This is a genomic window from Mesorhizobium sp. M1078, assembly GCF_040318615.1.
Lineage (GTDB): Bacteria > Pseudomonadota > Alphaproteobacteria > Rhizobiales > Rhizobiaceae > Mesorhizobium.
In genome coordinates, this window is record NZ_JAMYMP010000007.1 from 165,748 (window position 1) to 221,643 (window position 55,896).

The following is a 55,896-nucleotide window of genomic DNA, read 5'->3' on the forward strand; positions in this document are numbered from 1 at the left end:
TGCAGCGCCAGGCGCGCCACTGTGGGATAGAGATAGATGTCGCGCATCGACGTCGTCGCCCATTCCTTCCTGGTGCGCACGCGCGCGCAGAAATGCGCCATCAGCAAGGAGTTGGCGCCGAGATCGTCGAAGAAGTGATCCTCGACCGACACCGCGTCGAATTTCAGCACCGTGGCCAGCGCTTCCGCCAGGAATCGCTCGTCCTCATTGCCGGGCGGCACCATTGTGCGATCGGCCGAAAGCCGGACGCTCCTCGGCTTCGGCAGTTGGCGCAGGTCTACCTTGTTGGAGACGGTCATCGGGATGGCGGGCAGCTCCTCCAGATAGGCGGGCACCATATAGTCCGGCAGCCGCCGCTTCATCGTCTGGGCGAGATCCCCTCGGGAAATCGCCGCTACGCCGGTTTTAAGCGCGTAATAGGCAACCAGTTCGACGCGGCCGGGCTCGATCTCCCAGGTGGTGACGGCGGCCTGCGCGATCTCGGGCTGGTCGAGCAGCACCGCCTCGATCTCGCCGAGCTCGATGCGATATCCGCGAATCTTCACCTGCGTGTCGATGCGCCCGGCATACTCGATCTCGCCGCCATCGTTGATCCGGCCAAGATCGCCGGTGCGGTAGATGCGCTGCGACGGGTTGTTCGGCAGGCCGACGAAATCGGCGATGAATTTCTGGTCGGTCAGGTCCGGCCGGTTCAGATAGCCGACGGCGAGCCCGATGCCGGCAATGCCGATCTCGCCCAGTTCACCGGGCTCGGCAAGTTGCGGCAGCGAAGCGTCGAGAATGACGATCGAGTAAGTCGGCAACGGCGCGCCGATTGTGACGGGACGGTCCGGCGTCAGCGCCCCCATCGTTGCGGTGACGGTCGCCTCGGTCGGCCCGTAGGTGTTGAGGATCTGCCGGCCCGGCTTCGACCAGCGCACCACCAGATTGTGCGGGCAGGCCTCGCCGCCCACCAAAAGCGTGCGCAGGCTGGGAACGTCCGATGTCATCGACGACAACAATGTCGGGCTGCAGGCCATGCAGGTGATGTCATGGAGGCGCAGGAAATCCGCCAGTTCCTCGCCCACCAGCGGCATCTGGCCAGGTGCCGGCACCACCGTCGCACCGGCGACGAACGGCACCCAGATCTCTTCGGAGGAAAAGTCGAAGGCAATGGTCATGCCCTGATAGACCCGGTCGCCCGGCCGGTAGCCATAGGAGGCGGCGGCGACGTGTATGAAATTGACGAAACTCTGGTGCGTGATGACCACGCCCTTGGGCTTGCCGGTGGTGCCCGAGGTATAGAGGATGTAGCAGATGTCGTCGTTCGCCTGCGGCTTCAGCGGCGCGGGCGACTGTGCGGAAATTTCGGCGACGGCGCTGTCGATCAGCACATGGGGAACGGGCAGTTGACCGGCGCGCGACGCATAGGCGGCGATGGTGACGATCATGCTGACGGCGGCGTCTTCGATGATCAGCGCCATCCGCTCCTGCGGAAACGCGGTGGCTAGCGGCACGAAGGCAGCCCCCGCCTTCATCACCGCCAGCAACGCCACATAGGTCTCCGCCGACCGGTCGAGAATGAGCCCGACCCGGTGGCCCGGCCGCACGCCGTGCTTGATCAGCATGCGGGCGCACTGGTTGGCACGGCTGTTCAGCTCCTGATAGGTCCACACGCGTCCGTCGGAGATCACCGCCGGCAACGTGGCGAATGTCACGGCGAGCTGCTCGAACACCGTATCGAGCCGCTCACCCGGCTGCAGGGCAAAGTCGGCGCCCGTCAGGACTTGGCCGTCCCTTGCCGGGCCGCGAGCGATCCTTGCCAGCGCATCGATGCTTGCCAGGCTGCCGATCGGCATTGCCGCGTCGCTGTCCAGTTCGGCGATATCGTAGTCCATGTCCATACTTTCTCGTCCTCGCCGGGCATTGCCCGGCTGTTCATGCCGCCGCTGGAGGAGGCACTGCGCCGCCGCTGCGATTTTGTTGGTGGAGGGCTTCCAAAAAGGAAGAACCCGGAATCCGGGAAGCTTATGCCACCCGATCTTTTCGCCGGTTTTTCCGAACTGTTGAATTTTGTTTCTGGAGTGTGTCTGGGCGGGGATTTGCCGGGGCCTCGTTGACCCTTGCGGGGAGGGGTTCAGCCTCCGTGGCGACCCGGAAAGAGACTGTGAGCGAACCTCATGCGGACGGCGTCGGCGAGCTGTCTATAATGGAGCGCTACGGCGACCCAGCAGCAGAGCGATGCCCAACGCCGGAAGCGTCGCCGCCGCGACGGCGAAGAAGACGAATTGCAGCCCGGTCGACGCGGCGACCAAGCCGAGCGCCGGACTGCCGAAGCCGAGCGCCACGTCGAGGAAGACGGTGTAGAGTCCCATTGCCAGGCCGCGGCTGCGCGACGGAAGACGGCCTACGGCCTCGGCGCCGAGGCCGGGATAGACCAGCGAGTAGCCGAGGCCAGTCAGACCCGCTCCGATTGCGGCGACAACAGGCCCGGTCGCAAGCCAGATCAGCATCAGCCCTGCCGCCTCGACCGCGACGAAGATCACGGCGACGCGTGCGCCTCCAAGCCTGTCGGGCAGGTGGCCGAAGCACAGCCTTGCCACAATCAGAGACGCAGCATAGGCCGTGAAAGGAAGCCATACCGGCTGCCAGCCCCGCTCGGCGAAGAGCAGGGCGCCGAAGCCCAGAATAGCACCATAGCCGAGGCTGCTGAAAGCAGCTCCGACGCCAGGAAGCCAGACCGCTTTCGCCACGCTCCTCCATGACTGCGGCACGCTGCCCGCGGCGGCGCTGGTGCCGCGCATCGGCAGGATGGCAAGCAGCGTCGCCAGCGGCAGGACGATTGTCGCGAGCGCGATCGCGGTGAAACCGCTCGCTGCATAGAGCGCAGATCCGACCGGCGCTCCTAGCGCGAGCGCCGCAAACATCGCCGTGCCCACCCAGGCTATGACTTTTCCGGAGTTCTGTCCGCCCGCAACGGAGAGGCCCCAGGCGACGCCGCCGGTGATGATGAAGCTCTCGGACGCGCCCAGTACTGCCCGGCCGGCGAAGAGCGCCGATGCGGACGCTACCGGCCGGTCGAGCAATGCCAGCGAGCCGAGGTAAAATAGCCCGGCAAGGGCAGCGGCAACGAGGCCGACGACGACGGCCCGCTTGCCGCCGCGTCCATCGGCATAGTTTCCAGCCCCGATGCGCGACAGCATCGAGGCGACGAACTGGCTGCCCGTCACCAGCCCGACTGCGAAGGGGCCGAAGCCGAGCTGCTGGTGAAGATGCAGCGGCAGGACGGGTAGCGCCAGGCCGATCAGCAGGAAGCCGGCGAAGACGGCCGCCATGATCGGCACCAGTTCCGCCATGACGCCATTTCGGTCTGACATCCGCGCCATTTTGGCCATCGGTAACCCAACTGTTCGGATCAGTAGCGTTCGTAGGTTGCGCGCCAGCCTTCGGCCGGGTTGTCAGGCGTGAGGACCAGTTTGTTGTCCGAGACCTCGAATTTGCGTTTCATGCTCTTGCCGACAAGGTTGCGGACCAGGGAGGACTCGATCGTGATGACGAAGGTCTTGTCCTGGTCGTTGATGGCGACCGGCCCGTAATAGGCTTCGTAGCCATTCGCCGTGTAAGGCGTGTCCGGCGCCTTGGGGTCGGGGTTCTGCGCCTGCACCGAGAGGGTGCCGGCCTCGGTGAAGATGACCTGGCCGGAATAGGGCACGGGCTTCAGGTTTCCCTCGGCGCCGGCCTCCAGCGACGTCATGCGCCATGCGCCGATGATCGGAGGCTCTTGCGAGAAAGCCGGCGTGGCGACCGAAAGCGCAAGCGCAAGGGCGGCAATCTTCAATCTCATCGTCATATGTTGTCCCTTTTCTGAGTTGTGGGTGCGCACAGGCCGTCCGCCCGATCTTTGCTCACACTGAAAGCATGACCTTGATGGCGCGACGCTCGTCCATGGCGCGGTAGCCTTCAGCGACCTCGGCCAGCGGCAGCTTGAGGTCGAAGACCTTGCCGGGCTTGATCCGACCTTGCAGCACACGGTCCATCAGGTCGGGCAGGAAACGGCGCACCGGCGCCGGGCCGCCCAGCATTCGTTTCTGGCCGAAGAATAGTTTTTGGCCGTCGAAGTTCACGCCATGCGGCACGCCGACATAGCCGATGGTGCCGCCGGGGCGGGAGCAGGCCAGCGCCTGGTCGAAGGATTCTCCCGTGCCGACGCATTCCAGCACGGAGTCCGCGCCGACGCCCTTGGTGAGTTCCTTGATGCGGGCCACGCCTTCCTCGCCGCGCTCAGCGACGATGTCGGTGGCGCCGAACTCGCGGGCGAGTTTTTGGCGGCTGGCGTGCCGGCTCATGGCGATGATGCGCTCGGCGCCCATCTCCTTGGCCGCAAGCACGCCCATCAGGCCGACCGCACCGTCGCCGACCACCACCACCGTCGATCCTTCGCGGACCTCGGCTGCGTCGGCCGCATACCAGCCGGTGCCGAGCACATCGGACACCGCCAGCAGGTCAGGGATGAGGTCGGCCGGCGGCACCTCGGCGGTGGCGACCAGTGTGCCATCGGCCAAGGGTACGCGAGCGTAAGGCGCCTGCGCGCCCGACATGAACTCGCGCTGCACGCAAGACGACTGGAAGCCGAAGCGGCAATGCGGGCAGGTATTGTCCGAGAGGCAGAATGACCCGACGACGAACTGGCCGGGGCGGACCGTGCGCACCTCTGCGCCGACCTCGACGACGATGCCGCAATATTCGTGGCCCATATGCATCGGCCCCGCGACCGGCTGCAGCCCGCGATAGAGCCACAGGTCCGAGCCGCAGATGCAGCTTGCCGACAGCTTGATGATGGCGTCCGTCGGCCGCATGATCTTCGGATCGGCGATTTCCTCGCAGCGTATGTCGCCCGGTTTGTGAAGAACGGTTGCAAGCATGTTGGTTCCTTTCGAGGGGAGAGATCAGGCGCCGTAATCGGCGTCGCCGACATGTTCCAGCCAGTCCACGACCTTGCCGTCCTTGACCTCCTGGAGGGCAATGTGGGTCATGGCGGTCTGAGACGACGCGCCGTGCCAGTGCTTTTCGCCGGGCGCGAACCAGACGACGTCGCCCGGAGGGATTTCCTCGACCGGGCCACCTTCGCGCTGAACTCGGCCCAGGCCAGAGACGACGATCAGCGTCTGGCCGAGCGGATGCGTGTGCCAGGCGGTGCGGGCGCCGGGCTCGAAGGTCACCTGTGCGCCTTGAACCCGCTCGGCGTCGAAGGGATTGAAGAGCGGATCGATCCGCACCGTTCCGGTGAACCAGTCAGGTGGTCCCTTGCCGGAAGGCCTGGTGCCGGCGCGAAGAATGTCCATGGTGATCTCCTTTGCGATCTCAAATGCGTTCGATGCGAAGCGGGAATTTGCCGCGAACGTGCAGGGCCTGCTCGCCCTCGTCGAAGCGGCCAAGCCTGATCAGCCCGGGATGGCGGTAGTCGGCGTGGAACATGGCCAGGTTGCCCCAGGGCATGAAATAGCACAGGTCGTAGGGCTGCTCGTCGGCGAAAGGACCGCTTCCCTCCTCGGTCAGCTTGCGCGGCAGATAGGCGATCTTCTCGTTGTTGTGGGCGTAGTCCTCGATCTCGAGGTCGAGCGGCAGCATGGAGAAGAAGTCGCGCGCCGACGGATTGTCGTAGAGCGTGGCGGTCATGGTGCGGCCGTTGAAAACCATCCTGATCTTCATGTCGGTGGGCTCCTGGCTGACGGGAGATTGGCCTTCCTGGCTGGCGGCTGTGCGAGGCAGGGCCGCCACCGCGAGCGCGGCGCCGAGCAATGTCCGGCGGCTGAGCGGCGCACGTTCGATCGTCATGGCAAAGACCTCCGGGCCATATACGCTGCGGCAAGGGCGGCGAGCGCCGATCCGCAGAGCAGCACCGCGCCCAGAGTGAACGGCCCCCACCAGCCGACCGTATCGAACAGCGTGCCGCCGATCGCGGCGCCGCCGGTGATGGCGAGCTGGATGACGGCTACCTGCAACCCGCCGCCGGCCTCCGCGTCGTTCGGCAACGTTCGGCTGAGCCACGTGCCCCAACCAACCGGCGCGGCCATGCCGAAGAAGCCCCAGGCAACGAGCAGCAGCGCTGTGAGACCCGGAAGTGCACCGAGGGCGATGAGCGCGGCGGCCAGTGCAGCCATGACCAGCGGGATGACGGTGAGAATGCTGAACAGACGCGTGCGCAAAAGCCGGCCGACGCACCATGTGCCGAGCACCCCGGCCAGCCCCATCGCCAGCAGGACCGCCGAGAGGGCGGCGATATCGAGCCGGGTGACGTTCTCGAGGAAGGGCCGCAGATAGGTGAAGAGCGCGAACTGACCCATGAACAGCATCATGATCGACGCCATGCCGGTGGCGACAGGAAGACGGCCGAGCAGCGCCAGCGGGTTGCCGGCACGATTCCTGCGGCGCGGCGGCAGCGCCGGCAGGCTTGTCCACTGCCAGGCCAGCGCCAGGAGACCAAATGGCACGACGAGGAAGAAAGCGCCGCGCCAGCCGACATAGGCGCCGAGAAAACTGCCCAGCGGCGCGGCGATGGTGGCCGCAATGGCATTGCCGGCGTTCAGCATGGCGAGACCCTTCGGAACCATGTCTTGCGGCACGAGGCGCATGACGATCGCGGTCGACATCGACCAGAACCCGCCGATCGCGATGCCGAGCAGCGCCCGGCCGACCATGAGGAAGGCGTAGTTCGGCGCGAAGGTGACAGCCAAACCGGACACCATGAGGAGGAGGGTGAAGCCGGTCACTACCAGTCGGCGGTCGATGTGGCGCGTGAGGCCGGCGACCAGCAGGCTGGTCACGACGGCGAAAGCGCCCGAAATCGAGATCGCCTGTCCCGCCCGGCCCTCGGTGATGCCGAGATCGGCCGCTAGCGGCGACAGCAGGCTGACCGGCATGAATTCCGATGCGATGAGCACGAAAACACACAGCGCCATCGACAACACCGCGCCCCATGCGGCGCGGTTTTCAACAAGCCTTGTGTCGTATGTGGTTTCCATGATTGGCATCCTGGCAAAGCGCCGGACGGATCAGCCGCAAATTCCCGTCGCTGCTGGAAGATATTGCAGGGGAACCCATTTAAGTAGACTAAGCAATCCGCATGGACTTATCTGCTCATGATATGAATGTCCGACGGAAGGTGCCCTATGCAGCGCGATGGCATGAAGGATCTGCTATGGTTCGTGGCGGTCGCCCGCGAGCGCAGTTTCACCAGGGCGGCGGCCAAGCTGGGAACCTCGCAGTCGACCCTGAGTTCGACAATCAAGGAGCTTGAAGCTCGCCTTGGCGTCCGCCTGCTGACGCGTACCACGCGGAGCGTCTCTCCGACCGAGGCCGGCGAGCGACTTTTCCAATCTCTCGTTCCCCGCTTCGAGGAAATCGAATCCGACCTCGCAAGCCTGGTGGCCTTCCGCGACAAGCCCTCCGGAACGGTCCGCATCACCCTGTCCGACCATGCGCTCCAGACGACCGTCTGGCCGAAGCTCCAGCCCTTGCTCAACGACAATCCCGACGTGCGCGTGGAGCTCTACAGCGACAACGGCATGAAGAACATTGTGGAGGAGCGCTTCGACGCAGGCGTGCGGCTTGGGGAGAGCATCGACAGGGATATGATCGCAGTGCGCATCGGGCCGGATTGGAGGCTCGTGGCCGTGGCTTCGCCGGACTACTTTTCCCGCCACCCGGTTCCGACCGCGCCCCAGGACCTGGTCGATCACGACTGCATCAATATGCGGCAGGCGACGTTCGGTGGATTGTATGCCTGGGAATTCGCCAGGGATGGCCGCGACCTTCGTGTGCGGGTGGAAGGCCAACTCACCTTCAATTCGTCCATTCCCATGATCGAGGCTGCGACAAGCGGTTTTGGCATCGCCTATGTCCCGGAAAACCTCGTCAGCCACCACATCGCCGAGGGACGCCTCAGGCTCGTGCTTGACGACTGGAGCCCGCCATTTGCCGGCTATCACCTCTACTATCCAAGCAGGCGGCAGCTCTCCCCTGCAATGGCGGTGATCATCGACGCGCTCCGCCATCGCATCTGACCGCAGGGACTGTTTGGATCATGAAGCTGAGCGTGGTGAATGGCAGGTTCTGCCCCCAAGTTCTTTGACTTCGACGCTGCGGAAGGCTGCTTTGCGCCCCATGTCGGCCGTTAAAGTTGACTTGTGCCACCACCTGACAGCGGACATTACCGGCGACCGCGCTTGAGGGCGTAGTTGCGCCTGGAACGGACCTGCCCTCAACCAACTCATTTTCTGGGCATCATATTCAGGGTCAATGCTTCACTCCCTCGTGGCCTGCTGATATTCGAGCCCCAGTCGCGGTTATTTGGGCCACCATCCGATTGACAAGCGCGATATAACGGGGATGAGCGCGGAGCGAGTCGAGGTCGCTATCTTGACGCATCCAAGGCACGCGCAAAACGAGGTAAGCATGTGATGCAGTTAGCTGACGTTCAAGGCAATCGATAGCCTGCTCCGTCTTGCCCAGCTTCGCATAAAAACAGCCTAAGTTGTACTGAACCGGAATGTTGTCTCCGGCGAACATTTCCCCACGAGAGGCCCACGACAGCGCGCGTTCAATCTCGCCAATTTCTGCCAGCATTGCGGCACCGTAACATAGCGCGGTGGCATTGTCGGGATGCGCTTTGACTTCCTTTTCCACTCGCAGCACACCTTGCCTTGCCGCTTCCTTGGCGTCGTCGCTGCGGCCGAGTGAAACATTGACCATCCCTAGATTGGTCCAGACCCGATAGTCATCGGGTGACAACGATACAGCACGCTGGTACAGACCGGCAGCTTTCTCGTATTGACCTTGAATGAAACAATTCCGGCCGTAAGCGAAATAGGTATCGGAAGAGCTAGCGTCTAATTCTAAAGCTCGCTCGAACTCGACTTCCGCCTCGGCATACCGGCCATTTACGAACAAGGCCCCGCCACGTGATGCATGGGCGTCGGCGAGACCTGGCTCAAGTTCCAGCGCCCGTGAGCTGTTGGAAAGGACTGCCTCGAAGCTGGCGTCGGGATCGTTGCAAGTTAACAGAAGCCACTCACAATCAGCCAAAGCGGCATAAGCGCGCGCATAATTTGGGTCAACTTCAACAGCTCTAGCAAACAGTCGCTGCGCTGTTTTGATAAACTTCGTCTCGACTCCCCTGTTGAGGAACGACCTGCCCATCAACAGCGTCTCGTAAGCCTCTGGGTTGTCGGTCGAGCGGTTTGTAATAGTCTCCAGTTCTTCGGGCAACAGCTTCACTTTGAGGACATCGACTATGGTCTTGGAAATCTCGTCCTGCAGTTTGAAGATATCGTCCAGCGTCCGGTCATATCGCTCGGCCCAGGTATGGTCACCGCCAAGACCATTGATTAGCTGAGCCGTGATGCGCACCCGTCCTCCAGCCTTGCGTACACTTCCCTCCAGGACGTAGGCAACATTCAGCTTCTTCGCCACTTCCTCGATCAATACCGCCTTGCCCTTGAAGGTAAAGACGGTATTACGCGCGACCACGGAGAGCCCGGACACCTTCGAAAGGTCGGTGATAATGTCCTCGGTGATGCCGTCGGAAAAGTACTCCTGCTCAGGATCGCCGCTCATGTTGACAAAGGGCAGAACCGCGATCGATGGTTTATCCGGGAGTTGATGCACCGGTTGCACCGCGTGTTTGCCGGTCCCGCCTGTTCCGGCGCGGTAAACCTGCACCGGCTTTGCGATATTCTTGAGCGCGTGCTCGCCGAGATCGTCGAACGCCAATGTCAGCTTACCGGTGACATGATCGTGCACGGTGGCGGAGACGTAGATGCCCCCGGGCTCAGCCAGACCCTCCAGCCGGGCTGCCACGTTGACACCGTCGCCATAGAGATCGCTGCCCTCTACGATGACGTCGCCCAGATTGATGCCGATACGCAGGACGATGCGGTAGGCCTCGGCCACGCTCTCGTTGGCCCCGGTAAAACCCTTCTGCAGTTCGACGGCGCATTGGACGGCATCAACCGCACTGCCAAATTCCACCAGCACACCGTCGCCCATCACCTTGACCACGCGGCCGTGGTACTGGGCAACCAATGGAACCAGAACATCGCGCCGCCGCGCTTTGAGAGCGGCCAGTGTGCCAGCCTCGTCGTGCTCCATGAGGCGCGAAAAGCCAACGACATCAGCAGCTAGAATCGCGGCAAGGCGGCGTTGGGCTCGAATCTCGGCCATGTGGGTTGAATACTTTCAGAAACCCGGCATCTGGGATTGTATTGGTCATCTGGCCTGGAGTCTATCCGGCCGACTTCCGAGATGGGTCAGAGGGCGTCGATGCATGGCGGCGCCTGAACGTCCGCTTCTCACATTCCAAGCCTCCAAGCCGCAAGTCCGCTTCCGGCCCCAAAAGGCGACATCAGAATATCTGCTCAACAATCACCCTTCTGCGCGACGCGGTCATGAAGAAGAACCTCGTCGATCGCGCGTCTCCACTCCCCACACCCACTTGCCATACCCAAATTCTCATCCTAATCTCCCTCTGAGAAAACCTTTTCCCAAACCCCGCCGCAACCGCCGATGTCCACCTCGACAGGTAACGAGCCGTAAGAGAAAACCTTTTCCCAATCCGAGACTTATTCCCGACCAATGCCCTCCGACACGTCGCCAGCACCCGCCAAACAACCCATCACCCTGCGTGAAGTGGCGGCGATGGCTGGCGTCAGTGTGGCCACCGCGTCCAAGGCGCTGAACGGGCAGGGGCGGATGACGGCCGAGACGCGGCAGCGCATTCGCGAGACGGCGCAGCGGCTGGGCTTTCGTCCCAACAGCCTGGCGCAGAGCCTGCTGCGGCGCCGCTCCTTTACCGTCGGCCTGTTGACCAACGATACCTATGGCCGCTTTTCGCTGCCGGTCATGTCGGGCATTTCGGACGCGCTGGTCGATGCCGGCGTGTCGGTGTTCATGTGCAATGTCGAGGACGATCCGCGGCTGGCGCAGCTGCATGTCGAGGCGATGCTGGACAAGCGCATCGACGGCATAATCGCCAGCGGCAAGCGCATCGACCGCCATTTGCCGGTCGACCTCGCCAATCTCGGCGTGCCCGTCATCTACGCCTTCAGCCAGCCCGATCCCGATGCCATCGCCTTCGTCTCCGACGATGCCGGCGGCGCGCGGCTGGCGGTCGAGCATTTTTGCCGCCTCGGGCGGCGGCGCATCGCCCATGTCAGCGGTCCCGAAAGTTTTGCCGTGGTGAATGAGCGGGCACAGGCTTTTCGCGATGTGCTGGCCGCGCACGGCCTGCCGGTGACCGAGCCCTTGCTCGGCTCGTGGTCGGAAGCCTGGGGGCATGAAGCCGTCGGAAAGCTGTTCGACGGCCCAACGCTCTTCAACAACAAGGGGGAGAAACCCGACGCCGTGTTCTGCGGCAACGACCAGATCGCGCGCGGCGTGATCGATGCGCTGCGCGAGCGCGGCTTAGGCGTGCCTGGCGATGTCGGCGTCATCGGCTTCGACAATTGGGAGATCGTGGCCGAGGCGACCCGCCCGCCGCTGACCTCGGTCGACATGAACCTGGCAGCGCTCGGCCGCGAGGCCGGCCTCACACTGCTTTCGCTCGTCGGCGGCCAACCCGCCGCGCCGGGCATTCGAAAACTGCCGTGCCGGCTGGTGGTGCGTCAGTCATGCGGCCGTCCATTGGGCGGCTAGGAGAACGCGCGGCGCGATCTGCGCCGCAACAGGGAGGAGAACAGAACCATGAGGAGGAAAACCATGAAAACCGTGATTACCGGGTTCGCGCTCGCCGCGAGCATCATTGCCTTGCCTGCAATGGCCGCCGACACCGCCAACATCTGGGTTCGCGCCGACGGCTCGAACTTCATGCCGCGCATCGTCGATGCCTTCAACAAGGGCCATGAGAACCAGGTCAAGCTGGACATCATTCCCAATGCCGAGATCATCCCGAAATATGGCGCCGCCGCCGCCGGCGGCACGGCGCCCGACGCGCTGTCGCTCGACCTGATCTACACGCCGTCCTTTGCCGCCGCCGGCCAGCTCGAAGACATCACCGACTGGGCGAAATCGCTGCCCTATTTCGCCAGCCTGTCGCCGGCGCATGTCAAGACCGGCACCTACAAGGACCACATTTACGGGCTGCCGTTCTCGGCCGACGCCTCGGTGCTGATCTGGAACAAGAAGCTGTTCAAGCAGGCGGGGCTCGATCCCGACAAGGGGCCGGCCAACTGGGCCGAGATCGAGGCCGATGCCGAAAAGGTCAACGCGCTCGGCGGCGACATCAAGGGCTTCTACTTCTCCGGCAATTGCGGCGGCTGCAACATCTTCACCTTCACGCCGCTGATCTGGGCCTCGGGCGGCGACATCCTCTCCGAGGACGGCTCGAAGGCGACGCTGGACAGCCCGCAGCTGCGTGGCGCCATCGACCTCTACCGCTCGATGGTCAAGAAGGATCTGGTGCCGGCCGGCGCGCAGACCGACACCGGCGCCAACTTCTTTGCCGCCTTCGCCACCGGCAATATCGGCATTTCGCCGTCCGGCGCCTTCGCCATCGGTGCGCTCAACACGCAGTATCCGGATATCGACTATGGCGTCACCTTCCTGCCGGGCAAGGACAGCGGCTGGTCTTCGTTTGCCGGCGGCGACAATTTCGTCGTCACCAAGGGCACCAAGAAGCTCGCCGTGGTGAAGGAGTTTCTCGACTTCGCCTATTCGCTCGAAGGCCAGACCATCCTGGCCAAATACGGCAGCCTGCCGGTGCGCGGCGACATCGCCAAGGAGGCGCTGAAAGATCTCGATCCGCGCTACCAGATCGCCGCCGAAGCCATGGCCAAGGGCCGCACGCCCTATTCCGTGGTGTTCAACGACCTGATCAACTCGGCCAACGGTCCGTGGACGCAGATGATCAACGAGGTCGTCTTCGGCGACGACGTCGACGGCGCCATCGCCAATGCACAGGAGACCATGCAGTCGATCATCGACCAGGCGCAGAAATAAGGACTGGCCGGCGGCGAGGGCGGTGCAACGCCCTTGCCGCCGCGGGTCCTGATCCGGCCGCCCGGTCCGTCTCCCTGGACGGGCGGCCGGCGCTCCTTACCCTCCCCACAAGGGGGAGGGTAAATGACCATCACCACCACCACCCCGCCACGCGCCAGAAAACTGGTCGGTGCCGGCCGCCGGCAGTGGATCGGCCTGCTCTATGTCGCGCCGGCCGTGGCGCTGGTCGTCGTCTTCTTCATCATTCCGCTCGGCATGACGGCCTGGATGTCGCTGCACAACTGGCCGCTGATGGGCGAGCATTTTTACATCGGCTTCGACAATTACCGGGCGATCCTGCGCGACAACCGTTTCTGGAACGCGCTGAGCTTCACCGCCTACTACACCGTGATCGTCACCATCGTGATCTTCGCCGTCGCCTTTCCGCTGGCGCTGTTCATCGAAAAGCCCAGGCGGCTGACCGGCTTTTACCGGACATCCTTCTTCATGCCGGCGGTCGTCGGTTTCGCCTCGGCCAGCCTGCTCTGGTCTTGGCTGCTCAATGTCGATTCCGGCCTGTTCAGCCCGGCCGCCTACGATTTCGGCCTGACCGCGAAAAAGTTCAACCTTCTGGCGACGTTCCAGCCGGCCTTCTGGTCGATCATCGCCATGGTCGTCTGGAAGGTGGCGGGCTTCACCATGATCATCCTGATGACCGGCCTGCAGTCGATCCCGACCGATCTGCAGGAAGCGGCGATGATCGACGGGGCAGGGCCGTTCGCGCGCTTTCGCGCCATCACCCTGCCGCTGATGCGCCGCACGCTGGCGCTGGCGCTGATCCTGTCGATCGCCGGCTCGATCCTCGCCTTCGACCAGTTCTACATCATCCTGCGCGGCGGCCCGCGCAACCAGACGCTGACCGCCGTCTACTGGATTTTCAACCAGTCCTTCGTCTCGTTCAAGCTCGGCTATGGCGCGGCGCTGTCGATGATCCTGCTGGCCATACTGGTGGCGCTCAGCCTGGTTCAGCTGTGGCTGCTGCGCAAGCCGGAGGGCATCGACTGATGGCGCAGGCAAGAAGCCGCAGCAGCCGCCTCTGGCTCAGGATCGCCGAGCATTCGACCGGCATGATCGCCTCAGTGCTGTTCATCGCGCCGATCGTCTGGGCCGTGCTGTCGACCTTCAAGCCGGCGCAGGAGGCGCGCCAGCCGCCGCTGCCGCCATGGCCGACGACCGGCTTCTCGATCGAGAACTACCGCACGCTCGACACCTTTGGCGACGGCCTCTGGCTGCCGGCGCAAAACAGCCTCTATGTCGCCTCGATGACGGTGATCCTGTCGGTCGTCGTCAGCGTGCTGGCCGGCTACGGCTTTTCGCGCTTCCGGTTTCCCATGAAGGATGTGCTCTTCATCGTCATCCTGTCGACGATCATGATCCCCTTCCAGTCGATCCTGACGCCGATCTTCCTGGTGCTGACCAAGGTCGGCCTGCACAACACGCTGACCGGGCTGGTCCTGGTCTACACCACGCTGCAATTGCCGTTCTCGATCTTCATGATGCGTAACGCCTTCGACGCGGTGCCGCGCGAGATCGAGGAAGCCGCGCGCATGGACGGCGCCAACAACGTCACCATGCTGCTGAAGGTGATGCTGCCGCTGGTCTGGCCGGGCATCGTCACCATCGCGCTGTTCGCCTTCCTCGGCGCCTGGAACGAATTCCTGGCCGCCCTCGTGCTGATGACCGACCAGTCCAAATTCACGCTGCCGATCATGATGACCGCACTTCAGTCCGGCCGCTTCGGCGCCATCGACTGGGGCGCGGTGCAGGCGGGCGTCACCGTGATGATGGTGCCGTGCCTGGTGCTCTTCCTGCTGCTGCAGCGCTTCTACATCCGCGGCCTGATGGCCGGCGCGGTGAAATGACCCGCCGTGAAATGACCAATACCCAACGGAGTGACACGATGACCGCCAAACCAACCGCCAAGCCCGGCAAACTCGCCTTCCGCCCACTGCCGGTGCCGCAGGTCGATGTCCGCGGCTTCTGGGGCGACCGTGTCGATGCCGTGGCTTCGCGCACCGCCGACATCCTCTACGAGCGCTGCGTCGAGGCGCGCATGCTGGAGCAGATCGACCCGGACCGGCCCTCGCCGGGCGTCGTCATTCCGTTCCATTCGCCGTCGCCCGACGAGGCGGCCAGCCCCGGCTTCACCGGCTCGACGGTGACGACGCAGATGTTCTGGGACTCCGATTGGGGCAAGACCATCGAGACCGCGGCCTATTCGCTCTACCGGCGCAAGAACGCGGCGCTCGAGACGAAGATCGATGCCGTCATCGACCTGTACGGCAAACTGCAACAGGAAGACGGTTATCTCTCCAGCTGGTACCAGCGCATCCAGCCCGGCAAGCGCTGGACCAATCTGCGCGATTGCCACGAGCTCTATTGCGCCGGCCATCTGATCGAAGGCGCGGTCGCCTACTACCAGGCCACCGGCAAGCGCAAGCTGCTGGATATCATGTGCCGCTATGTCGACCATATCGCCGACACCTTCGGTCCGGAGCCGGGCAAGAAGAAGGGCTATTGCGGCCATGAGGAGATCGAGCTGGCGCTGGTCAAGCTGGCGCGGGCGACCGGCGAGCAGAAATACATGGACCTGGCCAGGTATTTCATCGACCAGCGCGGGCAACAGCCGCATTATTTCGACGAGGAGGCGCGTGCGCGCGGCGCCGACCCGAAGGCCTATCATTTCAAGACTTATGAGTACAACCAGTCGCACAAGCCGGTGCGCGAGCAGGACAAGGTCGTCGGCCATGCGGTCAGGGCGATGTACCTCTATTCCGGCATGGCCGACATCGCCACCGAATATGGCGACGATACGCTCAGGGTAGCGCTCGACCGGCTCTGGAACGATCTCACCACCAAGAACCTCTATGTCACCGGCGGCCTCGGGCCATCGGCGCACAATGAGGGCTTTACCAGCGACTACGACCTGCCCAACGAAACCGCCTATGCCGAGACCTGTGCCTCGGTCGGCCTCGTGTTCTGGGCCAGCCGCATGCTCGGCATGGGTCCCAACGCCCGCTACGCCGACATGATGGAGCGGGCACTCTACAACGGCTCGATCTCCGGCCTGTCGCTCGACGGCTCGCTGTTCTTCTACGAGAACCCGTTGGAGAGCCGGGGCAGGCACAATCGCTGGAAATGGCATCGCTGCCCCTGTTGCCCGCCCAATATCGGCCGCATGGTCGCCTCCATCGGCAGCTATTTCTACTCCCTCTCGGATGATGCGCTGGCCGTTCATCTCTACGGCGACAGCACCGCGCGCTTCGACATATCGAACCGGGCGGTCAGTCTGATTCAGACCAGCAATTATCCTTGGGATGGCGCGGTCTCGATCCGGATCGAAGCCGACGCGCCGGTCGAGTTCACCTTGCACCTGCGGGTCCCCTCCTGGTGCGGCAAGGCGGCGCTCAAGGTCAATGGCGCCGCGGTCGATCTGGATGACATCACCAGCGACGGCTATGCCGCGATCCGGCGCGAGTGGCGCCAGGGCGACCGGGTCGAACTCGATCTCGAAATGTCGATCGCCCGTCTGTTCGCCAATCCGGAGGTGCGTCAGGACATCGGCCGCGTCGCACTTGCGCGCGGTCCGCTGATCTATTGCGTCGAGGAGACCGACAATGCCGGCCAGTTGCATCGGATCGCTCTGCCGCGAACGGCAACAATCGAGGCGCATGCCGAGCCGAACCTGCTCGGCGGCATCGTCACGCTTTCGGCACTTGCCAGCAAGGAAGCCCAGGAAAACTGGGAAACCGGGCTCTATCGCACCGATCCGCCGGCGGTGAGCGAAACGAAAATCACCGCCGTCCCGTACTTTGCCTGGGACAACCGTGAACCCGGTGAGATGCTGGTCTGGCTGCGGGACGGATGAGTTACAGGCTGACGAACGCCGTCAGCGGCAAATGATCCGACGCAACCCGCGACAGCGGCGTGTCATGGGCTTCCACCGACGAGACCATGCCGTGCCGGTTGGCCATGATCCGGTCGAGCGCCAGCACCGGCAGGCCTGAGGGGAAAGTCGGCACCGCCGCCGGCGTGAAACCAAAGGTGGCGTGCAGCGTCTTGAGCGCCGAGCGGTTGCCCAGCCGCCATTCGTTGAGGTCGCCGAGCAGCAAGGTCGGCCTTTCATCCTGGTTGCTCATGATGTCGAGCACGACGCGGGCCTGCTCCGAACGCGAGCGGCGCAACAGGCCGAGATGCGCGGCGATGACGCGCAGAGTGCGCGTTTCGTCGAGGTCGATCTCGGCAACCAGCGCGCCGCGGGGCTCCAGTCCCGGAAGCTTGATCTGATGGACGTCGCGCACCGTGCCGCGCTTGAACAAAAGCACGTTGCCGCGCCAGCCATGGCCCTTGCCGCTTCCGGAAACCGGCACCGGCACAAGCCCGGTTTCATGTTCGATCCGGGCAAGGTCGAGCAGCCCGGCGCGGTCGCCGAAGCGGTTGTCGGCCTCCTGCAGCGCGATGACGTCGGGGCCGATCTCGCGAATGACGCGGGCGGTCCGTTCGGGATCGAACCTGCGGTCGGTGCCGATGCATTTGTGGACGTTGTAGGAGGCGACCACCATCTGGGCGCCTTCAATGTGCTTGCGCGGCGTCGCGTTCGCCTTGCGCGCTTTCCTGCCGCGGATCGACAGGAGCACTGTTTCAGGAAGGCTGCGTCCGTTTATGTCCATAGGCCTGCGTTCAATCTGTCCTGATTCTAAAGATAGGGCGATCCCAGCCATAACAACCGGTCAAAAACCCGGATGACAAATGGCCGCGCTCTTAGGGTTGCGAGTGTGACGGGTTTGGCGGAAGCGATTGCCGCTCCGATGCGCCCCTCGATCTCGGCGGCAAAGCCGGTATCCAGCACCTCCAGGTCGATTTCGAAATTCAGCCGCAGCGACCGGGCGTCGAGGTTGGAGGATCCGACATAGGCCCAGACGCCATCGACCGACAACAGCTTCGAATGGTCGAACGACCCTTCATGGCGCCAGACGCGGCAATAGTGCTTCAGCACCTGGTCGTATTGCGCCGTCATGGCGCGGCCGACCAGGAAGAGATTGTTGACCGCGGGCACGACGATGTCGATCTCGACGCCGCGCCGGGCCGCCGTGACCAGCGCGCTGACAAATTCCCGGTCCGGCAGGAAATAGGGCGACATGATGCGGATCGATTTGCGGGCGACGGAAAATGCCCCCGTCAGCAATTTATGGTTGGTTTCGATGCTGGCGTCCGGCCCCGACGCCACGGCCCGCACCAGGATCGGCTGACCGGGAGGCGGCGAGGGCTTTGCCACGTGCCAGACCTCGTCCTTGAGGGCCTCGTTGCCGGCAAAACGCCAGTCTTCGGCGGCAACCGCGAACAGGTCGGCCACGACCGGCCCCGTCACCTGGAAATGCGTATCCGCCGAACTGGCGCTGCCGGCGAATTCGGCCGAAAATCCCTTGCGGATGTTCATGCCTCCCGTGAACGCCACCACACCGTCGACGATCAGGATTTTCCTGTGCGTCCTCAAATTCGCATAGGGAAGTCTCAGGCCCATGACGATGTTGCCGTTGAACAGATCGACGGTGACGCCGGCTTCCCGGAGTGTCCCAAGGATGCTGGGCACGGAATAGCGCACGCCGACCGCATCGATCAGCACACGAACCGTCACACCGCGCCGGACCGCGCCGGCCAGCGATCCGACAAAACGTCGTCCGATCTCGTCATTGTCGAAGATGTAGGTCTCGAGCAGAATGCTGCGCTGTGCGCTGTCTATCGCCCGGCACATTGCTGCGTAAGCTTCGTCGCCGGTCCTGAGGATCGTGATCGCGTTTGCCGACGTCAGTGCGCGCCGCGCCACCCTGTCGCCTAGCGTCTTCAGGCCGGCAAAGCGCTGGCCGAATTCGGCTGAGATGAGTGTTTCGAGCGCAATGTCGTGGTCGTGTTTGGCTGTCTCGGCTTCACCGGCGACGGGCCGCATGGCGCTGATCGTGGCGCGGCGGATGCGGTTGATGCCGGCAATGGCATAGATGATCGCGCCAAGGAACGGCGACAAGATCATCACGCCGACCCAGCCGGTGGCGGCGCGCACGTCTTCCTTGGTCATGATTGCGTGGACGATGCCGATGGCGGCCATCAGCATCGGAATGATCACAAGGATCAGAGGCCAGTAGGTCACAAAGGTCTGCCACATCGGCAGGACTATCGAGCCAGCGGCCGCAGAAGGCAATGCAACGGATCAACCAGGACGGAGGCGCTCGCGCCTCAGTCCTTCGCCCGCTCCACATAAGCGCCATCGGCCGTCATCACCACCACGCGGGTACCCGGCGCGATGTGCGGCGGCACCAGCGTGCGCACGCCGTTGGAAAGCACGGCCGGCTTGTATGACGAGGACGCCGTCTGGCCTTTGGTCGTCGGCTCCGTCTCGACCACTTCGAAAGTAGCGCGCTGCGGCAGCACCAGGGCTATGGCGATGCCGTTGAACTGCGAGATCTGCACCGCCATGCCTTCGAGCAGGTAGGGCGCCATGTCGCCGACCACGCTTTCCGGCACCGCGACCTGGTCGTAGCTTTCCGGGTTCATGAAGTGATACCCCTCGGCGTCGGCGTAGAGGAAGGTGTGCTCGCGCTCCTCGACATAGGCGCGCTCGACCTGCTCGGTGGTGCGGTAGCGCTCCGAAACCTTCACCCCGTCGGAGATGCGGCGCATGTCGAGCTGGGTGACCGGCGTACCCTTGCCAGGGTGGATGTTTTCGGCAAAGAGGATCACGTAAAGCTTGCCGTCCTTGTCGACGACATTGCCTTTACGGAGCGAACTGGCGATGACCTTCACCACGGTTTTCAATCCTAGACTTCGTTGGCCTGAAACGATCGTTCGGCGCAAATCGGCTTCGAGAGCCGTCGCCGTAGCGCATCTTGGCCCGAACCGCCAGCCCTGTCAGCAATTCCGTTGCCCGGCAAACCCATGACTGGCGCTTCGCCCTGGTGGACGCCGGATGTTCACGCCGACCGCCGGCCGCGGCTGATGGCTCGCAACGCCATAGCTGCCGCAATGCGCGGCTGGTTTGGCGAGCGGGACTTCATCGAGGTTGAGACAGCGGCATTGCAGATTTCGCCCGGCAACGAGGCGCATCTCTCAGCCTTCGCCACCGAGGCGATCGGCGCCGACGGCGCGCGCCGGCCGCTTTATCTCCACACCTCGCCGGAGTTCGCCTGCAAGAAGCTGCTGGCCGCCGGTGAGCGGCGCATCTTCAGCCTGGGCGCCGTCTGGCGCAACCGCGAGCGCGGCCCCTTGCACCATCCCGAATTCACCATGCTGGAATGGTATCGGGTCGGCGAAACCTATGACAGCCTGATGGCCGATTGCGCCGAACTGCTGAAGCTGGCAGCCGAGCGGGCCGGCGCCAAAACCTTTCGCTTTAGCGGCCGCGAGGCCGATCCGTTCGCCGAACCGGAACGCGTGAGTGTGGCGGAAGCTTTTGCGCGTTACGCCGGCATCGATCTTCTTGCCACCGTTTCTGCCGATGGCGGCACAGACCGCGCCGCACTCCATGATGCTCTGGTCAAGGCCGGCCTGCGCACGGCCGACGATGACAACTGGGCCGATTTGTTCAGCCGGGTAATGGTCGAGAAGGTCGAACCGGTGCTGGGGCAGGGGCGGGCCACCATCTTGTACGGCTATCCGATCTCGGAAGCGACGCTCGCCCGGCCGAGCGCGGAGGACCAGCGCGTGGCCGAGCGCTTCGAGCTCTATTGCTGCGGCGTCGAGCTCGCCAATGCTTTTGGCGAACTGACCGATCCGGCCGAGCAGCGCCGGCGCTTTGCCGCCGAGATGGACGAGAAGGAGCGCGTCTATGGCGAGCGCTATCCGCTGGATGAGGATTTTCTCGCCGCCCTCGCCATCATGCCGCAAGCCAGCGGCTCGGCGCTTGGCTTCGATCGGCTGGTGATGCTGGCAACGGGCGCGACGAGGATCAATGACGTGATCTGGACGCCGGTCGCCACTCCTTGACGGAAATCGGCCTCGGTTAAACTCACAAACCGGTCAAGCCGCGCGTCTGTGGCGGCCGCCGCGGATGGGCTTTGCGGGCCGCTTGGGCGCTATGCCGCAGCGGGACAATTGCCCGTGCGCCATTGCACAAGCCGCATTGGGACAATAGATGGTGCAACAGCCGCTACCGCTCGGCGCGGCTTCAGCCAGGACCACGCGCATGACCGATACATCAGAGGCAGCGAAATTGACCGACCGCGTCGCGGCACTGGTCGAGGCTGCCAAGCGGGCCGGCGCCGACGCCGCCGACGCGGTTGCCGTGCGCGGCCGCTCGATCGGCGTGTCGGTGCGGCTGGGCAAGGTCGAGAACACCGAGGCGTCCGAGGGCGACGATGTCTCGCTGCGCGTCTTCGTCGGCAACCGGGTGGCGAGCGTCTCGGCGACGGCGGCATCGGACCCCAGGGCATTGGCCGAGCGCGCCGTGGCCATGGCCAAAGTCTCGCCCGAGGACCCCTATCAGGGTCTCGCCGATCCGGCTTTGCTGGTCGGCAAGGTGCGCGACCTCGATCTGTTCGACGCCACCGAGGTTTCGGCCGATCAGTTGAAGGAAGCGGCCCTTGCCGCCGAGGAAGCGGCCCTTGCAGTCACGGGTGTCACCAATTCGGCCGGCAGCGGCGCCAGCGCAGGCCTCGGCGGGCTGGTGCTTGCCACGTCGGACGGCTTCGTCGGCCACTATGTCGCGTCGCGCTTTTCGCGTTCGGCCAGCGTGATTGCGGGTGAGGGCACCGGCATGGAGCGTGACTACGAATACTCCTCGAACCAGCATTTTTCCGATCTCGACGCGCCGGAGCTGATCGGCCGCAAGGCCGGCGAGCGCGCCGTGCGCCGCCTCGGCGCCCGCAAGGCGGCGACCGGTCCGGTCAACGTGGTGTTCGATCCGCGCGTCGCGCGCGGCATTGCCGGTCATCTCGCCGGCGCCATCAACGGCGCTTCGGTGGCGCGCAAGACCAGTTTTTTGCGCGAGATGATGGGCAAGCAGGTTGCGTCGGCTGCCATCACCGTCACCGACGAGCCGCTACGGCGTCGCGGCCAGGCCTCGCGCCCGTTCGACGGCGAAGGCGTCGAGGGCGAAAAGCTGTTGATGGTCGAGAACGGCGTGCTGAAGCACTGGTTCCTGTCGACGTCCGCCGCGCGGGAATTGGGGCTGACCACCAACGGACGCGGCGCGCGCAGCGGCTCGTCGGTATCGCCGTCTTCGACCAATCTCGCCATCGAGCCGGGCGACAGGACGCCGGAAGACCTGATCAGGTCGCTAAAATCCGGCTTTTATGTCACTGAAGTGTTCGGCCAGGGCGTCGACATGGTGACCGGCGAATACAGCCGTGGCGCATCCGGCTTCTGGATCGACAATGGTGAGCTTGCCTATCCGGTGGCCGAGGTGACCATCGCCTCGAATTTGAAGACGATGTTCCTCAATATGGTTCCGGCGAGCGATCTTGACCGCGATTTCGGCACTGCCGCACCGACGCTGCTGATCGAAGGAATGACCCTTGCCGGAGCGTGACCCGGTCATATCGGCCGGGGCCTCGGAAGACCTCGATCTGCTGCGCGACGCCGCCCGCGAGGCGGGCGCGATCGCCATGCGCTATTTCGGCAAGAACCCGCAAGTGTGGATGAAGGGCGGCACCTCGCCGGTCAGCGAAGCCGACCACGCGGCGGACGCCTATCTGCGCGAGACCCTGCTTGCGGCGCGGCCGGACTATGGCTGGCTATCAGAGGAAACGACTGACGATCCGGCGCGGCTTCTGGCGCGGCGCACCTTTGTCGTCGACCCCATAGACGGCACCCGCGGCTTCCTCGAAGGTCTGCGCTCGTGGTGCGTCAGCGTCGCGGTGGTCGAGAATGGCCGCACGCTCACCGGTGTGCTCGAATGTCCGGCCAAGGGCGAAACCTATTGGGCGCTGCCTGGCCATGGAGCTTTCCGCGACGGCAAGCCGATTGCCGTGCGCGGCCTGGGTAAGACGGTCGAGATCGGCGGGCTGAAGCAGTTGATCGACCTGATGCCGGCGCAATGGCAGGGCCGGGTGCGGCGGGCGGCGCACATTCCCTCTCTCGCCTACCGGCTGGCGATGGTCGCCAACGGCACGCTCGACGCAACCTTCGTCAAGCCCAACGCGCATGACTGGGATATCGCCGCCGCCGATCTCATCTTGCGCGAGGCTGGCGGCGCCGTGCTCGACGGCCATGGCCGCGCGCCGCTTTATGCCGGGGAGATCATCCGTCACGGCGCGCTGGTCGCCGGCAGCGGGCAGTTGCTGACCGTGCTTGCCGGCGTCATTGCCGATACGGAAGCGTGATCGAAGGTTCCAAAGTCGGCAGCTTTGGGCTAGACCTGTCGCAAACTCACAATATGTGAAGGACCGAAATGGCCGCGGAAGACGGAAAGAAACAGCTTTTGCACCTGGTGTTCGGCGGCGAGCTGAAGAAGCTGGGAGGCACCGAGTTCCGCGATCTCGACGCGCTCGACATCGTTGGCGTTTATCCGGACTATCAAACCGCGCACACCGCGTGGAAGGCAAAGGCGCAAGCCAGCGTGGACAATGCCCATATGCGCTATTTCGTCGTCCATCTGCACCGGCTGCTCGACCCTGAAAGCAAGGCCGCCGGTTGACAGCGATGGAGCATGAAGCGGTGAAAGGGCAGCCCACCGGCGCCGCGGTCCGAAGAAGACGCGGCGGCAGTTCGAAGACATTCTGGCGCAAGATCCGCGAGCCGTTGGCGCAGTCGCGAATCGTCAAGAGCATGATCGTCAGCCTGCTCGCCCAGTTCGTCCGCCTGGTGCGCCTGACCAACCGCGTGGTCGAAGGCTCGGCTAAATTTTCAGGCGGCGACTACGCCGAATTCGAACCCGGCATCATCGCGCTCTGGCATGGCCAGCATCTGCTGACCCCAGCCTATTATCCCAAGGGACGGCCGCTGGTCGCCATGGTCTCGCGCAGCGCCGACGCCGAACTCAACGCGCTGATGATCGAAAAATTCGGCATCGAGGCGGTGCGCGGCTCCGGCGGGCGTGAAAGCACGAAGCATCTCGACAAGGGCGGCGCCAAGGCGCTCATCGCCCTGAAAAAGTCACTCGTGGCCGGCAAGAACGTCGCCATGATCGCCGACATTCCCCACGGCACGCCGCGCGACGCGGGGCTTGGTATCGTTCTGCTGGCACGCCTTTCCGGCCGGCCGATCATGCCTGCCGCCATCGCCACCAGCCGCCGCAAGGTGCTGGAAAGGAGCTGGGACAAGACCACCATCAACCTGCCGTTCGGCCGCTCCTCGATCGTCATCGGAACGCCGGTTTTCGTGCCGGCCAATGCCGACGAGGCCGAAATGGAGCGCAAGCGCCAGGAAGTCACGGCCGCGCTCAATGCCGCAACCGCCGAGGCCTATCGGCTCGTGGACGGCAGGCCATGAGCGTCGGCTGGGCGCGCGCCTTCCTGGCGGCCTACCGCCTTGCCGGTGCAGCCGCCTATCCGCTGATGGGTCCCTATGTCGCCTGGCGCACATCGCAGGGCAAGGAAGACCGCAGCCGCAGCCGTGAGCGCTACGGCGTTGCCGGGCGGCCGCGCCCCGAAGGGCCGGTGATCTGGATCCATGCGGCAAGCGTCGGCGAGACCCTTGCGGTCGTGCCGCTGGTGCAAAGCATCCTCGACTACGGTGTCAACATCGTGCTGACGACGGGAACAGTGACCTCGGCGCAGGTTGCCGACGAACGGCTGGGCGACCGCATCATCCACCAATATGTTCCGCTCGACCTCAAGCCGGCCGTCAGCCGCTTTCTCGATCACTGGCGGCCGGACCTGGCTATCATCGCCGAATCCGAGATATGGCCGATGACGATCCTCGAGCTCGGCGCCCGCCACGTGCCGCAGGTGCTGGTCAACGGCCGGCTCTCCGACCGTTCGTTCAAATCCTGGAAGAAGCGCGCCAACATCGCCGAGGCGCTGTTCGAGAACCTTGCACATGTCGTTGCCCAGTCGGATGTCGACGGCGAACGGTTTCGCGCGCTTGGCGCCCGGCCGGTCACCGTGTCCGGCAACCTCAAGGTCGACACCTTGCCGCCGCCGTTCGACGAACGGGCGCTGGCGACGCTGAAGCGACAGATCGCCGGCCGCCCGACCTGGGCGGCAATTTCGACCCATGACGGCGAGGAGGTGGTCGCGGCGGAAGTTCACGTCACGCTCTACAAGCGCCACCATGGCCTGCTGACGATCATCGTCCCGCGCCATCCCGACCGCGCCGAAGCCCTTGCGGCGCAGATTTCCGGCATGGGGCTGAAGCTGGCGCGGCGCAGCAAGGGCGACAGGATCACCGCCGACACCGATATCCTGCTCGGCGATACGATCGGCGAGATGGGGCTTTATCTCCGGCTGACGGAAATCGCCTTTGTCGGCCGCTCGCTGACCTCGGAAGGCGGCCAGAACCCGCTGGAGCCGGCCATGCTCGACACCGCCGTGCTTGCCGGCCGCAACGTCCAGAATTTCCGCGAAGCCTATCAGCGTCTGCTCGACAGCGGCGGCGCCAAGCTGGTGCGCGACCGCGACATGCTGGCCGGCGCCGTCAATTTCCTGTTGAGCAATGAAGTCGCGCGCCATGAGATGATGGCGGCCGGTGCCGCCACCGTCGACCAGATGCGCGGTGCGCTGGCGCACACGCTGAAATCGCTTGAGCCTTATATCCAGCCATTGATCGTCAAGTCGCGCCTGAAGGGCGCCGACGGGCGATAGGTGGCGTCCGAAGCACCACCTTTCTGGTGGGAAGCGCCGGACTGGCGGGTCTTTGCGCTGTCGCCGCTATCAGCGATTTATGGCATGGTCGCCGGCCGCCGTATGCACCGGGCGGTACGTGAAAAGATCGACGCACCAGTGCTTTGCGTCGGCAACTTCACCATCGGCGGCAGCGGCAAGACGCCGGTCGCCATCGCGCTGGCCAAGCAGGCCAGGCGCATGCAGCTCAATCCCGGATTCCTGTCGCGCGGCCATGGCGGCTCGTTTGCGCAGCCGCATGTTGTCGATGCCAGTCACGACGCCGCCAAGCATGTCGGCGACGAGCCGCTGCTTCTGGCCGAGCATGCGCCGGTTGCGGTAAGCCCGAACCGCGCCGCCGGCGCCAAGCTGCTCATGGAAGCCCATGGCTGCGATTTCCTGATCATGGATGACGGTTTTCAGAGCGCGCGCATCCATATTGATTATGCGCTGGTCGTCGTCGACGCCCGCTACGGCATCGGCAATGGCCGCGTCATTCCGGGTGGGCCGCTGCGCGCCAACGTCGTCGACCAACTGGTGTTCACCGATGGGCTGTTGAAGATGGGCGAGGGCACCGCCGCCGACCAGGTCGTGCGCCAGGCGGCGCGCGCCGGCCGGCCGATCTTCGAGGCGCATGCTGAACCGGGCGGCAAGGAGCGGTTCGCCGGCCGGCGGTTCCTCGCCTTTGCCGGCATCGGTCACCCCGAAAAATTCTTCGAGACGCTGCGCGGCACCGGTGCGGAAGTGGCGCTGACCCGGTCGTTTCCGGACCATCACTTCTATGCCCCTGATGAGCTCGCGGAACTGGCGGCAACCGCGCGCCGCGATGGACTGGGCCTCGTCACCACCGCCAAGGACGCCGCCCGGCTGCGCCATGGCGCTGCCCCGGCCGATTTCCTCGCTGAACTCGCCGTGCTGGAGATCGACGCCACGTTCGAACTCGACACTGTGCCGGAGCGCATCATCGACGAGACGCTGGATGCCTGGAGACAGCGCAGGCTTCGGGGGTAGGGCGTGCAGCGTCACGCGGAGATGCTGGCGGGACAGCACCCCCCTCTGGCCTGCCGGCCATCTCCCCCGCAAGGAGGGAGATCAGCAGCTTTGCCAATGGCGCTCATTCTGCAACGCTGGTGATTTGGCGAAAGCAAAGATGACATCCAATCTCCCCCCTTGCGGGGGAGATGTCCGGCAGGACAGAGGGGGGTGTGAAGGAACGCGACCAACGGCTCTGTGCGCGCGCCTTTAACCCCGGCTGCGCAGGTCCGGATGCATCTCGATCTCACGGCGCAACGAGGCGGCGGCGCTGACATAGGGTTCCTGTCTGGCGACGCTCCAATATTTGAGCTCGTCCAGCGGAATGCTCTCGCCGGTCACGGCGCAGCGCACGAAGGCGCCGGGGCTGGTGACCTGGAAGTCGCCGTCGAGATAGCGGATACGGGCTTCCTTGCCGCCGGGGCCTTCGAAGCGGTTCATCATGGGGTGGTGCCAAGGTTCATGCTGAGTTCATCGCCATAAATTGCCGGCAAGGTCAAGCTTGACGCAATGCTGAGGCGCTATTGTCGCTCAAACCATTCTTATGGGACCGGTATGGACATTTCATCCGCCCGCCTGACCGCGCTGCTGCGTGAGGCCATGATGTTGGCAGCGTTGCCGTCGGCGAAGGCCGATCCGGCGAAAGCAGCACTTATAAAGGCGCTGGTGCAGCCGCCGACGCCGTCCGGCGCGCCTTTGCAGCCGGCAGCGGCGCCGGCGCTGCAGGCGCTGTTGTCCGCAGCCACCGCAAAGGGGCAGCAGACGGGTTCTGCCGAGGTCCTGCAAGCCTATCTGGCCCTTGCTGAACCTGGCGTCGAGGCGCCAGACAAGGTCGCGCCGACAAGGGTCGTTGCGGTCTCGCCGGCAAATGACGACACACAGCGCGGTCTGCCGGTGCCGCCGGCAAGGGCCGAAGATGGCGCTGCCGCAAAGCCCGCAGGACTGCCCTGGTTTGCGCTTCTCGCACCCGTGGTTTCGCCGCAGCGCCGCGCTGCCACCACCGATATGCCAATGAAGCGGGAGCAGGCGACGTCTGGGCCGAATGATGCGGCCCAGCCGGAAGGCCGACAGCAGACGCGTGTCGGTCTGATGGCGCTGGCAACCGGGTTTCTGGCCGTCGCCATTGTCGGGCTAGCCCTGCTGGTGCTTCGCTGAGCACCGAACGATCGCCGCTATCGCTCGGCTTCGAGGAACGCTTCCATCTTGTCCATCGCCAGCCCCGCCTCGACGGCGATCCGGCGAGAAAGTTCGGCGGCAGCCATGCGCGGCCGCCCGAGCGGCCGGTCGAGCCAGTACGACACCGGGTTCAGCGCCGTGCGCTCGTCGACGGCGACGATGCGGCCTGCCTCCAACTGGTGTCCGGTCAGCGGCGGCCGTGCCAGCGCGATGCCGAGCCCATAGGCGGCAGCGTCGAGCACCAGATTATAGTCCTCGAAGCGGCGATCCTGCGGGCGCGGGCGGTAGTCCATCCCTTGCGCGGCAAACCAGGCACGCCAGCCGGAGGCGTCGGAATCGTTGATCAGTGGAAACCTCAGCAGCCGGGCCGGGTCGCCGCGGCCGATCTCGCGGGCAAGGCCGGGCGCGGCGACGGGAAAGACATGTTCCTCGAACAGCTTCACCGAGATGCGGCCCGGAATGCCGCCGCGGCCGCAGCGGACCGACAGGTCGATGCCTTCATCGGCAAGGTCGGCCTGGCGGATGTCGACGTCGAGCACGATGCGCAGCTTGGTGGGATTGTTCTCCAGCGCCGCCATGCGTGGCATCAGCCACAGCCCGCTGACGGAGGGTATCGAGGTCAGCCGCACCACGGCGGTGCCGCGCGGCTCGACCCAGCGGTCGGAATGGCTGGAGATCAGCGCAAAGGCTTCCGCCGTGCGCAGATGCAGGCGGTTGCCCTCGATGGTCAGCGAGACGCCGCGCGCGCCGCGGTCGAACACTTTCAAGCCCAGCCAGTCCTCCAGCTTGGCGATCTGCCGGCTGACGGCGCCGTGGGTGATGTTGAGCTTCTCGGCCGCGGCCGAAAAGCTCCCCGTTCGCGCCGCCGCATCGAAGGCGCGCAGGGTCTCGAGCGGCACCATTGTGTCTGAGCTGTGATCCATAGTCACAGGTGATCCTCGATTTGATCGTTTGTCAACGGCGCCGAAAAGGCGCTTTCTGCCTTTCAACACTCTGGGAACCCGAGGACAGGCAGATGAGCGCAACGACCAGCACGTCGAATCCGACACAGCGGATGGACACCACGGCGGCCATCGCCGTGGCCTTGACGGTGGTTGGCTGGGCCTCGGCCTTTCCCGCGATCCGTGCCGGCCTCGCCGCTTTCGGGCCGCTGGAACTCGGTGCGCTGCGCTTTGCCATTGCCGCGGTGCCGGCGGCGATCTTTCTTGCCGTCAAGCGCCCGGCGCTGCCGAGGCTCGACGAAGTGTGGCGCCTGGTGTTTGGCGGCGCCATCTTCGTCGCGCTCTACACTGTCATGCTCAATTTCGGCGAATTGACGGTTTCGGCGGGTGCCGCCGGTTTCATCATCAATGTCAGCCCGATCTTCACCGCCATCATGGCAATGGCATTGCTCGGCGAGCGCTTCTCAAGCTGGGCCTGGTTCGGCACGGCGATTTCTTTCGCCGGCATCGGCATCATCGCTGTGGCTGACGGCAATGGCTTGAGTTTCGACACCGGCGCGCTGCTGGTTCTTGGCTCCGCGCTGTGCTCGGCCGTCAACACGATCGTCCAGAAGCCGCTCTTTGCCCGCCATCACCCGCTGACCATTTCGGCCTCGAACATGATCCTTGGCGCTCTTTGCCTGGCACCCTTTCTGCCGAGCGGCTTTGCGCAGGCCGCGGTCGCCAACACGGCCGGTATCGGCGCCGTGATCTTTCTTGGCATCGTGCCCAGCCTGATCGCCTATGCCGCCTGGGCAACCGCACTGTCGCGTCTTCCGGCAGCGCGCGCCTCGAACTTCCTCTATCTGGTCTCGCCCATGTCGGCCCTGATCGGCTTTTTCTGGCTGGGCGAAGTGCCGACGCTGCTCGGCATAATCGGCGGTGCGTTGGCCCTCGGCGGCGTGATCGTGGTGAATTTAAAGCGTTAAAACAAATGATTTGAGCTTTTTTCGGACTCAAACCGAGAACCGCTTCCATCAGAATGCAGACACCCAGAGGAAGGACAGCTATGGTACGCTGCCTTCACTGGGGACGGAATGGGAAGACTGTTCATATTGGCAATTTTTTGCGTTTTGCTGCTGACCGGGAAAGCCGCCGCGGGCTGGTATCAGGTCGAAAACTACGAAGGCTCCATCGGACCTAACCCCGTCCACCTATCGCTGCAGAGATATGACAGTTTCGGCAGCGGGATTACGGTCGAGGGGAGCTATTTCCACGACGCGAAGCAAAGCCCGATAGCGGTGTACGGCAAGATCAGTGGCACCAGCGTCTTCCTTTGCGAGATTGCGGACGACAGGGAGTTCGACCGGGTGCTGGTCATGGGATCGAAAACGCCCGTTGGCACCACCGGATGTCCGTTTTCTCTCGACCTTGGCGAAAGCGGCGCAACAGGGACTTGGAGCAAGGGCTCGGACAAGTTCCCGATCACGCTGAAGAAGGTCGCAAGCCTCGACGATACCGGTGAGGCGAAGGTTGACGGCACCGTCGAGATTCCCTTCTGGGCGCAGACAGCAACCCACAGATTTGCCGGGGTCTACGAGAAAGCGGGCTTTCTCGTCTGCATGAATAAGCTGCGGGTCATCGATAAGAAGAAAAAGAAGGTCGTTCAGGCAATCGCTTTCGATGACGACGATTGCGATGCCGGCATGCTGATGACTCCCATCTACATGAATGTTCAAAAACAGGTTGGGAGAAGCTTCGAGATAATCTCCGTGAATTTTCGCGGCGGTAGCGCCGGTTACTCAAGGGATTACGTTTTCTCTCATAGGTTCAAGGATTGTCGCCTGTTGGTGAATTGAGCGTGTGGCCTGACCTGGCTTGTGCTCACCGCCGCCCAAACAGCCGCTCTATGTCGGCGAGCTTGAGTTCGATATAGGTCGGGCGGCCGTGGTTGCAGGTGCCGGAGCCGGGAGTCGCCTCCATCTGTCGCAGCAGTGCGTTCATCTCCTCGGCCTTGAGCAGCCGGCCGGAGCGCACCGAGCCATGGCAGGCCATGGTGGCGGCGATCTTGTCCAGCCGCTCTTTCAGCGTCTCGACGGTATCGTTGTCGGCGATCTCGTCGGCAAGGTCGCGCACCAATTGCTGGACATTGGTTTCGCCGAGCATGGACGGCGTCTCGCGCACCGCCACCGCGCCGGGACCGAAACGCTCAATGCCGAGGCCGAACCGGGCCAGCGTTTCGGAATGCACGGCCAGCCGCTCGGCGTCCTCCTCCGGCAGGTCGACGATCTCCGGCAAGAGCAGCATCTGCGAGGGCACCGCGCGCGAGTGCAGGGCATTCTTCAACGCCTCGTAGACCAGCCGCTCATGCGCCGCGTGCTGGTCGACGATGACAAGCGAATCCCTCGTCTGGGCGACGATGTAGTTCTCGTGGACCTGCGCGCGGGCGGCGCCCAGCGCGGTGCCGAGCAGCGTCTCGGCCGGCTCGGCTGAGCCGGCACGCGCATCGGCGCTGGCGAGCGGACCGGCGTCGAATGCAGCCTGGTCGTTTTCGCGGAAGCCGGCGCCGTCAAATCCCATATCCAGCGGCCGCTGTGGCGAGCGGTCAAAGCCCGAAAAGCCCGAGGCCCGGTAGGCCGCGTCATAACTGCGATGACCGTTGGCAGGACCCGCATGGGCGTAGGAGGCGGCTCCCGGCCGGAACGCCGCCACTATCCCGGCGGCACCGCTGGTGGCGGCGCGGATGCCGGCATTGGCCAGAGCCTCGCGGATGGCGCCGACGATCAGCCCGCGCACCAGGCCGGGGTCGCGAAAGCGCACATCGGCCTTGGCCGGGTGGACGTTGACGTCGACGGTCGCCGGATCGAGCGTCAGGAACAGCACGGTCACCGCGTGCCGGTCGCGCGGCAGCACATCGGCGAAAGCGCCGCGAATGGCGCCGGCAATCAGCTTGTCGCGCACCGGACGGCCGTTGACATAGGCATATTGCTGCAGCGCGTTGGCGCGGGTGAAGGACGGGATCGAGACGTGGCCGGTCAGGTGCACGCCGTCCCGGCCGGCGTCGATAGCGACGGAATTGTCGGGGAACTCGGCGCCCATGACCTGCGCGACGCGGCGCAGCCTGCCTTCCGCTGTGTCGTCGGTTGCCGGCAACTCCAGCGTCGAGCGGTCGGAGCCGGCCAGCGTGAAGCGCACCGCAGGGAAGGCGATGGCGATGCGCTTGATCACATCGCCGGTGGCCGAGCTTTCGGCGCGCTCGCCCTTCATGAACTTGAGCCGGGCCGGCGTGGCGAAGAACAGGTCGCGCACCTCGACCGTGGTGCCGCGGTTGGCAGCCGCCGGCTTGACCGCCGAAACCCGGCCGCCCTCGATGCCGATCTCGGCGGCTGCGTCGCCCGATGCCGTGCGCGAACGAATCGACAGCCGCGACACCGAACCAATTGACGGCAATGCCTCGCCACGGAAGCCGAGCGAGCGGATATCGTGAATGTTGTCGGCAAGCTTGGACGTGCAGTGGCGCGCGATCGCCAGCGCCAGCTCCGGTTCGGGGATACCGGAGCCGTCATCGGTGACGCGGATCAGGCTCAGCCCGCCGCCGGCAGTGACGACCTCGACGCGGGAGGCGCCGGCGTCGAGCGCGTTTTCGACCAGTTCCTTCACCACGCTCGCCGGACGCTCGATGACTTCGCCGGCGGCGATCTGGTTGATCATCGTTTCGGAAAGCTGGCGAATGGGCATGGGGGTATTATAGGCGGATTCGAAGGGTGTGCGGAAGGCTTCAATGAATGCCGGACATTGGAGACGCCAGCGGGACAGCACCCCCCTCTGGCCTGCCGGCCATCTCCCCCGCAAGGAGGGAGATCAGATGTCACGACGGCTTTCGCCAATCTTCAATGCTTGAAGGGTGACGCGACATATGAACTGCCAATCTCCCCCCTTGCGGGGGAGATGTCCGGCAGGACAGAGGGGGGTGTGAAGGAACTCCGCGATAGTGACTACGCTGCAACCGATTTCAAGCCTGCGCCGCCAGCCAGTCCCTGACTTTCCGCGCATTCTCTCTCAACTCCCGGTTCTTCGGCCAAACCACATAGAACGCCTTGCCGGTTCTCAGCACATGGTCGGTCACCGGCACCAGCAGCCCCGACGCCAGGAGCCGTTCGGCCAGATGCCGCCAGCCGAGCGCGATGCCCTGGCCCTCCATGACGCCCTGGATCACGAGGCCGTAATCGTTGATGCGCAGGCCGCGCGCGGTGTTGTCGAGCCTGCCGCCCGCAGACTGGAACCATTCGTCCCAGCTAGCCGCCTCGCGGTAGGGCTCCTCGAGGTGGATCAGGCGATGCGTCGCCAGCTCCGCGACGCTCCTTGGCATGCCGAATTTCGCGAGATAGCTGGCGCCAACCACCGGAAAAATCTCCTCGTCGGCCAGCGGCAGCGAATGATAATCGGCCCAGTCGCGCGGTTCGCCGCCGCGAACGGCGAGCGGGATGCCCTCGGCGATGATGTCGAGATCACGGTCGGCGGTCTGGATGCGCAAGTCGATGCCCGGCAGTTCGTCGCGGAACTGCTGCAGGCGCGGCATCATCCAGAACGAGCCGAAGGCGGTCGACGCCGCCAGCGTGACATGGCCGCCGCTCGCCTGCAGGCGCAGATCCTCGGCCGATTTGCGGATATGCGACAGACCGAGCGAGACGTCGGCATGGAAGCGTTCGCCCGCTTCTGTCAGGACGACCTGGCGGTGGCGGCGCTGGAACAGCTGCGCGCTAAGCTGTTCCTCCAACCCGCGCACCGCATAGGAGACGGCGGCCTGCGTCATGCCGAGCTCGCGCCCGGCAGCGGTGAAGCTCGACAGCCGGCCCGCCGCCTCGAAGACGATCAGGCTGCCGGCCGAGGGCAGGAGGTGGCGCAGGCTTCGCATAAGCTGAGCTTATACAAGAGATCAGGATTTTCCAGCGTCACATCCATATTTCCTCTCGCTAACTTGGTTGGACGGAATGAGGAGGCTCCATGAACGCACCGGCCGCTGAACTGACCGAGCAAACCCACCGCCGCGGCGGCGGTCGCCTCGGACGCAAGGCGCTGAGGAGCGCCCCCGTCACCTCGTTCCCAACGCTGGTCCGCGAGATTCCCACCTACCAGATGGTCCCGGACGAGGCGGTGGAACTTATCCACCAGGAGTCGCTCGCCATCCTCGAAGAGGTCGGTTGCGAATTCCGCGACGACGAGGCGATCGCCATGTGGAAGGCGGCGGGCGCCGACATCTCCGAGACGCGTGTCCGCATCGATCGCGCTCTGCTGATGGAACTGGTCGCGAAGGTTCCTTCCGAGTTCACCCTCAACGCGCGCAATCCCGAGCGCACCGTGCGCGTCGGCGGCAAGAACTCCATCTTCGTGCCGATGTATGGCGCGCCTTACGTGCGCGACCTCGACAACAACCGGCGTTATGGCACGCTTGAAGACCTCAACAATTTTCACAAGCTCGCCTACATGGCCCCGGCGCTGCATTCGTCGAGTTCGATCATCTGCGAGCCGATGGAGATCGCGGTGCCGAAACGGCATCTCCACATCATCCATTCGGCGCTGAAGCACTCCGACAAGCCGTTCATGGGCATCGTTACTTCCAAAGATCGCGCCGAAGACACGATGGCGATGGCGGGCATCGTCTTCGGCGAGGAGTTCGTCCGCGACAACCCGGTCCTGGTGTCGATTACCAACTGCAACTCGCCGCTGGTGTGGGACGCCACCATGCTGGACGCGATGAAGGTCTATGCGCGCAGCAATCAGCCGCTGATCCTGGCGCCCTTTGCGCTGTGCGGCGCATCGACTTCGGCCTCGGCCGTCGGCGCGGTGGCGCAGGTCAATGCCGAAGCATTGGCCGGTGTCGCTTTCACCCAGCTGCTGCGTCCTGGTTCGCCGCAAATCTACGGCCAGTTCATGGTGACGGTCGACATGAAGACCGGCGCGCCGATGGGCGGCACACCGGAAGCCGCCCAGATGATGTATCTAATGGGCGCGCTGGCGCGGAAATACAAGCTGCCCTGGCGAACCTCCGGCTTCCATGTCGGCTCCAAGCTCAACGACGCCCAGGCCGGCTATGAATCCAACATGCTGATGCATGCCGCCATCCTCGCCGGCGCCAATTATATCTGGCACTCCGCCGGCTGGTTGGAGGCCGGGCTGACCTGCGGCTATTCGAAATTCGCCACCGACTGCGAGCAGCTTGTCGGCTGGTACAAATATGCCGGCGGCCTGCCGTTCGACGACTTCAAGGAGGCCATGGCGGCGATCCGCGAGGTCGGGCCGCAGGGCCATTTCCTCGGCACCCAGCACACGCTCGATCATTACGAGTCGGCATTCTTCATGCCCACCATCATGGATTTCAACTCCTACGAACAATGGAAGGCTGGAGGGGCGAAGGACCACGACACGCGCGGCCGCGAGAAAGCCCGCAACATGCTGGCCGACTATGAAGAGCCGAAACTCGATGAGGGCATTGCCGAGGGCCTCAGGGACTTTATCGCGCAGCGCGAAGAGAGGCTGCCCGACAGCGTTAGCTAAGAGAACGACGAATGAGTTGATAACGGGCGAAGACCCGATGGGAACCGCAAGGGAGAAAGACATGACACTTTTCAAAAGCAATGGCGATCGCGTGCCAACGGCCATCGAGGCGATGGCGCAAGAGACGCGTGCTGGCCGTATGGACCGGCGCGAGTTTCTTGCATTGGCAAGTGCGTTCGGCGCATCGACGGCGCTGGCCTACGGCATGATCGGCCTTGCCGCGCCGGGACAGGCTTTTGCCGAGGAGCCGAAGAAGGGCGGCACGCTGCACATATCGATGTCGGTCAAGGCCCAAAAAGATCCGCGCACCTATGACTGGGTGGAACTCGCCAACATCTCGCGCTGCTGGCTGGAGCCGCTGGTCCGCTACACCAGGGAATTCACCTTCGAGCCAGTGCTGCTCGAAAGCTGGGACATCAATGACGACGCCACGGAATACACGTTGCATGTGCGCAAGGGCATTACCTGGAACAATGGCGATGCTTTCAACGCCGATGACGTGGTCTTCAATGTTACCCGCTGGTGCGAGAAGAAGGTCGCCGGCAACTCCATGGCCGCTCGCGTCGGCGGGCTGATCGACGAAAAGTCGGGCAAGGCCAGGGAAGGCGCGATCGCCAAGGTCGACGACAATACGGTCAAGCTGACGCTCAGCGCGCCCGACATTTCGCTGATCCCGAACCTCACCGATTATCCCGCGCTCGTCGTCCACCGCAATTTCGACGCCGAAGGCGCCGACCCGGTCAAGAAGCCGATCGGCACGGGCCCGTTCGAACTGGTCTCCTACGATGTCGGCCAGAAGGCGGTGGTCAAGCGTCGTGAAAACGGCAAGTGGTGGGGTGGTGAAGCGCCGCTCGACAGCGTCGAGTTCATCGACTACGGCACCGACTTCAACGCTTCGATCAACGCCTTCGAATCCGGCGAGATAGACCTCAATTTCGAGACGCCGGCCGACTTCATCGACATCCTGGATAAGATGGGGCTGGAGAAGTCCGAGGTTGCGACGGCAACCACGCTGGTTGCCCGCACGAACGTTACCCACAAGCCCTATGACGACCAGCGGGTGCGCAACGCGCTGCAGATGGCGGTCGACAACAATGCGGTGCTGGAACTCGGCTATGCCGGGCGAGGGACGGTCGGTGAAAACCACCATGTCAGCCCTATCCATCCTGAATATTTCGCGCTGCCCAAGAAGACGCGCGACGCGGCCGGCGCCAAGAAGCTGATGGCGGACGCAGGGCAGGCCGATTTCGAGCACGAGCTGATCACCGTCGAGGACGATTGGCAGAAGAACACCGGCGACGCGATTGCGGGCCAGCTGCGCGACGCCGGCATCAAGGTGAAGCGCACGGTGCTGCCGGGCTCGACCTTCTGGAACGACTGGACGAAGTATCCCTATTCGATGACCATCTGGTACATGCGCCCGCTTGGCGTCCAGGTGCTGGCGCTTGGTTATCGCACCGGCGAAGCCTGGAATGAATCGGCCTATTCCAACCCGGACTTCGACGCCAAGCTGAAGCAGGCGCTGTCGCTGATCGACGTGGAGAAACGGCGTGAGGTGATGAAGGATGTCGAGCAGATCCTGCAGGATTCCGGCGTCATCATTCAACCCTTCTGGCAGAAGCTCTACAGCCACATGAACAAGAAGGTGAAGAACTACGGCGTCCACCAGACCTTCGAGATGGACCTGCAGAACGTCTGGCTGGATGGCTGAGACGGTGCAGCCGGGGCTTCATGAGCCGCAAAAAAACCGATATGCAGGATGTCTGGTATTGCACCTTGCCGCCAAACGTCCGGAGATCCTGCATGAAACCGATAGTGCTTGCCGCTGTCTTTTCGATTGCCTTGCCAGCGACAGTGCTGGCCGGGCCGGCTTCCAACGCCGTCAAGTTCTTTTATCTGCCCGAGGTGAAATTCGAGGGAGATGCAAAGTACCGCGACCGCTTCACCGAGCCGGTGACCAAGCTGTTCGATCTCAACGACCAGGCAACGAAGAACAAGCCCGACGAAGTCGCCTGCCTCGACTTCGATCCCGGCCTCGACGCCCAGGATTTCGACCAGAAGTCGATTGCCAAGACATTAAAGCTGGCCGAGACCGTCAATGGCGATACGGCCGAAGTCACCGCCACCTTCAGCCTTTTTGCGGAAGGCGATGATGCTAAACGCGAAATGCTGTGGTCGCTGAAGGAAATCGACGGCAAATGGAAGGTCGCCGACATCACCTCCAAGACCAGCAACTGGACGCTAAGCGCGCTGGAATGCATGCCCGACAAAGCGCCGGAGTGATCCCGTGCTCCGCCGTCTTGCCTTGGCGCTGTCGCCCATGTGCGTGCTGTCGGTGGGTATGAGCGCAGCCGCAGCACAAGGCCTGTTGGGCCCGCCGCCAGCCAATGCGCCGGCCGTGACGGCACCGGCCGGCGCAGCACCGCCCGCAAATCCACCCGGGACAGCGGTGGAACCGGCGACACCGCCGGTTGGGTGGCCGCCGGCCGACGCCCCACCGGCCGCACCCATTCTGCCGGGATCCCCGACGGCGGTGGTGCGGCCATTTTACGATCAGGTGGGACTGGAGATCGATCCGGCGCAGCGCAGCCACTTCATCGACCCGGCAAAAACCGTTCTCGACAAGAGCGACGCGTTGCGCACATCCGGGCAGGGAGAATGTCTCGACCCCAACATGGCGCTCGACAATGCCGACTATGACAAGACCGAGATCGATAAGAGCCTGAAGACACTCGAAGCGATCAATGGCGACCAGGCCAAGGTCATTGTCGCCTTCGTCGTCGCCGGCAACCCGCATCGCCTTGAATGGAAATTCAGGAAAGTCGACGGCGACTGGAAGATATCCGATCTGCTTTCGGTGACCGGTGAATGGGCGCTCAGCCAGTATCAGTGCGAATAATGTTGATTGAGGGTCAGCGCCTGCGATCCTTCGCGCCCCCCTCTGTCCTGCCGGACATCTCCCCCACACGGGGGGAGATCAGCAGTTCCAGCGTCTCGCCCGCTCCGCATCATTTGAGATTAGCTAAAGCCTATGTGGCGGCCAATCTCCCCCCCGTGTGCGGGAGATGTCCGGCAGGACAGAGGGGGGCGCTGTCCCGCTAAAGTTCCGCAAAATAGCTTCAGCCCCTTCCGCGATAGGGGGCAACGCCGGTGTCGGGCAACCAGGCGCCTTCGGGCGGAGCGCCGGTCTGCCAGAAGACATCGATCGGAATGCCGCCGCGCGGATACCAATAGCCGCCTATGCGCAACCACAGCGGCTTCGTTGCCGCCACAATGCGGCGGCCGATCATCACCGTGCAGTCTTCATGGAAAGCGCCATGGTTGCGAAACGAGGTCATGAACAGTTTGAGCGACTTCGATTCCACGAGCGTGGCATCGGGTGCGTAGTCGATGACGATATGAGCGAAATCCGGCTGTCCGGTTACCGGGCAGAGCGAGGTGAATTCCGGGCAGGTGAAGCGCACGATCGCCGGCGGTCCGTCGCCGCGCTGGAACGGCACGGTCTCCAGGACCGCGGTCTCCGGGCTCTGTGGCGTCTCGACGTGGGCGCCGAGCTGGGTGAGGGTTTTGGTATCGATCATCGCGGTTTTCCTGGGGATTTTCCGCGCTCATTAGCACCGGACCGAAAAGTGTGCAGCGATTTTCGAATAAATTCGATGCTTAAGACAAGAACTGGAGCAGCACGCGCTGCTCCGACACAAATTGGAATGGCAGGAAGATGATGACCAGCAACGACCCGCTTCTCCAGCCTTACCAGCTCAAACACCTGACGCTGAAGAACAGGGTGATGTCGACCAGCCACGAGCCGGCCTATTCCGAGGACGGCATGCCGAAACAGCGCTACCGGCTCTACCACGCCGAAAAGGCCAAGGGCGGCATGGCGCTGACCATGACGGCGGGCTCGGCGATCGTCTCGCGCGACAGCCCGGCCGCCTTTGGCAATCTGCATGTCTATGACGACCGCATCGTGCCGTGGCTGGCCGAACTGGCGGACGCCTGCCACGAGCATGACTGCAAGGTGATGATCCAGATCACCCATCTTGGTCGCCGCACCGGCTGGAACAAGGCCGACTGGCTGCCGGTGCTGTCGGCTTCGCCGGTGCGTGAGCCGGCGCACCGCGCGTTCCCCAAAACCATCGAGGACTGGGACATCGAGCGCATCGTCGCCGACTATGCGTCGGCTGCGCAGCGCTGCCAGGCGGCCGGCCTCGACGGCATCGAGTTCGAATCCTACGGCCATCTGATGGACGGCTTCTGGTCGCCGGCCACAAACCATCGCGACGACGAGTTCGGCGGTTCGCTCGACAACCGGCTGCGCTTCACCGACATGGTGCTGGATGCCGTGCGAGCGGCCGTCGGTGAGAAGTTCATCGTCGGCATCCGCATGGTCGCCGATGAGGACTTTGACAAAGGCCTGTCGAAGGCCGAGGGCGTCGAGATCGCGAGACGGCTCGCCAATTCTGGCAAGGTCGATTTCCTGAACATCATCCGCGGCTCGATCGAAAGCGACGCGGCGCTCACCAAGGTTATCCCGGTGACCGGCATGCGCTCTTCGCCGCATCTCGATTTCGCCGGCGAGGTGAGGGCGGCAACAAAATTCCCGACCTTCCATGCGGCGCGGATTTCCGATGTCGCCACGGCGCGCCACGCCATCGCGACCGGCAAGCTCGATATGGTCGGCATGACCCGCGCCCATATCGCCGACCCGCACATCATCAAGAAGGTCATGGAAGGTCGCGAGCACGAGATCCGGCCTTGCGTCGGCGCCACCTATTGCCTCGATCGTATCTATGAAGGCGGCGAAGCGCTCTGTGTCCACAATGCCGCGACCGGCCGCGAGGCCGAGATTCCGCATATCATCGTCATGACCGAAGGGCCCAGGCGGAACGTCGTCGTCGTTGGCGCTGGCGCTGGCGGGCTCGAGGCAGCTCGCGTCATGGCCGAACGTGGCCATCATGTCACGGTGCTTGAAGCCTCCGGTCAGGCCGGCGGCCAGGTCCGGCTCGCGACGCAGAACCCGCGCCGCAAGGAACTGATCGGCATCATCGACTGGCGGCTGGCCGAACTCGACCGGCTCGGCGTCGGGATCCGCTACGATACATGGGCCGAGCAGGACGATGTGCTGGCGCTGTCGCCCGATGTGGTGGTGATCGCCACCGGCGGCCTGCCGCAGAACCCGCCGCTGACATCGGGCGACAATCTCGTCACGTCGAGCTGGGACATCATGGCCGGCAGCGTCAAGCCGGCGGAGAACGTGCTGCTCTTCGACGACAATGGCGGCCATCAGGGCATGGGCGCGGCGGAGCTGATCGCCAATGCCGGTTCGAAGCTGGACCTGGTTTCGCCGGAGCGCTTCTTCGCCCCCGAAATGGGCGGCATGAACCACGTGCCCTATATGCGCGCCTTCCAGGAGAAGGGCGTCACCATCACCATCAACACCAGGCTGCGCTCGGTACGGCGCGAGGGCAACCAGCTGGTCGCCGAACTCGCCTCCGACTTTGCCGACGGCTGGCGCGGCGAGAGGCGGGTCGACCAGGTGGTGGTCGAGCACGGCACGGCGCCGCTCGACGATCTCTATCTCCAGCTGAAACCGCTGTCGAAGAATGGTGGCGCGGTCGACTATGAGCGGCTGGTCGGCGGCGGCGATATTTTTCCTTCACGCAATCCCGAAGGCGGCTTCGTGCTGTTGCGCATCGGCGATGCAGTCGCCTCGCGCAACATCCATGCCGCCATCTATGACGGCATCAGGTTCGGCTTGCGGGTTTGAGCCTACAAGCCGGCCTACGGCTTGTTCCAAAGCTCGATCTCACCCTTCCGGCGGGCGCATCTCGATCGATCAAAGTGATGGGTGGCGCGCAGCCAAACCTCTGTGCGGAGAGCCACCTTGCACATCCGTCCGAACTGCGCGCCGCGTACGCCACCAGCCGAGAGCCAGGCGACGCACGATGCGGAATGGTCTTCAACCGGGAGGCGACGCGCGGCAGGGCTCAAATCATCCTGGCGGTCGCCATGCAAAGCACGGTGAGCACCAGCAGCCAGGCGGCGATGCGCTCGCCGCGGGCCATTTTGGTGCGCAGCGCCGCTTCCGTTGCGACGTCCGCGCCGGCAAGCTGCCGGCTGGTCTTGCGGACGACGACGCTGAGAACGCCGGCAGCGGCGAAGGCGGCCAGGATGCCTAGCGCCAGCACCATTTCCATCGAGCCGAAATAGGCGCCGTGGAAGAAATACCAGAGCAGGGCGCCGGTCACGAACACCATGCCGGCCGAGCCCATTTGCGGTCCGATAAAGCGCTCCGCCCTGATCTCGGGGTCGCGGGCAAGCGTGATGGTGGTGCCGGCCCAGAACACACCGGCCATGACGTGAAGGCCGATAACGACGATGTAGACATATTGCATGACCGCTTCCTCCTTGCCCGCCGCCCGTCCTCGGATCCCTGTCGAATGCAGGATGATACGAACTCGGTAGATCGACACCCATGATAGTTAGGTATCAAATGGTTCGATGTCAATGTATAATGCCGCGTTCCATCGCTCGGCGCCTTGTTCTACTGTCGGCGCATGACTCCCTTTGACCGTCCGCCAATCGGCATGAATCTCGCGCGCACCTCCAAGCTGGTGGCGCAGGCATTTGACGCCGCTTTGGTCGAGGCCGGGGGCACGCTGCCGGTGTGGCTGACCTTGCTTTCGGTCAAGTCGAGCGAGCTTGCCAACCAACGCGAACTTGCCGGCATGATCGGCATCCAGGGCGCCACGCTCACCCACCATCTCAACGCCATGGAGGCGCAAGGCTTGCTGACGCGCCGCCGCGATCCGGACAACCGCCGGGTTCATCTGGTCGAGCTGACGCAGGCGGGCGAAACGATGTTCCTGAAGCTGCGGACGGCGGCTCTCATCTTCGACAAGCGGCTGCGCGCGGGATTGCCGGACGACAGGCTGGCGGAGTTCGCCGAGGTGCTGGCGGCATTGCGGGCGAATGTCGCGCCGGCCAAATGACCGGCACCGGTGGGCAATAGTCTAGGCTAAATTGCCCTGAAGCACCTTCAGCTTGGCTTTCTTCGGGCTGCGCGCCAGCAGCCATTCGCGCGCTTTGTCCTGCGGCATCGGGAAGGCGATGGAATAGCCCTGCACCTGATCGCAGCCGATTGCCATCAGCGAATCGAGCTCGGCTTCGGTTTCCGCGCCCTCGGCGACGATCGAAATGCCGAGACCGCGCGCCAGCTCGGTGATGGCGCGCACGATCTTGGTGTTGTCGCCATTCTCGTTGATGTTCTGGACGAAGCGGCGGTCGATCTTCAGCCGGTCGATCTCGTTGGGATTGACGTGGCTGAGCGAGGCATAGCCGGTGCCGAAATCGTCGAGCTCAAGATGGACGCCGGCAGCGCGGATGTGGCGCAGCTTCGCCGCGATGCCCGTCTTCTCGTCGTCGAGAATGACGGATTCGACGATTTCCAGCGACAGTTTCTGCGGAGCAAGGCCGGCCTTTTCCAGCGTCGCGAACAGGAAGCGGTCGAAGTCGGGTTCGCGCAGCTCGGTGCCGGACACGTTGACGGCAAGCCGGCCGAAAGCGATGCCGGCGCGATCCCATTCGGCTGCTTGCTCGATCGCCTTGGTAAAGACGATGCGGCCGATCTCGGGCATGAAGCCGCATTTTTCGGCGACCGGAATGAACTCGCCCGGCGCAATCATGCCGCGCTCGGCATGCTTCCAGCGCACCAGCGCCTCGATGCCGCTGATGGCGCCGTTGCTCAGCGACACCTGCGGCTGGAAATAGACTTGGAAGGCGTTCTCCGAAATCGCGACCTTGATGTCGTGCTCGAGCTGCTTGCGGTAGTCTAGCTCGCGCCTGAGTTCCTCGGAGAAGAACGAGAAGCTGCCGCCGCCGAGCTTTTTGGCGGAATAGAGCGCGAGGTCGGCGTGGACGAGCAGATCCTCGGCATTGTCGGCGTCGATGGGATAGACGGCAATGCCGGCGCTGGCCCCTGGAAGGATGGTCGTGCCCTGGAAGGTAATCGGCTCGTTGATCTCCTCCAGGATGCGCCGGGCCAGCATGTTGATGTCCTCGGGGCCGCCGGCGCCATTGAGGATCATCACGAATTCGTCGCCGCCAAGGCGCGCGCAGAGATCCGACGCACGGCAGGAATCGCGCATGCGCTGCGCGGTGACGACCAGCACATAGTCGCCGGCGGCGTGGCCGAGTGTGTCGTTGATCTGCTTGAACCGGTCGAGGTCGAGCTGGATGACCGCCAGCCTCTCGCGCCGGCGATGCGCGCCCTTGATCAGCGTTTCGAAGTGGTCGGTCAGGAAGGTGCGGTTGTGCAGGCCGGTCAGCCCGTCATGTACGGCGATGAAGGCCATCGAGTTGCGGGCATCGACAAGCTCGTGCGTCTTGCGCAGGATCGCCTTCGACATCGGCCGGAAGATGAAAAGCGCCACCAGGACGATGACGCCGATGGTGGCGTAGAACAAGGTGCGATGGAGATCGAGGAGCTTTTCCGACCGCTCGTCTGCGAATGCGGCGATGCGTTGGCCGAGCGCGGCATAACCCGACAGCGTCGCATTGGCGACGGAAGCATCGAGATTGACGCGCTCGCCGCCGCCCTTGTAGGCGGCATTGCCGGAGAGCTGGGATTCGAAGGACGAGATCAGCCTTTCGCCATTGGCGACCAGCCCGACCGAGAAATAGTCGAGGTGGAACGGCTTGCCGTAAAGGACGCTCTCGATCGACTTTGGATCGGACAATGCTGGCGACAGTGGGTCGGCTCCCGTCTGTTTGAGCAGCAGGTCGTAGTTCGTCTCGAACTCGGCGGTCGCCTGTTTCAGCGCGGCAACCAGGGCCGGCTGCTTGTCACGCGCGGCGGAGCCGGTTGCGCTGGTCAAAAAGACAATGCGCTGCGACAGCGCCTTCTGGGTGCTGACGATGTCGAGCAGAGTATGGTTGTGCTGTTGCGCCGCCATCATCTGCTGCAGCAGGATGAAGGAGGCCATCACCATGGCGGCGATGATCAGCAGCGCCAGCCAGTAGCCGCTCTTGATCAGCAGGATGAGTTTGCCCGAGACGGTTTGCGCCGGCTGCTGCGACATATTCTAGGTGACCCCTCGGTCGACGGATTTCTGCCACCGATTCGTGGCAAGAACACCATTGCCTTGAAAGGGTTAACAGGTTTGGAAGCCGGCGGAACTGCTGCTTCCGCAGTAAACGAAAGCTGCCGAGATGGTTATCATGTTCTTTCGCGGCATGGCCGTATTCGCGTGCCTGCTACTCTAGCATGCTGGCCATGCGATCGGATCGCGCCAGGGTTGAGGCAGCCGCGCCACCGAAGCGGTCGCTTTTGCGGTGGATTTTTAGTGCGCGTAGCGCGACAGTCGCGCCAATCTCAACAGGACCTGATCATGAGCGCGGCATTCCTCTCCCATATCGACAACGAACTGCAAGGGCTGAAATCCGCCGGGCTCTACAAATCCGAGCGGGTGATCACCTCGACCCAGTCGGCTGAGATCGAAGTCGGCGGCGACAAGGTGCTGAACTTCTGCGCCAACAACTATCTCGGCCTCGCCGACAGCGCCGAGTTGCGCACCGCGGCCAAAGGCGCGCTCGACCGCTACGGTTACGGCATGGCCTCGGTGCGCTTCATCTGCGGCACGCAGGAAGAGCACAAGCAGCTTGAATCAACGATTTCATCCTTCCTCGGCCTGGACGACACCATCCTTTACGGCTCCTGCTTCGACGCCAATGGCGGCCTGTTCGAAACGCTGCTCGGCGAGGAGGATGCGATCATCTCCGATGCGCTGAACCATGCCTCGATCATCGACGGCGTGCGGCTGTCGAAGGCCAAGCGTTTCCGCTATGCCAACAACGACATGGCCGACCTCGAAGCGCGGCTGAAAGAGGCGAAAGACTGCCGCTTCCGCCTGATCGCCACCGACGGCGTGTTCTCCATGGACGGCATCATCGCCAATCTGAAAGGCGTCTGCGACCTCGCGGAAAAGTACGGCGCCATGGTGATGGTCGACGACAGCCATGCCGTCGGCTTCGTCGGCAAGAACGGCCGCGGCTCGGCCGAGCATTGCGGCGTCGAGGGCAGGGTGGATATCATCACCGGCACGCTCGGCAAGGCGCTCGGCGGCGCCTCCGGCGGCTACACCTCCGGCAAAAGCCAGGTCGTCGACTGGCTGCGCCAGCGTTCGCGGCCTTATCTCTTCTCCAACACGCTGATGCCGGCGATTGCCGGCGCTTCCATCAAGGTGTTCGAGCTGATCCGCAATGGCGACGCCCTGCGCGAACGCCTCTATGCCAATGCGGCGCGCTTTCGCTCCGAAATGGGCAAGCTCGGCTTCACGCTGGCCGGCGCCGATCATCCGATCATTCCGGTGATGCTGGGCGATGCCAGCCTGGCGCAGGAAGTGGCGGCGCGCATGCTGAAGCGCGGCATCTATGTCATCGGCTTTTCCTTCCCGGTGGTGCCGAAAGGCCAGGCGCGCATCCGCACGCAGATGTCGGCGGCGCATTCCAGCGCCGACATCGACCGCGCCGTGGCAGCGTTCGCGGCGGTCGGCAAGGAACTGGGCGTGATTGGCTGAGAGTTTTACCCTCCCCCTTTGTGGGGAGGGTCGACTTTCGACCGCTTGCGAAGCAAGCGGGCGGGAGGCGGGGTGGGGGTCTGCAGGGTCACGACCTCCGCCAGTTTTTGACCCCCACCCGGCCCTTCGGGCCACCCTCCCCACAAGGGGGAGGGTAAGGAGTTGTAGCATGTCGAACATGATGAAGGCGCTGGTGAAGGCCAAGGCTGAACCGGGCATCTGGATGGAAGAGGTGCCGGTGCCGGAGATCGGCCCCAACGACGTGCTGATCAAGGTCAAGAAGACGGCGATCTGCGGCACCGACGTCCACATCTACAATTGGGACCAGTGGGCGCAGAAGACCGTGCCGGTGCCGATGGTGACCGGCCATGAATTCGTCGGCACGGTGGCCGATTTCGGCGCTGCGGTCACCGAATACAAGGTCGGCCAGCGTGTCTCCGGCGAAGGTCACATCGTCTGCGGCCATTGCCGCAATTGCCGCGCCGGCAGGGGGCATCTCTGCCGTAACACGCTCGGCGTCGGCGTCAACCGCCCCGGCGCCTTCGGCGAATATCTGGCGATCCCGCAGCACAATGTCGTGCCGATCCCCGACGATGTGCCCGACGAGATCGCCGCGATCTTCGATCCCCTGGGCAATGCCGTCCACACCGCTCTGTCCTTCGACCTGGTCGGTGAAGACGTTCTGGTCACCGGCGCCGGGCCGATCGGCATCATGGGCGCGCTCGTTGCCCAATGTGTGGGGGCGCGAAAAGTCGTCATCACCGACATCAACCCGGTGCGGCTGGCGCTGGCCAAAAAGCTCGGCGTCCAGCATGTCGTCGATGCCTCGAAGGAAAAACTGCGCGACGTTATGCCGGCGCTGGGCATGACCGAGGGTTTTGACGTCGGCCTCGAAATGTCGGGCGCCGCGCCCGCCTTTCGCGACATGATCGACACCATGAACAATGGCGGCAAGATCGCCATTCTGGGCATCGCGCCGACCGGCTTCGAAATCGACTGGAACAAGGTCATCTTCAAGATGCTGCACTTGAAGGGCATCTACGGCCGCGAAATGTTCGAGACTTGGTACAAGATGATCGCCCTGGTGCAGGGGCCGCTGGATGTGTCGGGTCTGATTACGCACCGCATTGGGATCGACGATTTCCAGACGGGGTTTGACGCGATGCGGAGCGGCAGTTCGGGCAAGGTGGTGATGGATTGGTGAGGCACGTGTGGGTGCAAGATGGCGGACAATGAGCACGGTCGTATCATTGCCTCGCAGGCAAAGCTCGTACTGAAGCCGGCCGGATTTCGACGCAAAGGGCAGTCCCGAATCTGGATCGCCGATCGCGGCTTCTGGCTAAGTGTAGTCGAGTTCCAGCCCAGTTCCTGGTCCAAGGGCACTTACCTTAACGTAGCAGTCCACTGGCTCTGGGGTTCGCTTCCGGAAACGATTACCTTCGATCGCGTTGAGCGCATTGGACAGTTCGTTCCGTTCGAGAGCCCGCCACAGTTTCTTCTCGCGGTTGATCAAATGGCCAAGAAGGTCGTCGAAATCGATCAGGTTCACCGATCGATGTTCCCTTCCGTCCAGGCGACAGCGAAAATCCTCGTGAGTGAATTGCAGCCGGGCGCCTACGGCGAGTGGGCGGCCTTCCACGCCGGGGTGGCGGCTGGTTTGGCCGGTGGTTTTGAAACGGCAAGGCGACTGTTTGAAAGCGCTCAAAGACACGCGGCTTCGCAAGCGCAGGCGCTTCTAGCCTACATTGATGATCCGGTGGCATTTCGAAGCCGTGTCAGAGGCTTCATTGAAGCCGAACGCGCCTATTACGGTCTAGGGGCGTTGCCTGCCGCATTCGCGATCTGATTTCAGCGACGGTCGAACTTATGGGAAGATCTCAACCCAAGGTGAGTTTTGCCTCCAGCGCCGCCACCCCATTCACAATCGCCGCCCGCTCTTCCGTACCAAGCCTCGCCAGCAACTGCCGTTCAAAGGCTTTCGCCAGCGGCACCATCTCGCGATAGGCGGCCAGTCCCGCCTTGGTCAGCGCCAAATGCTCCACACGCCGATCATTCTCGTCCGGCGTGCGCGTCAGCCAGCGCCGCCGCTCAAGCTCCGCCACCGCCCGCGAAACCTTGGTCTTGTGCATGGCCGACTGCTCGCCGAGCGCCGTCGCGGTCATCGTGCCGCGCTGTCCGAGCCCAGAGAGTGTGCGCCATTCCGGCCGCGTCAGACCGTGACGGTCGCGGTAGATTTTTGAAAATTCTCGGCTGACAGCGTCGGCCAGCCGGTAAAGCCGGTAGGGCAGGAAATTTTCGATTTCGAGGGTTTCCATATGCGCACCGTGGATGCGGCATCAGCCGTTGATAGTTACATTTTCGATGGTTACAAATGAAACCAGTTTGGTCAACATCGCCGGCAGGCCGCGCTTCGCGGCGGTCGGGATCAGGGAGGATCGGATGGAATTTTCCTACATGCCGGGCTTCGGCAATGATTTTGAGACCGAAACGCTGCCCGGCTCGCTGCCGCAAGGGCGCAATTCCCCGCAGCGGCCGGCTTACGGACTTTATGCCGAGCAGCTCTCGGGCTCGCCCTTCACCGCCCCGCGCGGCACCAATGAGCGCTCCTGGCTCTACCGCATCCGGCCGAGCGTAAAACACACCGGCCGCTTCAAGGCGGCGAGCTATCCCCTGTGGAAGACCGCTCCCAATGTCGGCGACCACGAGCTGGCGCTCGGCCAGTACCGCTGGAACCCGGTGCCGATGCCGAAGGAGCCGACCGATTTCATTCAAGGGATGCGCACCATCACCACCGCCGGCGACGTGCTGGGCCAAAGCGGCATGGCGGCGCATGTCTATGTCGCCAACCGCTCGATGGTCGACGACCATTTCTTCAACGCCGACGGCGAGTTGCTGATTGTCCCCCAGGTCGGTGCCTTGCGCTTTGTCACCGAGATGGGCGTCATCGAGCTTCGGCCCGGCGAGATCGCCGTGCTGCCGCGCGGTCTGGTGTTCAAGGTCGAGCTCGCCGACAAGGAAGTGCGCGGCTATGTCTGCGAGAATTACGGCGCCAAGCTGACGCTGCCCGACCGCGGCCCGATTGGCGCCAACTGCCTGGCCAACCCACGCGACTTCAAGACGCCCAGCGCCTGGTTCGAGGAGAAGGAGACGCCGTGCCGGCTGACGGTGAAATGGTGCGGCAATTTCAACGTCACCGAGATCGGCCATTCGCCGCTCGACGTCGTCGCCTGGCACGGCAACTATGCGCCCTACAAATATGATCTGGTGACGTTTTCGCCGGTCGGCGCCATCCTGTTCGACCATCCCGATCCGTCGATCTTCACCGTGCTGACGGCGCCGAGCGGCGAGGAGGGCACCGCCAATATCGACTTCGTCATCTTCCCGCCGCGCTGGCTGGTGGCGGAAGACACGTTCCGGCCGCCCTGGTACCACCGCAACATCATGAGCGAGTTCATGGGCCTGATCCATGGCCAGTACGACGCCAAGGAAGAAGGCTTCGTGCCCGGCGGCATCAGCCTGCACAATCTGATGCTGGCCCACGGCCCCGACGCACCTGGCTTCGAAAAGGCCTCGCGCTCCGAGCTGAAACCGGTCAAGCTCGACAACACGATGGCCTTCATGTTCGAGACCCGATTCCCGCAAATGCTGACCCGCTACGGCGCCGAGCTTGAAACAAGGCAGGACAATTACATTGACTGCTGGACCGACCTGAAGAAGCGCTTCAACGGCACGCCGGAGGGCGACTGGTCTTGAGATCAGCTCGATGAGCGACCGGCTGGTGCTTCTCGGCTCGAAAGGCGGCCCGGCATTGCGGTCGGGCGGGCCGTGGCCGAGTTCGTCGCTGCTGGAGCTTGGCGGGCGGACCATCGTCGTCGATTGCGGGCTGGGTGTCACGCGTGGCCTGGTCGATGCCGGCGTCAGCCTGAAGGCGCTCGACCTGATCTTCGTCACCCATCTGCATTCCGATCATGTGCTGGAACTGGGGGCGCTGCTCCACACCGCCTGGACCGCCGGTCTGGCCAATCCGGTGACGTTGTTCGGACCGCCCGGCACCGACCAATACTGGCGCCGTTTCTGCCAGGCGATGGAGTTCGACATCGAAATTCGCATCGTCGATGAGGGCAGGCCGGACATTCGCGATCTGGTTTCGATCGTCGAATTCGGCGAGGGCGAGATTCTCTCGAAGGGCGGCCTGAAGGTCTCGGCACTGCGCGTCGACCATCCGCCGGTGACCGACTGTTTCGCGCTGCGCTTCGAGCATGGTGCGAATAGCGTCGTGTTCTCGGCCGACACAGCCTTCTTTCCGCCGCTCGCAGGCTTTGCCCGAAATGCCGACATTCTCGTCCATGAGGCCATGCTACAAGAAGGCATCGAGGGGCTGGTCGCCAGGACCGGCAATGGCGCGCGGCTGAAAGAGCATCTGCTTGCCAGCCACTCATTTGCCGAGCAGGCAGGTCGCATCGCCAGCGATGCCGGGGTGAAGAGGCTGGTGCTCAACCACCTCATTCCGGCCGACGATGCCGAGATCGGCGAGGCCGACTGGGAGGCCGCCGTCAGGAAATCGTGGGCGGGTGACTTGACGATTGCCCGCGACGGCCTTGTTGTGAACTTAGACGGCGCCAAAGCCGCATCAGGAGAGGAAACCGTATGAAGCTTGCCACATTGAGGGACGGGACGCGCGACGGAAAGCTTGTCGTCGTCTCGCGCGACCTGACGCGCTTCACCGACGCCTCGTTCCTGGCGCGCACGCTGCAGGCCGCACTCGACGACTGGCAGCGGATTTCGCCGCACCTGGCGACGATCGCCGAATCGCTGGAGAACAATGCGGTGCCGTCGGCACGCTTCCATGAGCATGACGCCCATTCGCCGCTGCCGCGCGCCTATCAATGGGCCGATGGTTCTGCCTATGTGAACCATGTCGAGCTGGTGCGCAAAGCCCGCGGCGCCGAGATGCCGGCAAGCTTCTGGACCGATCCGCTGATCTACCAGGGTGGCTCGGATTCCTTCATCGCGCCGCGCGAGCCGATCCGCACGGCGGACGAAGCCTTCGGCATCGACATGGAGGCGGAAGTCTCCGTCATCGTCGACGATGTGCCGATGGGCGCCAGCCTCGACCAGGCGCGCGCCGCCATCCGGCTGGTCATGCTGGTCAATGATGTGACGCTGCGCGCGCTCACCGGACCCGAGCTCGCCAAGGGGTTTGGCTTCTTCCAGTCGAAGCCGTCCTCGGCTTTTTCGCCGGTGGCGGTGACGCCGGACGAACTCGGCGACGCCTGGGATGGCGGCAAGGTCAACCTGCCTCTGCTCGCCGACGTCAACGGCAAGCCGTTCGGCCGTGCCAATGCCGGCGTCGACATGACCTTCGACTTCCCGGCGCTGATTGCCCATGCCGCAAAGACACGGCCGCTGGTTGCCGGCACCATCATCGGTTCCGGCACCGTCTCCAACAAGCTGGATGGCGGGCCGGGCAAACCGGTGGCGGCCGGCGGCGCCGGCTATTCCTGCATCGCTGAACTGCGCATGATCGAGACCATTGAGTCTGGCGAGCCCAAGACGCCGTTCCTGCGCTTTGGCGATACGGTGCGTATCGAGATGAAGAATAAAAGCGGAAACTCGATCTTCGGCGCCATCGAGCAGAAGGTCGAGAAGTCCCAGGCATAAGAGGGGGCAATAGTGACGGGAGAGGCGTTCTACCTGCTGGCCGGCGTCTGGGCGCTGGCCATTCTGGTGGTCTTCATCCAGGCGATCCGGCTGAGCTACCGCATCGAGGCGCGCTCGCCCGATCTGACCAACCGCAGTGGCTACCCGCGCAAGGCGATGATGTTCCGCACCATCACCAACACCAATGTGGCGCGGGACGAGGAGACGCAGGCGACGCGGCGGCGCATGAACCGGCTTTTGCTGATTGTTGTCGCCGGCTTCGCGGTGATGGCGGCAGGCTTGTATCTGATGCGATCGACGGGAGCGTGAATGGCAGATGGCCTATACCGCTTCTTATCTTTGGTTTCTTGGGCTTTGCAGCGTCGCAACCGGCTGGCTTTTGATTTCCGCAATTCGGCTCTGCCGGCAGGTCGAGGATCGGTCTGAAAGGCTGCGTAATTTCAGCAGCGAGGCGCGCCTGCCGAGGCTTGTGTACGTCGCTTTGAACCGGGAAGTCGCAAGCGATGCAGGAACGCAAGAACTGCGCCGCGGTATGAACGTTCGTCTTCTGGGGATAGCTGCCATACTCGTCATTCTGAAGTTGGTGGACTTGGTCGGTTGGCCAAGCGCATAACATGGATATTCTCACCCACTTCAGCCGCATGGCCGGCAACAATCTCTGGTCGAATGACCGGCTCTACCGCGCTGTGCTTGCGCTGAAGCCCGGCGAATTCGAAGCCGAACGCACCAGCTTCTTCCCGTCGATCAAGGCAACGCTCAACCACATCCTTGCGGTCGATCATCTCTATCTCGATTTCCTTGAGGAGGGCGGCGTCGGCGCGGCCGCCCATGACGATTACGTGCCGTTCGATGACCCGCAGGCGCTGTTTGCCGCTCAGGTCGCGGCCGACCGGCGCCTGATCGCCTTTTGCGAGAAGCTGTCGGAGGCGGATCTCGACCGTCGGGTCATCACGGACCGGCGCGAGGACGGCATGATCCCCGAAAAGATCGGCGACATTCTCGCCCATGTCTTCCTGCACGACATCCACCATCGCGGCCAGGTTCACGCGATGCTCTCGGGCAGCTCGGTCGCGCCGCCGCAGCTGGACGAGTTTTTGCTCGATTATGATTTGAAGGTGAGGAAGGAAGAGGTCGAGCGGCTGAGCCTCTGACCTTTATCTGGTGTACTCGTTCCATTCAGGGCCGAGTTTGTCGAAATCGTCAGAAATCCAAATCTTGCCCTTCAGGGCACCTATGCGCGACAACAAGTCTTCTCGAACTGGTGGCACGAGCCGCGCCGCGATCTTGCCGTGACGAGTGATGACTATCTCCTCGCCGGCTTCCGCGCGGCCGACGAGTTCCGATAGTTTGGCCTTTGCTTCGGTTATGGAGACGTTCACGGTTCACGCCGCCTTGCCATCGACCTTGATCACGCCGCGCTTGATCTGGTCCTGCTCGATCGACTCGAACAGCGCGCGGAAATTGCCTTCGCCAAAACCTTCGTCGCCCTTCCTCTGGATAAATTCGAAGAAGATCGGGCCAATCACGGTTTTGGAGAATATCTGCAGCAGGATCTTGGTCATGCCGCCGTCGACCACGCCTTCGCCGTCGATCAGGATGCCGTGCTTCTTCATCCGCTCGATCGGCTCGTCATGCCCGTTCACCCTGTTGTACGACATGTCGTAGTAGGTCTCCGGCGGACCGGGCATGAACTTCAGCCCGTTGTCGGCAAGCTTGTCGGTGGCGGCGTAGATGTCGTCGGTCCCGACGGCGATATGCTGGATGCCTTCGCCATTGTACTTCTTCAGGTATTCGGCGATCTGGCTGGTGTCGTCCTTGGATTCATTTAGCGGAATGCGGATCTTGCCGCAGGGCGAGGTGATGGCGCGGCTGACGAGGCCGGTGATCTTGCCGTCGATGTCGAAGAAATGGATCTGCTTGAAGCCGAACAGTTCGCGATAAAAGTCCCACCATTTGTCCATCTGGCCGCGATAGACATTGTGGGTGAGGTGGTCGAGGAAATAGAAGCCGACGCCTTGCGGCCGCGGGTCGCGTTCGCCCAGCCACTCGAACTCGGCATCATAGGCCGAGCCCTTCTTGCCATAGGCTTCGATGAAATAGAGCAGCGAGCCGCCAATGCCGACAATGGCCGGCACGTCGAGCGCCTTGTCGTTGCCGTCGTAGGGCGTGGCGCCTTTCGATACCGCATGCTCGAACGCATGCTTTGCATCGACCACGCGCCAGGCCATCGAGGCGGCGCAGGGGCCGTGCTTGTCGACGAATTTCATCGCATGCGAGCCTGGCTCGGCATTGACGACATAGTTGATGTCGCCCTGGCGCCAGACGGTGATGTCTTTCGTGCGGTGCTTGGCGACCGCGACATAGCCCATGCGGGTGAACAGCTCGGCGAGCTTCTGCGGCTCCGCATGCGCGAACTCGACGAACTCGAAACCGTCGGTGCCGGCGGGGTTTTCCTTGCTGATCTTGGCGGGCGGGGCGTCGTGCGGGAAGGGACCCATGGCATTCCTCCAAACGGATGGTGGCCGCATCGGACCACGAGATGACGCATGATAGCGCGGAGCGGCCGCACGGTGCTTGCATTCAAACGCTTAAAATGATCATCTGGTGCGTAATTCATGCATGATTGGAGGTGAATCGATGAATGACGCGCGCATCGATCAATTTGACCGCAAGATAATGGCTCTCTTGCAGGGCGACGCGCGGCTCACCAATAACGATCTCTCGGAGCGCGTGAACCTGTCGGCATCGCAATGCTCGCGCCGCCGCCAGCGGCTGGAGGAAGACGGCTTCATCAAGGGCTATCGGGCCGTGCTCGACCGCGACAAGCTCGGCTTCTCGCTGGTCAACGTCATCTCGGTGACGCTCGCCACCCATAACCGCGACAATGCCAGGCGCTTCGGCGAGCTGCTGGCGCGGCTGCCGGAGGTGCAGGAGGCGCACGCGCTGACAGGCGAGATGGATTATATCTTGAAGGTGGTGACGCCCGACCTCAAATCGCTGTCGGAATTCGTCAATGGCGTGCTGCTGCCGGATGAATCGGTGCAGCATGTGAAGACAGCGATCGTGCTTGAGACATTGAAGGAAACCGGCGCGCTACCGATTTGAGTGGATATGATATCGGCACTTCGATACCGTTCATTTGCATTTGGAAAGTTCAGGCTGTGGGGAAGATGGTCAGTTTTCAGCTCGTCGCTATTGTTCTCTTTGGTGTTGGACTAGTGCTGTACACAATAGGTAGTTTTATCTATTTCGCGCGGCATCCCAAGGGCTTCGACGCAATGTTCCAAATTCCCTTTTACATCAATCCCTTCCGGTCACCTCCGGCATCTCCACTTGGAGGCTTCGTACGAGGCATATTCACAGATCCGAAATCCCGCTGGTGGTGCATTATCGGCGTTCCGATCGGTCTTGTGGGCTTTGTCTTGCTCGTTGCCAACACTGTCCCACTTGGTCAGATTGCCATGACCACCGCCGTTTTCGCTATCTTCTTTGGGGTGCGCGAACTGATGGCCAGAAGACGCCGCTGATTCCCCAGGTCAGCCCTTCGACTGCTGGATCAGCCCATAAAGATTGGTACAGCGCGCTCCAGACCGGCAATAAGCAAACACCGGTCCCTCAAGCGCGTCGAGCGCTTCGGCCTGGTCCTCGACATTCTCGGCCGTGATCTGGCCGCTGATCACCGGGATGTAGCGGAAGGCCAGCCCCGCGGCTTCGACCGCCGCCTTGACGCTGTCGGCCGAAGGCTGGTCGGGCTGCTCGTCATCCGGCCGGTTGCAGATCACGCTCTTGAAACCGGCTTCCTTGATGGCGGCGGCATCTTCGGGCTGGATCTGGCCCGAGACCGAATAGTCCTCGCTGATTTCGCGATATTCCATGGCTCTCATCCTCGCAATCTGGTTTGGCGCGAAGTCTTGCCACTCTCACACGAGGTCGGCAATCCGCGCCGGAAAGAAATCCCTCGGCGCAGATAGACATTTGCGGCCCAAGATCCAACCCAGGCTCAAGAGGTTTCGCGCTGTTGGCCTTGCCCGGAGGCGGCAGCGACTCTAAACAGGCGCACCGACAAACGAAGGAACCATCCAATGAGCATTCGTCGCATCGATGTTGGCCCGCGCATGAGCCAGATCGTCATCCACGGCAACACCGTCTATCTCGCCGGCCAGGTCGGAACGCCCGGCGCCAGCGTTGGCGAACAGACGAGGTCGATCCTCGCAT

56 protein-coding genes (2 of these 56 cut by a window edge) are annotated in these 55,896 nt (G+C 63.5%); 34 read left to right on the forward strand and 22 right to left on the reverse strand.

Annotation, left to right across the window (positions count from 1 at the left end; all coding sequences use genetic code 11):
- The 7 genes from NKH38_RS12685 to NKH38_RS12715 form a co-directional block, all read right to left on the reverse strand.
- Positions 1–1,883, reverse strand: partial view of a Pls/PosA family non-ribosomal peptide synthetase gene (locus NKH38_RS12685; protein ID WP_352760516.1) — the start only. 2,206 nt of this gene lie to the left of the window's left edge; only the first 1,883 of its 4,089 coding nucleotides appear in the window; the start codon lies at positions 1,881–1,883; its stop codon lies beyond the left edge, outside the window.
- A 300-nt stretch (positions 1,884–2,183) separates the two neighbouring features.
- The gene (locus tag NKH38_RS12690; RefSeq protein ID WP_352760518.1) at positions 2,184–3,365 is read right to left on the reverse strand and encodes an arabinose transporter; all 1,182 of its coding nucleotides are present in this window, start codon (positions 3,363–3,365) and stop codon (positions 2,184–2,186) included.
- A 29-nt stretch (positions 3,366–3,394) separates the two neighbouring features.
- Positions 3,395–3,829: a lipocalin-like domain-containing protein gene (locus NKH38_RS12695; protein ID WP_352760521.1), complete on the reverse strand. Its 435-nt coding sequence runs from the start codon at positions 3,827–3,829 to the stop codon at positions 3,395–3,397.
- A gap of 55 nt (positions 3,830–3,884) precedes the next feature.
- Positions 3,885–4,901, reverse strand: coding sequence for a zinc-dependent alcohol dehydrogenase family protein (locus NKH38_RS12700; RefSeq protein WP_352760524.1), 1,017 nt, complete (start codon positions 4,899–4,901; stop codon positions 3,885–3,887).
- Positions 4,902–4,925: 24 nt separating this feature from the next.
- Positions 4,926–5,321, reverse strand: coding sequence for a (R)-mandelonitrile lyase (locus NKH38_RS12705; protein ID WP_352760527.1), 396 nt, complete (start codon positions 5,319–5,321; stop codon positions 4,926–4,928).
- A 19-nt stretch (positions 5,322–5,340) separates the two neighbouring features.
- Positions 5,341–5,814 carry a cyclophilin-like fold protein gene (locus NKH38_RS12710; protein ID WP_352760530.1) on the reverse strand — a complete coding sequence of 158 codons (474 nt, stop codon included), beginning with the start codon at positions 5,812–5,814 and terminating at the stop codon, positions 5,341–5,343.
- Positions 5,811–7,001: an MFS transporter gene (locus NKH38_RS12715; RefSeq protein ID WP_352760533.1), complete on the reverse strand. Its 1,191-nt coding sequence runs from the start codon at positions 6,999–7,001 to the stop codon at positions 5,811–5,813. Before NKH38_RS12715 ends, NKH38_RS12710 begins: the two co-directional genes overlap by 4 nt.
- 147 nt (positions 7,002–7,148) lie before the next feature.
- Between NKH38_RS12715 and NKH38_RS12720 the strand changes: the two genes are divergently transcribed.
- Complete coding sequence (locus NKH38_RS12720; protein ID WP_023700616.1) at positions 7,149–8,042, forward strand: LysR family transcriptional regulator; 894 nt, start codon at positions 7,149–7,151, stop codon at positions 8,040–8,042.
- A 232-nt stretch (positions 8,043–8,274) separates the two neighbouring features.
- Here NKH38_RS12720 and NKH38_RS12725 read toward each other — a convergent pair whose 3' ends face one another.
- On the reverse strand, positions 8,275–10,200 hold the full coding sequence (locus tag NKH38_RS12725) for a tetratricopeptide repeat protein (RefSeq protein WP_352760536.1): 1,926 nt from the start codon (positions 10,198–10,200) through the stop codon (positions 8,275–8,277).
- A gap of 411 nt (positions 10,201–10,611) precedes the next feature.
- Between NKH38_RS12725 and NKH38_RS12730 the strand changes: the two genes are divergently transcribed.
- From NKH38_RS12730 to NKH38_RS12750, 5 genes are all read left to right on the forward strand, one after another.
- A complete protein-coding gene (locus NKH38_RS12730; RefSeq protein WP_023705751.1) occupies positions 10,612–11,670 on the forward strand; it encodes a LacI family DNA-binding transcriptional regulator in 1,059 nt (352 codons plus the stop codon).
- Positions 11,671–11,733: 63 nt separating this feature from the next.
- Positions 11,734–12,972, forward strand: coding sequence for an ABC transporter substrate-binding protein (locus NKH38_RS12735; protein WP_023689585.1), 1,239 nt, complete (start codon positions 11,734–11,736; stop codon positions 12,970–12,972).
- A gap of 123 nt (positions 12,973–13,095) precedes the next feature.
- Positions 13,096–14,016 carry a carbohydrate ABC transporter permease gene (locus NKH38_RS12740; RefSeq protein ID WP_023682952.1) on the forward strand — a complete coding sequence of 307 codons (921 nt, stop codon included), beginning with the start codon at positions 13,096–13,098 and terminating at the stop codon, positions 14,014–14,016.
- Positions 14,016–14,873: a carbohydrate ABC transporter permease gene (locus NKH38_RS12745; RefSeq protein ID WP_023805029.1), complete on the forward strand. Its 858-nt coding sequence runs from the start codon at positions 14,016–14,018 to the stop codon at positions 14,871–14,873. The genes NKH38_RS12740 and NKH38_RS12745 overlap by 1 nt, the downstream gene beginning before the upstream one ends.
- A gap of 38 nt (positions 14,874–14,911) precedes the next feature.
- Positions 14,912–16,879 carry a glycoside hydrolase family 127 protein gene (locus NKH38_RS12750; RefSeq protein ID WP_352760542.1) on the forward strand — a complete coding sequence of 656 codons (1,968 nt, stop codon included), beginning with the start codon at positions 14,912–14,914 and terminating at the stop codon, positions 16,877–16,879.
- A 1-nt stretch (position 16,880) separates the two neighbouring features.
- On the opposite strand, the gene NKH38_RS12755 is transcribed toward NKH38_RS12750, so the two are convergent.
- From NKH38_RS12755 to efp, 3 genes are all read right to left on the reverse strand, one after another.
- Positions 16,881–17,681, reverse strand: a complete 801-nt coding sequence (locus NKH38_RS12755; protein ID WP_023671569.1) for an endonuclease/exonuclease/phosphatase family protein — start codon at positions 17,679–17,681, stop codon at positions 16,881–16,883.
- A 26-nt stretch (positions 17,682–17,707) separates the two neighbouring features.
- Positions 17,708–19,168 carry a phospholipase D-like domain-containing protein gene (locus NKH38_RS12760; protein ID WP_352760545.1) on the reverse strand — a complete coding sequence of 487 codons (1,461 nt, stop codon included), beginning with the start codon at positions 19,166–19,168 and terminating at the stop codon, positions 17,708–17,710.
- Between the two features lie 71 nt (positions 19,169–19,239).
- Positions 19,240–19,809: an elongation factor P gene (gene efp, locus NKH38_RS12765; protein WP_023682947.1), complete on the reverse strand. Its 570-nt coding sequence runs from the start codon at positions 19,807–19,809 to the stop codon at positions 19,240–19,242.
- Positions 19,810–19,938: 129 nt separating this feature from the next.
- On the opposite strand from efp, the gene epmA reads away from it, so the two are divergent.
- From epmA to lpxK, 7 genes are all read left to right on the forward strand, one after another.
- Positions 19,939–20,985 (forward strand): EF-P lysine aminoacylase EpmA, encoded by a 1,047-nt coding sequence (epmA, locus tag NKH38_RS12770; protein WP_352760548.1) that lies wholly within the window; start codon positions 19,939–19,941, stop codon positions 20,983–20,985.
- Between the two features lie 199 nt (positions 20,986–21,184).
- On the forward strand, positions 21,185–22,528 hold the full coding sequence (locus tag NKH38_RS12775) for a TldD/PmbA family protein (RefSeq protein ID WP_352760551.1): 1,344 nt from the start codon (positions 21,185–21,187) through the stop codon (positions 22,526–22,528).
- Complete coding sequence (locus NKH38_RS12780) at positions 22,515–23,321, forward strand: 3'(2'),5'-bisphosphate nucleotidase CysQ (RefSeq protein ID WP_352760554.1); 807 nt, start codon at positions 22,515–22,517, stop codon at positions 23,319–23,321. Before NKH38_RS12775 ends, NKH38_RS12780 begins: the two co-directional genes overlap by 14 nt.
- 68 nt (positions 23,322–23,389) lie before the next feature.
- Positions 23,390–23,635, forward strand: coding sequence for a DUF4170 domain-containing protein (locus NKH38_RS12785; protein WP_023682943.1), 246 nt, complete (start codon positions 23,390–23,392; stop codon positions 23,633–23,635).
- A 5-nt stretch (positions 23,636–23,640) separates the two neighbouring features.
- Positions 23,641–24,429 (forward strand): lysophospholipid acyltransferase family protein, encoded by a 789-nt coding sequence (locus tag NKH38_RS12790; RefSeq protein WP_023682942.1) that lies wholly within the window; start codon positions 23,641–23,643, stop codon positions 24,427–24,429.
- On the forward strand, positions 24,426–25,742 hold the full coding sequence (gene waaA / locus NKH38_RS12795; RefSeq protein ID WP_023730486.1) for a lipid IV(A) 3-deoxy-D-manno-octulosonic acid transferase: 1,317 nt from the start codon (positions 24,426–24,428) through the stop codon (positions 25,740–25,742). The genes NKH38_RS12790 and waaA overlap by 4 nt, the downstream gene beginning before the upstream one ends.
- Positions 25,743–26,771: a tetraacyldisaccharide 4'-kinase gene (gene lpxK / locus NKH38_RS12800; protein ID WP_352760560.1), complete on the forward strand. Its 1,029-nt coding sequence runs from the start codon at positions 25,743–25,745 to the stop codon at positions 26,769–26,771.
- Positions 26,772–27,002: 231 nt separating this feature from the next.
- Here the strand turns inward: lpxK and NKH38_RS12805 are convergent, their stop codons facing one another.
- Positions 27,003–27,236 (reverse strand): DUF2093 domain-containing protein, encoded by a 234-nt coding sequence (locus NKH38_RS12805; protein WP_023694434.1) that lies wholly within the window; start codon positions 27,234–27,236, stop codon positions 27,003–27,005.
- A gap of 111 nt (positions 27,237–27,347) precedes the next feature.
- On the opposite strand from NKH38_RS12805, the gene NKH38_RS12810 reads away from it, so the two are divergent.
- Positions 27,348–27,947 (forward strand): hypothetical protein, encoded by a 600-nt coding sequence (locus NKH38_RS12810; protein WP_352760563.1) that lies wholly within the window; start codon positions 27,348–27,350, stop codon positions 27,945–27,947.
- A gap of 17 nt (positions 27,948–27,964) precedes the next feature.
- Here NKH38_RS12810 and NKH38_RS12815 read toward each other — a convergent pair whose 3' ends face one another.
- Positions 27,965–28,891 carry a LysR family transcriptional regulator gene (locus NKH38_RS12815; protein ID WP_023805038.1) on the reverse strand — a complete coding sequence of 309 codons (927 nt, stop codon included), beginning with the start codon at positions 28,889–28,891 and terminating at the stop codon, positions 27,965–27,967.
- A 92-nt stretch (positions 28,892–28,983) separates the two neighbouring features.
- Here NKH38_RS12815 and NKH38_RS12820 point away from each other — a divergent pair, with 92 nt between their 5' ends.
- Both NKH38_RS12820 and NKH38_RS12825 read left to right on the forward strand, forming a co-directional pair.
- On the forward strand, positions 28,984–29,877 hold the full coding sequence (locus NKH38_RS12820) for a DMT family transporter (protein WP_023730491.1): 894 nt from the start codon (positions 28,984–28,986) through the stop codon (positions 29,875–29,877).
- Between the two features lie 108 nt (positions 29,878–29,985).
- A complete protein-coding gene (locus NKH38_RS12825; RefSeq protein WP_352760567.1) occupies positions 29,986–30,747 on the forward strand; it encodes a hypothetical protein in 762 nt (253 codons plus the stop codon).
- Between the two features lie 25 nt (positions 30,748–30,772).
- Here the strand turns inward: NKH38_RS12825 and mutL are convergent, their stop codons facing one another.
- Together mutL and NKH38_RS12835 are read right to left on the reverse strand one after the other, a co-directional pair.
- Positions 30,773–32,626, reverse strand: a complete 1,854-nt coding sequence (gene mutL, locus NKH38_RS12830; protein ID WP_352760570.1) for a DNA mismatch repair endonuclease MutL — start codon at positions 32,624–32,626, stop codon at positions 30,773–30,775.
- 274 nt (positions 32,627–32,900) lie between these two features.
- Positions 32,901–33,803 carry a LysR substrate-binding domain-containing protein gene (locus NKH38_RS12835; RefSeq protein ID WP_023730494.1) on the reverse strand — a complete coding sequence of 301 codons (903 nt, stop codon included), beginning with the start codon at positions 33,801–33,803 and terminating at the stop codon, positions 32,901–32,903.
- Positions 33,804–33,892: 89 nt separating this feature from the next.
- Here NKH38_RS12835 and NKH38_RS12840 point away from each other — a divergent pair, with 89 nt between their 5' ends.
- The 4 genes from NKH38_RS12840 (at position 33,893) to NKH38_RS12855 (ending at position 38,342) form a co-directional block, all read left to right on the forward strand.
- The gene (locus NKH38_RS12840) at positions 33,893–35,443 is read left to right on the forward strand and encodes a trimethylamine methyltransferase family protein (RefSeq protein WP_023730495.1); all 1,551 of its coding nucleotides are present in this window, start codon (positions 33,893–33,895) and stop codon (positions 35,441–35,443) included.
- Positions 35,444–35,504: 61 nt separating this feature from the next.
- On the forward strand, positions 35,505–37,154 hold the full coding sequence (locus NKH38_RS12845; protein WP_023682934.1) for an ABC transporter substrate-binding protein: 1,650 nt from the start codon (positions 35,505–35,507) through the stop codon (positions 37,152–37,154).
- A gap of 92 nt (positions 37,155–37,246) precedes the next feature.
- The gene (locus NKH38_RS12850; protein WP_352760575.1) at positions 37,247–37,726 is read left to right on the forward strand and encodes a DUF3828 domain-containing protein; all 480 of its coding nucleotides are present in this window, start codon (positions 37,247–37,249) and stop codon (positions 37,724–37,726) included.
- Between the two features lie 4 nt (positions 37,727–37,730).
- Positions 37,731–38,342, forward strand: a complete 612-nt coding sequence (locus NKH38_RS12855; protein ID WP_023682932.1) for a hypothetical protein — start codon at positions 37,731–37,733, stop codon at positions 38,340–38,342.
- Positions 38,343–38,562: 220 nt separating this feature from the next.
- Here NKH38_RS12855 and queF read toward each other — a convergent pair whose 3' ends face one another.
- A complete protein-coding gene (queF, locus tag NKH38_RS12860) occupies positions 38,563–39,024 on the reverse strand; it encodes a preQ(1) synthase (protein WP_023682931.1) in 462 nt (153 codons plus the stop codon).
- 140 nt (positions 39,025–39,164) lie between these two features.
- Here queF and NKH38_RS12865 point away from each other — a divergent pair, with 140 nt between their 5' ends.
- Positions 39,165–41,210, forward strand: a complete 2,046-nt coding sequence (locus tag NKH38_RS12865) for an oxidoreductase (RefSeq protein ID WP_023816268.1) — start codon at positions 39,165–39,167, stop codon at positions 41,208–41,210.
- Between the two features lie 220 nt (positions 41,211–41,430).
- Here NKH38_RS12865 and NKH38_RS12870 read toward each other — a convergent pair whose 3' ends face one another.
- A complete protein-coding gene (locus NKH38_RS12870; protein ID WP_023682929.1) occupies positions 41,431–41,838 on the reverse strand; it encodes a hypothetical protein in 408 nt (135 codons plus the stop codon).
- Between the two features lie 192 nt (positions 41,839–42,030).
- Between NKH38_RS12870 and NKH38_RS12875 the strand changes: the two genes are divergently transcribed.
- Positions 42,031–42,435, forward strand: coding sequence for a MarR family winged helix-turn-helix transcriptional regulator (locus NKH38_RS12875; protein ID WP_502896590.1), 405 nt, complete (start codon positions 42,031–42,033; stop codon positions 42,433–42,435).
- A gap of 21 nt (positions 42,436–42,456) precedes the next feature.
- On the opposite strand, the gene NKH38_RS12880 is transcribed toward NKH38_RS12875, so the two are convergent.
- Positions 42,457–44,523 (reverse strand): putative bifunctional diguanylate cyclase/phosphodiesterase, encoded by a 2,067-nt coding sequence (locus tag NKH38_RS12880; protein ID WP_023672920.1) that lies wholly within the window; start codon positions 44,521–44,523, stop codon positions 42,457–42,459.
- Between the two features lie 309 nt (positions 44,524–44,832).
- On the opposite strand from NKH38_RS12880, the gene NKH38_RS12885 reads away from it, so the two are divergent.
- From NKH38_RS12885 to NKH38_RS12895, 3 genes are all read left to right on the forward strand, one after another.
- Entirely contained in the window at positions 44,833–46,020 is a 1,188-nt protein-coding gene (locus NKH38_RS12885; protein ID WP_023672919.1) for a glycine C-acetyltransferase, read from the forward strand.
- Between the two features lie 169 nt (positions 46,021–46,189).
- Positions 46,190–47,224 carry an L-threonine 3-dehydrogenase gene (gene tdh, locus NKH38_RS12890; protein WP_023672918.1) on the forward strand — a complete coding sequence of 345 codons (1,035 nt, stop codon included), beginning with the start codon at positions 46,190–46,192 and terminating at the stop codon, positions 47,222–47,224.
- 18 nt (positions 47,225–47,242) lie between these two features.
- A complete protein-coding gene (locus NKH38_RS12895; protein ID WP_023672917.1) occupies positions 47,243–47,866 on the forward strand; it encodes a DUF4304 domain-containing protein in 624 nt (207 codons plus the stop codon).
- Positions 47,867–47,897: 31 nt separating this feature from the next.
- On the opposite strand, the gene NKH38_RS12900 is transcribed toward NKH38_RS12895, so the two are convergent.
- Complete coding sequence (locus NKH38_RS12900) at positions 47,898–48,335, reverse strand: MarR family winged helix-turn-helix transcriptional regulator (protein WP_352760588.1); 438 nt, start codon at positions 48,333–48,335, stop codon at positions 47,898–47,900.
- 124 nt (positions 48,336–48,459) lie between these two features.
- Here NKH38_RS12900 and hmgA point away from each other — a divergent pair, with 124 nt between their 5' ends.
- The 6 genes from hmgA to NKH38_RS12930 are packed head-to-tail and all read left to right on the forward strand — an operon-like array spanning position 48,460 to position 52,832.
- Entirely contained in the window at positions 48,460–49,773 is a 1,314-nt protein-coding gene (hmgA, locus tag NKH38_RS12905) for a homogentisate 1,2-dioxygenase (protein WP_352760591.1), read from the forward strand.
- 10 nt (positions 49,774–49,783) lie between these two features.
- Positions 49,784–50,671 carry an MBL fold metallo-hydrolase gene (locus NKH38_RS12910; RefSeq protein WP_352760593.1) on the forward strand — a complete coding sequence of 296 codons (888 nt, stop codon included), beginning with the start codon at positions 49,784–49,786 and terminating at the stop codon, positions 50,669–50,671.
- Complete coding sequence (locus NKH38_RS12915) at positions 50,668–51,681, forward strand: fumarylacetoacetate hydrolase family protein (RefSeq protein ID WP_023672913.1); 1,014 nt, start codon at positions 50,668–50,670, stop codon at positions 51,679–51,681. Before NKH38_RS12910 ends, NKH38_RS12915 begins: the two co-directional genes overlap by 4 nt.
- 12 nt (positions 51,682–51,693) lie before the next feature.
- Positions 51,694–51,990, forward strand: a complete 297-nt coding sequence (locus tag NKH38_RS12920) for a hypothetical protein (RefSeq protein ID WP_352760597.1) — start codon at positions 51,694–51,696, stop codon at positions 51,988–51,990.
- A 7-nt stretch (positions 51,991–51,997) separates the two neighbouring features.
- Positions 51,998–52,294, forward strand: coding sequence for a hypothetical protein (locus NKH38_RS12925; RefSeq protein WP_023698017.1), 297 nt, complete (start codon positions 51,998–52,000; stop codon positions 52,292–52,294).
- Position 52,295: 1 nt separating this feature from the next.
- Positions 52,296–52,832: a DinB family protein gene (locus NKH38_RS12930; protein ID WP_352760600.1), complete on the forward strand. Its 537-nt coding sequence runs from the start codon at positions 52,296–52,298 to the stop codon at positions 52,830–52,832.
- 3 nt (positions 52,833–52,835) lie between these two features.
- Here the strand turns inward: NKH38_RS12930 and NKH38_RS12935 are convergent, their stop codons facing one another.
- Both NKH38_RS12935 and hppD read right to left on the reverse strand, forming a co-directional pair.
- Entirely contained in the window at positions 52,836–53,060 is a 225-nt protein-coding gene (locus NKH38_RS12935; protein ID WP_023698019.1) for a type II toxin-antitoxin system Phd/YefM family antitoxin, read from the reverse strand.
- Positions 53,061–53,063: 3 nt separating this feature from the next.
- Positions 53,064–54,179: a 4-hydroxyphenylpyruvate dioxygenase gene (gene hppD, locus NKH38_RS12940; protein WP_023694412.1), complete on the reverse strand. Its 1,116-nt coding sequence runs from the start codon at positions 54,177–54,179 to the stop codon at positions 53,064–53,066.
- A gap of 139 nt (positions 54,180–54,318) precedes the next feature.
- Between hppD and NKH38_RS12945 the strand changes: the two genes are divergently transcribed.
- Positions 54,319–54,786: an Lrp/AsnC family transcriptional regulator gene (locus NKH38_RS12945; RefSeq protein ID WP_352760603.1), complete on the forward strand. Its 468-nt coding sequence runs from the start codon at positions 54,319–54,321 to the stop codon at positions 54,784–54,786.
- 65 nt (positions 54,787–54,851) lie between these two features.
- Positions 54,852–55,208, forward strand: coding sequence for a hypothetical protein (locus NKH38_RS12950; protein ID WP_031250958.1), 357 nt, complete (start codon positions 54,852–54,854; stop codon positions 55,206–55,208).
- A gap of 9 nt (positions 55,209–55,217) precedes the next feature.
- Here NKH38_RS12950 and NKH38_RS12955 read toward each other — a convergent pair whose 3' ends face one another.
- The gene (locus NKH38_RS12955) at positions 55,218–55,556 is read right to left on the reverse strand and encodes a protein tyrosine phosphatase family protein (protein WP_023672907.1); all 339 of its coding nucleotides are present in this window, start codon (positions 55,554–55,556) and stop codon (positions 55,218–55,220) included.
- A 207-nt stretch (positions 55,557–55,763) separates the two neighbouring features.
- On the opposite strand from NKH38_RS12955, the gene NKH38_RS12960 reads away from it, so the two are divergent.
- Positions 55,764–55,896, forward strand: partial view of a RidA family protein gene (locus NKH38_RS12960; RefSeq protein WP_023672906.1) — the 5' portion only. It continues 212 nt past the right edge of the window; only the first 133 of its 345 coding nucleotides appear in the window; the start codon lies at positions 55,764–55,766; its stop codon lies off the right edge, out of view.

Bases quoted from the DNA above. Each gene is read 5' to 3' on its own strand.
- NKH38_RS12690 (WP_352760518.1), bottom strand. From the start codon at position 3,365: ATGGCGCGGATGTCAGACCGAAATGGCGTCATGGCGGAACTGGTGCCG.
- NKH38_RS12695 (WP_352760521.1), bottom strand. From the start codon at position 3,829: ATGACGATGAGATTGAAGATTGCCGCCCTTGCGCTTGCGCTTTCGGTC.
- NKH38_RS12700 (WP_352760524.1), bottom strand. From the start codon at position 4,901: ATGCTTGCAACCGTTCTTCACAAACCGGGCGACATACGCTGCGAGGAA.
- NKH38_RS12705 (WP_352760527.1), bottom strand. From the start codon at position 5,321: ATGGACATTCTTCGCGCCGGCACCAGGCCTTCCGGCAAGGGACCACCT.
- NKH38_RS12710 (WP_352760530.1), bottom strand. From the start codon at position 5,814: ATGACGATCGAACGTGCGCCGCTCAGCCGCCGGACATTGCTCGGCGCC.
- NKH38_RS12715 (WP_352760533.1), bottom strand. From the start codon at position 7,001: ATGGAAACCACATACGACACAAGGCTTGTTGAAAACCGCGCCGCATGG.
- NKH38_RS12720 (WP_023700616.1), top strand. From the start codon at position 7,149: ATGCAGCGCGATGGCATGAAGGATCTGCTATGGTTCGTGGCGGTCGCC.
- NKH38_RS12725 (WP_352760536.1), bottom strand. From the start codon at position 10,200: ATGGCCGAGATTCGAGCCCAACGCCGCCTTGCCGCGATTCTAGCTGCT.
- NKH38_RS12730 (WP_023705751.1), top strand. From the start codon at position 10,612: ATGCCCTCCGACACGTCGCCAGCACCCGCCAAACAACCCATCACCCTG.
- NKH38_RS12735 (WP_023689585.1), top strand. From the start codon at position 11,734: ATGAAAACCGTGATTACCGGGTTCGCGCTCGCCGCGAGCATCATTGCC.
- NKH38_RS12740 (WP_023682952.1), top strand. From the start codon at position 13,096: ATGACCATCACCACCACCACCCCGCCACGCGCCAGAAAACTGGTCGGT.
- NKH38_RS12745 (WP_023805029.1), top strand. From the start codon at position 14,016: ATGGCGCAGGCAAGAAGCCGCAGCAGCCGCCTCTGGCTCAGGATCGCC.
- NKH38_RS12750 (WP_352760542.1), top strand. From the start codon at position 14,912: ATGACCGCCAAACCAACCGCCAAGCCCGGCAAACTCGCCTTCCGCCCA.
- NKH38_RS12755 (WP_023671569.1), bottom strand. From the start codon at position 17,681: ATGGACATAAACGGACGCAGCCTTCCTGAAACAGTGCTCCTGTCGATC.
- NKH38_RS12760 (WP_352760545.1), bottom strand. From the start codon at position 19,168: ATGTGGCAGACCTTTGTGACCTACTGGCCTCTGATCCTTGTGATCATT.
- epmA (WP_352760548.1), top strand. From the start codon at position 19,939: ATGACTGGCGCTTCGCCCTGGTGGACGCCGGATGTTCACGCCGACCGC.
- NKH38_RS12775 (WP_352760551.1), top strand. From the start codon at position 21,185: ATGACCGATACATCAGAGGCAGCGAAATTGACCGACCGCGTCGCGGCA.
- NKH38_RS12785 (WP_023682943.1), top strand. From the start codon at position 23,390: ATGGCCGCGGAAGACGGAAAGAAACAGCTTTTGCACCTGGTGTTCGGC.
- NKH38_RS12790 (WP_023682942.1), top strand. From the start codon at position 23,641: ATGGAGCATGAAGCGGTGAAAGGGCAGCCCACCGGCGCCGCGGTCCGA.
- waaA (WP_023730486.1), top strand. From the start codon at position 24,426: ATGAGCGTCGGCTGGGCGCGCGCCTTCCTGGCGGCCTACCGCCTTGCC.
- NKH38_RS12805 (WP_023694434.1), bottom strand. From the start codon at position 27,236: ATGATGAACCGCTTCGAAGGCCCCGGCGGCAAGGAAGCCCGTATCCGC.
- NKH38_RS12810 (WP_352760563.1), top strand. From the start codon at position 27,348: ATGGACATTTCATCCGCCCGCCTGACCGCGCTGCTGCGTGAGGCCATG.
- NKH38_RS12815 (WP_023805038.1), bottom strand. From the start codon at position 28,891: ATGGATCACAGCTCAGACACAATGGTGCCGCTCGAGACCCTGCGCGCC.
- NKH38_RS12820 (WP_023730491.1), top strand. From the start codon at position 28,984: ATGAGCGCAACGACCAGCACGTCGAATCCGACACAGCGGATGGACACC.
- NKH38_RS12825 (WP_352760567.1), top strand. From the start codon at position 29,986: ATGGGAAGACTGTTCATATTGGCAATTTTTTGCGTTTTGCTGCTGACC.
- mutL (WP_352760570.1), bottom strand. From the start codon at position 32,626: ATGCCCATTCGCCAGCTTTCCGAAACGATGATCAACCAGATCGCCGCC.
- NKH38_RS12835 (WP_023730494.1), bottom strand. From the start codon at position 33,803: ATGCGAAGCCTGCGCCACCTCCTGCCCTCGGCCGGCAGCCTGATCGTC.
- NKH38_RS12840 (WP_023730495.1), top strand. From the start codon at position 33,893: ATGAACGCACCGGCCGCTGAACTGACCGAGCAAACCCACCGCCGCGGC.
- NKH38_RS12845 (WP_023682934.1), top strand. From the start codon at position 35,505: ATGACACTTTTCAAAAGCAATGGCGATCGCGTGCCAACGGCCATCGAG.
- NKH38_RS12850 (WP_352760575.1), top strand. From the start codon at position 37,247: ATGAAACCGATAGTGCTTGCCGCTGTCTTTTCGATTGCCTTGCCAGCG.
- queF (WP_023682931.1), bottom strand. From the start codon at position 39,024: ATGATCGATACCAAAACCCTCACCCAGCTCGGCGCCCACGTCGAGACG.
- NKH38_RS12865 (WP_023816268.1), top strand. From the start codon at position 39,165: ATGACCAGCAACGACCCGCTTCTCCAGCCTTACCAGCTCAAACACCTG.
- NKH38_RS12870 (WP_023682929.1), bottom strand. From the start codon at position 41,838: ATGCAATATGTCTACATCGTCGTTATCGGCCTTCACGTCATGGCCGGT.
- NKH38_RS12875 (WP_502896590.1), top strand. From the start codon at position 42,031: ATGAATCTCGCGCGCACCTCCAAGCTGGTGGCGCAGGCATTTGACGCC.
- NKH38_RS12880 (WP_023672920.1), bottom strand. From the start codon at position 44,523: ATGTCGCAGCAGCCGGCGCAAACCGTCTCGGGCAAACTCATCCTGCTG.
- NKH38_RS12885 (WP_023672919.1), top strand. From the start codon at position 44,833: ATGAGCGCGGCATTCCTCTCCCATATCGACAACGAACTGCAAGGGCTG.
- tdh (WP_023672918.1), top strand. From the start codon at position 46,190: ATGTCGAACATGATGAAGGCGCTGGTGAAGGCCAAGGCTGAACCGGGC.
- NKH38_RS12895 (WP_023672917.1), top strand. From the start codon at position 47,243: ATGGCGGACAATGAGCACGGTCGTATCATTGCCTCGCAGGCAAAGCTC.
- NKH38_RS12900 (WP_352760588.1), bottom strand. From the start codon at position 48,335: ATGGAAACCCTCGAAATCGAAAATTTCCTGCCCTACCGGCTTTACCGG.
- hmgA (WP_352760591.1), top strand. From the start codon at position 48,460: ATGGAATTTTCCTACATGCCGGGCTTCGGCAATGATTTTGAGACCGAA.
- NKH38_RS12910 (WP_352760593.1), top strand. From the start codon at position 49,784: ATGAGCGACCGGCTGGTGCTTCTCGGCTCGAAAGGCGGCCCGGCATTG.
- NKH38_RS12915 (WP_023672913.1), top strand. From the start codon at position 50,668: ATGAAGCTTGCCACATTGAGGGACGGGACGCGCGACGGAAAGCTTGTC.
- NKH38_RS12925 (WP_023698017.1), top strand. From the start codon at position 51,998: ATGGCCTATACCGCTTCTTATCTTTGGTTTCTTGGGCTTTGCAGCGTC.
- NKH38_RS12930 (WP_352760600.1), top strand. From the start codon at position 52,296: ATGGATATTCTCACCCACTTCAGCCGCATGGCCGGCAACAATCTCTGG.
- hppD (WP_023694412.1), bottom strand. From the start codon at position 54,179: ATGGGTCCCTTCCCGCACGACGCCCCGCCCGCCAAGATCAGCAAGGAA.
- NKH38_RS12945 (WP_352760603.1), top strand. From the start codon at position 54,319: ATGAATGACGCGCGCATCGATCAATTTGACCGCAAGATAATGGCTCTC.
- NKH38_RS12950 (WP_031250958.1), top strand. From the start codon at position 54,852: ATGGTCAGTTTTCAGCTCGTCGCTATTGTTCTCTTTGGTGTTGGACTA.
- NKH38_RS12955 (WP_023672907.1), bottom strand. From the start codon at position 55,556: ATGGAATATCGCGAAATCAGCGAGGACTATTCGGTCTCGGGCCAGATC.